Here is a 57,671-nt window from a genome sequence, read left to right as displayed (position 1 = left end):
ACAATGATCACATAAGTCACATTCTGTTCGCTTTATCTCGTGATTTACCTGATGGCGAGACACAAAAATTAAAGAATAAACGCCTGTTTTTAAAACAGACAAATCATAATTTACTGCTCTCGCTGACTCCACCTGCCCATCGCCAGAGGGTACTCCCCTCTGAACATCACTATCGCAAGAAAATAATTACTTAAAGCAACTCTGTAAAAAGCTTAATCGTTAATCGTCGCCACTGGCGCATTGAATATTCGCCATTTCCTGATGCTCATTCACACAAATCAGAAGATGGCTGTGATCCATTTATCAAAATTGACTGGGTTTATCGCGAGGATAAATAAAAATGTTATTTAGTATACAGCTTCTCATAATATTAATATGTCTGTTTTATGGTGCCCGAAAGGGCGGGATCGCGCTCGGGTTGTTGGGCGGTATCGGTCTGGTCATTCTGGTGTTTGTTTTCCATCTCCAGCCAGGTAAACCGCCCGTTGACGTAATGCTGGTCATTATCGCGGTAGTCGCCGCGTCGGCGACGTTGCAGGCATCAGGCGGGCTGGATGTGATGCTGCAGATTGCCGAAAAGCTGCTGCGTCGCAACCCCAAATACGTCTCTATTGTGGCGCCGTTCGTCACCTGTACCCTGACGATTCTGTGTGGGACAGGCCACGTGGTCTACACCATTTTGCCGATTATCTATGACGTGGCGATCAAGAATAATATCCGTCCGGAACGTCCAATGGCGGCCAGTTCTATCGGCGCGCAAATGGGCATCATCGCCAGTCCGGTTTCCGTCGCCGTGGTTTCTCTGGTAGCGATGCTGGGCAACGTGACATTTGACGGAAAACATCTGGAGTTCCTCGATCTGCTGTCGATCACCATCCCGTCTACCCTGCTCGGTATCCTGGCAATCGGTATTTTTAGTTGGTTCCGCGGTAAAGATCTGGATAAAGACGAAGCGTTTCAGAAATTTATCTCCGTACCGGAAAACCGTCAGTACGTGTACGGCGATACCGCGACGCTGCTGGATAAAAAACTGCCGAAAAGCAACTGGCTGGCGATGTGGATCTTCCTGGCGGCGATTGCCGTGGTCGCTCTCCTGGGCGCGGACTCCGACTTACGTCCAACCTTCGGCGGCAAACCGTTGTCGATGGTGCTGGTCATTCAGATGTTTATGCTGCTGACCGGGGCACTCATTATCATTCTGACCAAAACCAATCCTGCGTCTATCTCAAAAAACGAAGTTTTTCGTTCCGGTATGATTGCGATTGTCGCGGTATACGGGATCGCCTGGATGGCGGAAACCATGTTCGGCGCGCATATGTCGGAAATTCAGGGCGTGCTGGGCGAAATGGTCAAAGAGTATCCGTGGGCCTATGCCATCGTTCTGCTGCTGGTCTCCAAGTTTGTTAACTCCCAGGCAGCGGCGCTGGCGGCGATTGTTCCCGTCGCGCTGGCTATCGGTGTCGATCCGGCGTATATCGTGGCCTCTGCGCCGGCATGTTATGGCTACTATATTCTGCCGACCTACCCAAGCGATCTGGCGGCGATTCAGTTTGACCGTTCCGGCACAACCCGTATTGGCCGCTTCGTCATTAACCACAGCTTCATTCTGCCGGGTTTGATTGGCGTGAGCGTCTCCTGCGTCTTTGGCTGGATCTTTGCCGCAATGTACGGATTCCTGTAATGGCCGCGCGCGCCGCCAAGTTATGCGCGGCGCGCGACTTAGAGCCTGGCCCATGAGGCTCTTAATACATTTTCTTACTATTAGGCTGGAAGCACATGTCGAAAAAAGAGTTTATCTATCAGGCGCCTTTCCCGATGGGAGAGGACAAAACAGAGTATTATCTGCTCACCTCCGATTATGTCAGCGTCAGTGAATTCAACGGAGAATCTATCCTCAACGTTGAGCCGCAGGCGTTAACGTTGCTGGCTCAGCAAGCCTTCCATGATGCGTCTTTTATGCTCCGTCCTGAACACCAGCAGCAAGTCGCCGCCATTCTCCATGACCCCGAAGCCAGCGAAAACGACAAATATGTGGCGTTGCAATTCCTGAGAAACTCCGAAATCGCCGCCAAAGGCGTTCTGCCGACCTGCCAGGATACCGGCACGGCGATTATCATGGGTAAAAAAGGCCAACGCGTATGGACGGGCGGCGGCGATGAAGCCGCGCTCTCCAAAGGCGTGTTTAATACCTATATCGAAGATAACCTGCGCTACTCGCAGAACGCGCCGCTGGATATGTACAAAGAGGTCAATACTGGCAGCAACCTGCCAGCGCAAATCGATCTCTATGCCGTCGATGGCGACGAGTACAAGTTCCTTTGCGTGGCGAAAGGCGGCGGTTCAGCAAACAAAACGTATCTCTATCAGGAGACCAAAGCGCTGCTCACCCCAGGCAAGCTGAAAAACTTCCTCGTTGAGAAAATGCGCACGCTGGGCACCGCAGCCTGTCCGCCATACCATATCGCCTTTGTCATTGGCGGCACCTCGGCGGAAAGCACGCTGAAAACCGTTAAGCTCGCCAGCACCCACTATTACGACGCGCTGCCGACGGAAGGTAACGAGCACGGCCAGGCATTCCGCGATCTCCACCTGGAACAGGAACTGCTGGAAGAAGCGCAAAAACTTGGCCTCGGCGCCCAGTTCGGCGGGAAATATTTCGCCCACGATATTCGCGTAATTCGCCTGCCGCGTCACGGCGCTTCCTGTCCGGTGGGGATGGGCGTCTCCTGCTCGGCAGACCGTAACATCAAAGCGAAAATCAACCGCGAAGGCATCTGGATCGAAAAACTGGAACACAATCCGGGCCAGTATATTCCGCCAGCGCTGCGTCAGGCGGGCGAAGGCGACGCGGTGAAAGTCGATCTCAACCGTCCGATGAAAGAGATCCTCGCCCAGCTATCGCAGTACCCGGTCTCGACTCGCCTGTCGCTGACGGGCACCATTATCGTAGGTCGCGATATCGCCCACGCGAAGCTAAAAGAGCGTATTGAATCCGGCGAAGACCTGCCGCAGTATATTAAAGACCACCCCATCTATTACGCAGGTCCGGCCAAAACCCCGGCAGGTTATCCATCTGGCTCATTAGGCCCCACCACCGCAGGCCGAATGGACTCTTATGTCGATCTACTGCAATCCCACGGCGGCAGTATGATCATGCTGGCGAAAGGCAACCGTAGTCAGCAGGTCACGGATGCCTGTAAAAAACACGGCGGCTTTTATTTGGGCAGTATCGGCGGCCCGGCGGCGGTACTGGCACAGCAGAGCATTAAGCATCTGGAGTGCGTCGAGTATCCGGAACTCGGCATGGAAGCTATCTGGAAAATTGAAGTAGAAGATTTCCCGGCCTTTATCCTGGTGGATGACAAAGGCAACGATTTCTTCCAGCAGATTGTCAGCAAACAGTGCGCTAACTGCGCGAAATAACCTGGCAGGCCCGGCGTTCTCCCGGGCCGCGTTATCGGTTAATTGCCGGATGGCGCTACGCTTATCCGGCCTGCACGAGAGACCATGCTCACGCTTTTACATCGCTGGTCGCTACCACAGAAATCGCCGGGCTATCCGGCTGTTCGACGAATGGCGGCGTTTTCCGGTATTTATCCAGCAGGTGGATCTGAATTTTGCGCAGCATATCGCCGTTCAAACGGTAGTAGCGGAAGTAGAGAACCAACGTCATCATGAAAAACAGTACCGGCAGGACAATCATAATAAACTGCATCCCCTGCAGGGTTTGCGCAGACTGCGCCACGTTCGGCGTGTAGCCAATCAGCCCCAGCACCAAAGCGATAAAGAACGCCGCAAACGCCGAGCCGCCCTTCACGACCATCGTCTGTACGGAATAAGCGATACTCTCGCAGCGAATATTGAGCTTAAATTCCCCATAATCGACCGTATCCGCCACCATGATTACCTGAAGCACCCAAAAGAGCGCGGTCCCGATATTCAGGAAAATACCCGCCGCCACGATTAAAGCGGCATTATGGACATCCGCCAACGCCATCGCGAAGAGCCCTGCGCAACTCAGAACGGGCATCACGGAGGCGCCCGCCCACAATATCCGCCGCGATAACATTTTCACCAGCCGGGGGAAGACAATCAGCGTCAGCAGATTCGCCGCGCCGGCGTAAGAAAGGTAATAGGGAAAAAGATCGGCATCGCCAATCACATAGGTGAAGTAGTAGATCGCAAAGCCATTGATAATATTGGAGGCAATGTTATACGCCAGCGCCATTCCCAACAGGCAAGAGAGCTGATCGTTTTTGTATATCAATCCAACGATCGTTTTTAACGTCAGATGTGGGCGGCCTGCCGTTACACCGTTGTCGGAGGAGTACACCTCATGTACGTTGCGTAATGTCACGATAGTCGAGGCGATAAAGAACGCAATCAGTACCAGCGTAAACATCTGAAAGCCGAACCCACGATCCGCCCCGCCAACATAGCTCACAAACGGCAGCGTTATACCGGCAGTGACGAAGCCAGCCAGACTGGCGAAGAAACGCGGGAACGGCACCAGTTGTTCGCGTTCTCGCTTATCAAGCGTAATGGTCGGCACCAGCGACCAAAATGGGATATCCATAATGGTATACGTCATGCCCCACAGGATGTAGGTTACGCAGACAAATACAACCTGCGCGGTTCCCTCAAAAAGATGGGCGCTGAACAGCAGGAAAAGCACCAGCGAATTGGTTAAGGTGCCGATCAATATCCACGGCTTAAATTTCCCCCACCGCGAACGCGTGGCGTTGACAATCCAGCCCATGATGGGATCGTTTATCGCATCCCAGATTCGCGCGACCAGAAAGAGAGTGCCGACGAGGCCGACCGAAAGTCCCACCACATCGGTGTAGTAATACATCAGGTACATATACACAATGCCGATGGCGAAATCCTTACCAAACGCACCGAACCCGTAACTCAGCTTTGTTGTCAGAGAGATGCTCATAGGGTACCGGGTCGCTGTTACCAGCGCCCGCCTTCTGTTAGTAGAGGTTAAACGCCGGATTTGCCGTCCAGCGCGGCTGGAGATTAACGGCGTAACCAGGCCGGAAGCCAGTCGCCATGCGCGGCGATCAGATCGTCAACCAACGCATAGATTTCTTCGATACCCAGCACCGCTGCGGTATGAGGGTCCATCATCGCCGCGTGATACACGCGATCGCGGTTTTCCGTGAGGATGGCTTCGGTCAACAGCGTTTGCACGTTGATGTTGGTCTGCATCATCGCCGCCAGATGAGAAGGGATCGTCCCCACCTTCGTCGGTTGAATGCCGTTGGCATCCACCAGACAAGCCACTTCCACGCAGCTTCCCTGCGGCAGGTTATCAATCAGCCCCTCATTACGCACATTGCCGTAAATCACGCTCGGCTCGCCGGTCCACAGAGCGTTCATAATGGTGCTGGCGTACTCGCGGGACGGTTTGATGTCGATACGCTCGGCGGTTTTATACTCTTCCAGCTCTTTATGCCAGTTCGCCAGTTGTTCTACGCAGCGTTTCGGATATTCATCCAGCGGCACCTTGTAGCGCGCAATCAGATCCTCGCGTCCCGGTTTAATAAACCACGGCGTGTACTCGGCAAAATGCTCTGATGACTCAGTGACGAAGTAGCCCAACTTTTTGAACATCTCATAGCGCACAATGTTCTGGCAGCGTTCATTGCCGTGAATATTGGGCTTCGGCGCCTGTCCGGCGTCATAGGCCGCCAGCAATTCAGGATAGAGATCGACATAAGTCCCGTCAGCCGTTTTGCGCTCCAGTTCCAGGTAAAACGCCATGTGGTTAATGCCGGCGCAGCGGTAGCGCAGCGAGGCGGGATCGATATTCAGGTCGCGCGCCAGTTCTTCCGCCGTTCCCTGTACCGAATGGCACAGGCCGACCTGTTTGATATGCGGATAACGGGCATACATCGCCCAGGTATTCATCGCCATCGGGTTGACGTAATTGAGCATGGTGGCCTTCGGACAGACTTCCGTCATGTCTTCGCAAATCCGCCACAGATGCGGGATGGTCCGCAGCGCGCGCATGATGCCGCCCGGCCCCAGCGTATCGGCGATCGTCTGTTCCAGGCCATGACGCTTACAAACCTCAAAATCGGTCACGGTGCAGGGTTCATAGCCGCCAATCTGAAAGGCGACCACCACGAAATCCGCATCCTGTAGCGCCGCTTTCTGGTTGGTATGGCAGGTAATCCGGCCAGAAGCGCCCGCTGAGTCCATCAGTTTCCGTACCACAATGTGCGACTCTTCCAGCCGGGTTTCGTCAATATCCATCAGGGCGACATGCGCTGACTTTAGCGCCTCGCGGTGAAACACATCGCCGAGGATATTTTTGACGAAAATCGTAGAACCTGCGCCGATAAAGGTAATTTTGGGTGCCGTCATCATGACTCTCCAGAACAGTAGTGAACACCTTCATGGTGGCACGCGTTCCCGGTGAAAACCTCCGTCTTCCCCGATGAGCATTCCCGAAAACTCAGATCGTATGCTGGCGCGCGGGAGATCTGAGTTTTTGGGACAAAATGGCGTAAAAAGCAGAGTATTCGGCCTGATAGTCAGGCTACGCTCTACAATATCGACGGATTCTGTGTCCGGATTCCCGGTTTCCTCCCAGCTAAAGGGGCATAATTCTGATAATTCAGGAAATGGAGTGACGATGAGTACGCAAGCAATATCCCTCCTCCCGCCCGACCCGCACATGTGCAACGGCGATGAAAAGCAAACCCGTAGCCCGCTGTCGCTCTATTCCGAATATCAACGACTGGACGTTGAACTGAGGCCGCCGCACAGAATGGCCAGCAGTCACTGGCATGGGCAAGTAGAAGTGAATGTTCCGTTTGACGGCGATGTGGAGTATTTAATCAACAATGAAGTCGTGCAGATAAAGCAGGGGCATATCACCCTGTTTTGGGCCTGTACGCCACACCAGCTTACCCGCCCCGGCAACTGCCGCCAGATGGCGATTTTCAGTTTGCCGATGCACCTGTTTCTCTCCTGGCCGCTGGATCGCGATCTTATCAACCATGTCACGCACGGGATGGTGGTTAAATCACTGGCGACCCAGCAGCTTAGCACCTTTGAAGTGTTGCGCTGGCAGCAGGAAACAAGCAGCCCGAATGAGCAAATTCGCCAGTTGGCGATCGATGAAATCGGCCTGATGCTTAAACGCTTTAGCCTTTCCGGCTGGCAGCCCATTTTGCTCAATAAAACATCACGCACCCACAAGAATAGCGTCTCACGCCATGCGCAGTTTTACGTAAGCCAGATGCTGGGATTTATTGCCGATAACTACGATCAGGCGCTCACCATTAACGACGTCGCGGAGCATGTCAAACTCAATGCTAATTACGCGATGGGAATATTCCAGCGGGTTATGCAATTGACGATGAAGCAGTACATCACGGCGATGCGCATCAATCACGTACGTGCCTTATTGAGCGATACTGACAAAACGATCCTCGATGTCGCTCTGACTGCCGGGTTCCGATCCAGCAGCCGTTTTTACAGTACTTTTAGCAAATTTGTCGGTATGTCGCCGCAACAATACCGCAAGCTAAGTCAGCAACGACGCCAGACGATGCCCGGCTAAAGCCGGATACCACTATCAGCCAAAAAAATAATTCACCTGTCGATAAACGGCAGGTGAAATCGCTCGATATCAATAATTAACCCATTGTTTATTAAACAATAATATCAATAACCGACCATTATTCCATCACTTTACACCCCCTATTTGACGGGGTAATACTTGCCCACGTCACATTCATACGGCGGGTCGGCAAGGCGTAAATTGCACGGCCTCCACAACCGGGTAAAAGATGATGAAAGTATTAATTGTTGAAAGTGAGTTTCTGCATCAGGACACCTGGGTTGGCAACGCGGTTGAGCGTCTGGCAGATGCCTTGAGCCAACAAAATGTTACCGTCATTAAATCGACATCCTTCGATGACGGCTATGCCATCTTGTCCGCGAACGAAGCCATTGACTGTCTGATGTTTAGCTACCAAATGGAACAACCGGATGAGCACCTGAGCGTCAGGCAATTGATCGGTAAGCTTCACGAGCGTCAGCAAAACGTGCCCGTTTTCCTGTTAGGCGACAGGGAAAAAGCGACGGCATCGCTGGACCGCGACCTGCTGGAGCTTGTCGATGAATTCGCCTGGATTCTGGAAGACACCGCTGACTTTATCGCCGGACGCGCCGTTGCCGCCATGACCCGGTATCGTCAGCAACTGTTACCGCCGCTGTTTAACGCGTTGATGAAATACAGCGACATTCATGAATATTCATGGGCGGCGCCGGGACACCAGGGCGGCGTCGGTTTCACTAAAACGCCTGCCGGTCGCTTTTATCACGATTATTATGGCGAAAACCTGTTCCGCAGCGATATGGGGATTGAGCGTACCACGCTCGGTTCACTCCTCGACCATACCGGCGCGTTTGGCGAAAGCGAGAAAAACGCCGCCCGCGTATTCGGTGCTGACCGCTCCTGGTCCGTGGTTGTCGGGACCTCCGGTTCTAACCGTACTATTATGCAGGCCTGTATGACGGATAATGATGTCGTTGTACTGGATCGTAACTGCCATAAATCCATCGAGCAGGGGCTGATCCTCACCGGGGCCAAACCGGTATATATGGTGCCAAGCCGTAACCGTTACGGCATTATCGGGCCAATCTACCCGCAGGAAATGCAGCCTGAAACCTTGCAGAAAAAAATCAGCGCCAGCCCGCTGACCAAAACCAAAGTCGGACAGAAACCGTCTTACAGCGTGGTGACCAACTGTACCTATGACGGCGTATGCTATAACGCCAAAGAGGCGCAGGATCTGCTGGCAAAAACCAGCGATCGCATTCACTTCGACGAAGCATGGTACGGCTATGCGCGCTTCAACCCGATTTATTGCGATCACTACGCGATGCGCGGCGAGCCAGGCGACCATAACGGTCCGACCGTGTTTGCCACCCACTCCACGCACAAACTACTGAATGCGCTTTCACAAGCTTCCTACATTCACGTCCGTGAAGGCCGTGGCGCGGTGAATTTCTCCCGCTTCAACCAGGCATATATGATGCATGCCACCACCTCTCCGTTATATGCCATCTGCGCATCCAACGATGTGGCGGTATCGATGATGGACGGTAACAGCGGTCTGTCCCTGACTCAAGAGGTGATTGACGAAGCGGTTGATTTCCGTCAGGCGATGGCGCGTCTTTATAAAGAGTTTACCGATGAAGGCGACTGGTTCTTTAAACCGTGGAATAAAGACGTCGTCACCGATCCACAAACCGGTAAAACGTATGACTTCGCCGACGCGCCGGCAAAACTGCTGACCACTGACCAGAACTGCTGGGTCATGCGCCCCGGAGAAACCTGGCACGGCTTTAAAGACCTGCCGGATAACTGGAGTATGCTGGACCCGATTAAAGTCAGTATCCTGGCGCCGGGTATGGGCGACGATGGCGAACTGGAAGCATCCGGCGTACCTGCTGCGCTGGTCACAGCATGGCTTGGCCGCCACGGTATCGTGCCGACCCGCACCACCGACTTTCAGATTATGTTCCTGTTCTCTATGGGGGTAACTCGCGGGAAATGGGGAACGCTGATCAACACGCTGTGCTCCTTCAAACATCATTACGACGCGAATACGCCGCTGGCGCAGGTGATGCCGGAACTGGTGCAGGATTATCCTGACACTTACGCGAACATGGGTATTCATGACCTGGGCGATAAAATGTTTGCCTGGCTACGTGAAAATAACCCGGGCGCCCGTCTCAACGCCGCCTATTCCACCCTGCCGGTTGCGGAGATTACCCCGCGCGACGCCTACAACGCGATTGTGAACAACAATATTGAAATGGTGGCGATTGAAAATCTACCGGGTCGCATTGCGGCGAACTCCGTTATTCCTTACCCGCCAGGCATCCCGATGCTGCTCTCCGGCGAAAACTTTGGCGATGAAAACAGTCCGCAGGTGGGTTACTTACGCTCACTGCAATCCTGGGATCATCACTTCCCTGGCTTTGAGCATGAAACCGAAGGCACGGAAATTATTGATGGCGTATATCACGTTATGTGCGTGAAAGCCTAATCACAAAGAGTCTTTTTTTGAGGATGGCATGTATTCCCTGAGTATTGCTGCAAAACAATAATACTGTCATACCTTTTTGCGCGGGCCCCATCCCGCGCTTTTTTTATACAAAAATGACAAGTTTCCACTCGCGTACAACTTTTTGTACACCCTAATTCATCGTACAAATATTGTAATATTATTCAGGAAAGTTATTTTAGTGCAGTTTCAATTCATCACACAATTGACTCAGTCCCCGTTATCTCTCCCGTTTGGCGAGATCCGGTATTTTATGTTCATATTCCAGGAGTTCGGGTATGAGGATTTGCAGCAACGAACCTTGCATAGTGTTATTAACCGAAAAAGATACATGGTTACGAGTAAATGGTAAGGAGCCAATCAACTTAAAAGCGAATCATATGGCCATTCTGGCTTGTGAAAATAACGTTATTGACATTTCATCATTAAATAGCGTGCTAGTAATACAAGTGAGTCGCAATAATATTAAAGACTATTTACAATTCCTGAATAAAGATCTCTCACACCTTCCCGTCTGGCAACGCAACGCCGATCCCTTATTGACCGCCAACTGTCTGACGCCGGATATCTTCAGGGTCGCCGCCCGCTACAGCGCGATGGAAGCACCGGATGAAATTGTTAGTGAACGTACCCGTGCGCTCCTTTTCACCGTTTTATCCCGCTTTCTTGACCACAAAAAATTTATTTCTTTGTTAATGCACATGCTGCGCAGCCGCATCAGTGACAGCGTTTACCACATCATTCAGAGCGATATTCATAAAGACTGGAATCTGAGCGCCGTTGCCAGTTGCCTGTGCCTGAGTCCAAGCTTGTTAAAGAAAAAGCTCAAAAACGAGAATACCAGTTATAGCCAAATAATCACGACCTGCCGAATGCGTTATGCCGTAAACCAATTATTAATGGACGGAAAGAATATCTCTCAAGTCTCACAGCTGTGTGGGTATAACAGCACATCGTACTTTATTTCCGTGTTTAAAGAGTTTTATGGTATGACCCCCCTGCATTATGTTAGCCAACATCGGGAACGATCGGCTGCCTAATTTTTCTACACTCAACGATAAGACACGATAATAGCAGCATTGGCGATAACCCGTCTCCGACATAATTCAGCGGCATTCTGAGGGGGTATGATACGACGTAATTTATCGTAACGAAGTCACCTTTTCAGGAGTCCAAATTATGTCTTCGGATGCTGATGCTCACAAAGTGGGCCTAATCCCCGTCACCTTAATGGTATCGGGGAATATTATGGGTTCAGGGGTATTCTTACTCCCTGCCAACCTAGCGGCCACTGGCGGGATTGCAATCTACGGATGGCTGGTCACTATCATCGGCGCCCTGGCGCTGTCGATGGTTTATGCCAAAATGTCGTCCTTAGATCCCAGTCCCGGCGGTTCCTATGCCTACGCACGCCGCTGCTTCGGGCCGTTTTTGGGCTATCAAACGAACGTGCTGTACTGGCTGGCATGCTGGATCGGTAATATCGCGATGGTCGTTATCGGCGTCGGCTATCTGAGCTATTTCTTCCCAATTCTGAAAGATCCGCTGGTATTAACGCTTACCTGCGTCGCGGTGCTGTGGATTTTTGTGCTGCTGAACATCGTCGGGCCGAAAATGATTACCCGCGTACAGGCCGTCGCCACCGTACTGGCGCTGGTGCCTATCGTAGGGATTGCGGTCTTCGGCTGGTTCTGGTTTAAAGGCGAAACCTATATGGCGGCCTGGAACGTGAGCGGCATGAATACCTTCGGCGCGATTCAAAGCACGTTGAACGTCACGCTATGGTCATTCATCGGGGTAGAAAGCGCCTCCGTTGCGGCCGGTGTGGTCAAAAACCCGAAACGCAACGTGCCTATCGCCACCATCGGCGGGGTACTGATCGCCGCCGTCTGCTATGTGCTCTCCACAACGGCGATTATGGGGATGATCCCCAACGCGGCGCTGCGTGTATCGGCATCGCCTTTCGGTGACGCGGCGCGTATGGCGCTGGGCGATACCGCAGGGGCTATTGTTTCCTTCTGTGCGGCAGCAGGTTGCCTGGGCTCTCTCGGCGGCTGGACGCTGCTTGCCGGTCAAACCGCAAAAGCGGCGGCGGACGATGGTCTCTTCCCGCCGATCTTCGCGCGGGTTAATAAAGCCGGTACGCCAGTGGCTGGGTTGCTTATCGTCGGCGTGCTGATGACTATCTTCCAGTTCAGCAGTATGTCGCCGAACGCCGCGAAAGAGTTTGGTCTGGTCTCCTCCGTGTCGGTTATCTTCACCCTGGTGCCTTATCTTTACACCTGTGCCGCGCTGTTGCTATTGGGCCACGGTCACTTTGGTAAAGCGCGCCCGCTGTATCTGCTGATTACCTTCGTCGCGTTTGTGTATTGCATCTGGGCGGTCATCGGTTCCGGCGCCAAAGAAGTGATGTGGTCGTTCGTCACGTTGATGGTGATCACCGCGCTGTATGCGTTGAACTACAACCGCATTCACAAAAACCCGTATCCGCTGGATGCGCCGGTTAAACAGGATTGACCACGTGTAGTTAATGTTATCGCAACAGGCCGGATAGCGCAGGTTATCCGGCCACCACCAACATTAAGTTCTTAAGGTTCACTTAATTTTACTTTGTCACGATTAGCGTCACCGAATCGATGGACGCATCAACATGTTAAAGCGCTTTCTTAAAAGACCTGTTCTTGGGCAAATCGCCTGGCTTCTGCTTTTTTCCTTTTATATTGCCGTCTGCCTGAACATTGCGTTCTACAAGCAGGTACTACAAGACCTACCGTTAAACTCGCCGCGCAATGTACTGGTGTTTATTTCCATGCCGGTCGTCGCGTTTAGCGTGGTCAATAGTGTGCTGACGCTGGCCTCATTTATTTGGCTAAACCGACTGCTGGCCTGCGTTTTTATTCTGGTCGGCGCTGCCGCGCAGTATTTTATTTTGACTTACGGCATCATCATCGATCGTTCCATGATCGCCAATATGATGGATACCACGCCCGCGGAAACCTTTGCGCTGATGACGCCGCAAATGGTGCTGACTCTGGGATTAAGCGGCGTTCTGGCAGCCGTGATTGCCTTCTGGGTCAAAATCCATCCGGCGACGCCGCGCTTACGTAGCGGGCTTTACCGCCTGGTCAGCGTCCTGATCTCTATTTTATTAGTTATTCTGGTCGCCGCCTTTTTCTATAAAGATTACGCCTCGCTATTTCGAAATAATAAACAGTTGATCAAAGCGTTAAGCCCATCGAACAGTATTGTCGCCAGTTGGTCATGGTATTCGCATCAACGGCTGGCGAATTTGCCGCTGGTACGCATTGGCGAGGATGCCCATCGCAATCCATTAATGCTGAAAGGCGATCGCAAAAACCTGACGATTCTCATCGTTGGCGAAACCTCGCGCGGCGATGATTTCTCTCTTGGCGGCTATCCGCGCGACACCAATCCGCGGCTGGCGAAAGACGATGTGATCTACTTCCCGCATACCACCTCTTGCGGTACGGCGACCGCGATCTCCGTTCCCTGCATGTTTTCTGATATGCCGCGCAAACATTATGACGAAGAGCTGGCGCATCACCAGGAAGGGCTACTGGATATTATCCAGCGCGCGGGGATTAACGTACTGTGGAATGATAATGACGGCGGCTGTAAAGGCGCATGCGATCGCGTTCCGCATCAAAATGTCACCGAGCTAAACCTGCCCGGACAATGTATCGACGGCGAGTGCTACGATGAAGTGTTATTTCACGGTCTGGAAGACTATATCGACCATTTGAAAGGCGATGGCGTTATTGTATTACATACCATCGGCAGCCACGGCCCAACCTATTACAACCGTTATCCACCGCAGTTTAAAAAATTTACCCCAACCTGTGACACTAACGAAATTCAGAACTGTTCCCAACAGCAGTTGATCAACACCTATGATAATACCGTGCTGTACGTGGACTATATTGTAGATAAAGCTATTAACCTGCTGAAATCTCATCAGGATAAATTCACCACCAGCCTGGTCTATCTTTCCGATCACGGCGAATCATTGGGTGAAAATGGCGTTTATTTACACGGTCTGCCGTATTCCATTGCGCCGGATACGCAAAAACATGTCCCGATGCTCATTTGGCTTTCTAAAGATTATCAACAGCGTTATCAGGTGGATCAGGCCTGCCTGCAAAAACGGGCGAGCACGCTGGATTATTCACAGGACAATCTTTTCTCAACCATGCTGGGATTAACCGGCGTACAAACGACGTATTACCAGGCCGCAGATGATATTCTGCAACCGTGCAGGAGACTAAGCGAATGAAGATACTGATTGTTGAAGACGACACGCTATTATTACAGGGGTTAATACTCGCCGCGCAAACCGAAGGCTATGCGTGTGATGGCGTTTCGACAGCGCGTGCCGCCGAGCATAGTCTGGAGTCTGGTCATTACAGTCTGATGGTGCTGGATTTAGGGCTGCCCGATGAGGATGGCCTGCATTTCCTGACGCGAATCCGACAGAAAAAATATACCCTGCCGGTACTCATTCTGACCGCCCGCGATACGCTCAATGACCGCATTACCGGGCTGGATGTCGGCGCAGATGATTATCTGGTTAAACCCTTCGCCCTGGAGGAGTTGCACGCCCGCATCCGCGCGCTGCTGCGCCGCCATAATAACCAGGGTGAAAGTGAACTGACGGTTGGCAATCTGACGCTCAATATAGGCCGCCATCAGGCATGGAGGGATGGACAGGAACTGACCCTGACGCCTAAGGAGTACGCGCTGCTCTCACGGTTGATGCTCAAGGCAGGCAGTCCGGTGCACCGGGAAATTCTTTATAACGATATCTACAACTGGGATAACGAACCCTCGACCAACACTCTGGAAGTGCATATACATAATTTGCGCGACAAAGTCGGCAAGTCGCGCATTCGCACGGTTCGCGGGTTTGGCTACATGCTGGTTGCCACTGAGGAAAGCTAAGTGAGCCTGATGCGTTTTCAGCGAAGAGCGATGACCCTTCGCCAGCGTTTAATGCTGACAATTGGTCTTATTCTGCTGGTGTTCCAGTTAATCAGTACCTTCTGGTTATGGCATGAAAGCACTGAGCAAATCCAATTGTTCGAGCAGGCGCTACGGGATAATCGCAATAACGATCGCCATATCATGCACGAAATTCGCGAGGCGGTCGCCAGCCTGATCGTCCCCGGCGTATTTATGGTTAGCCTGACGCTGCTAATTTGTTACCAGGCAGTACGGCGTATTACCCGTCCGCTCGCCGAACTGCAAAAAGAGCTGGAAGCACGGACGGCGGATAATCTGGCGCCGATCGCCATTCACAGCTCCACGCTTGAGATTGAGTCCGTCGTCTCGGCGATCAATCAACTGGTTACGCGTTTGACCACCACGCTCGACAATGAACGCCTTTTTACCGCCGATGTGGCCCATGAGCTACGCACGCCGCTGTCGGGGGTGCGTTTGCACCTGGAATTATTGTCAAAAACCCACAATGTTGATGTCGCGCCGCTTATCGCCCGTCTTGACCAGATGATGGATAGCGTCTCCCAGCTTCTGCAACTGGCGCGCGTGGGCCAGTCATTCTCTTCCGGGAATTATCAGGAAGTAAAACTGCTGGAAGATGTGATCCTCCCCTCCTACGATGAGCTGAACACCATGCTGGAAACGCGCCAGCAAACTCTGTTGCTGCCGGAAAGCGCGGCGGACGTGGTGGTGCGCGGTGATGCGACGTTACTGCGTATGCTGTTGCGAAATCTGGTGGAAAACGCGCATCGCTATAGCCCTGAAGGAACCCATATCACTATCCACATTAGCGCCGACCCCGACGCTATTATGGCGGTCGAAGACGAGGGGCCGGGTATTGATGAAAGCAAATGCGGGAAGCTAAGCGAAGCGTTCGTGCGGATGGACAGCCGTTATGGCGGAATTGGCCTGGGGCTGAGTATCGTCAGCCGCATCACCCAGCTACATCAGGGACAGTTTTTCCTGCAAAACCGTACGGAAAGAACAGGCACCCGTGCCTGGGTGCTGTTGAAAAAGGCATAACAGGCGTTTAATACGTCGTGACCCACACATAGATAAAACTGCTGACAATCAGCACACTACACAGGGTCGTCAAACTTTTATAAATATAGCTTTTCATGACGCTCTCCTCCAAAGGTATGGAGGAGAGTATGCCCGCGAGAGATTAAGCGAACCTTAAGCGCGAAATTTATTCATCGATACGCGGATGTTGCTGTACCAGACGCGAACGTTTGACCTGCAGCTCCGCAATTTCCTGATCGATGTCGTCGATTTTCTGCTCAATATTATCGTAATGCTCGCCCAGAATTTCCTTCGCTTCCTGAATGTCCGACGCCGCTGGCGTTGCGCCTTTTAGCGGACGATTGGCCGTCTCTTTCATGGAAATACCGGTAATCAAGCCTATCACCGCGATGACCATCAAATAATACGCCGGCATCATCAGATCCTGCGAGCTTTCCACCAGCCAGGCCGCCAGCGTTGGCGTCAGACCGGCAATCAATACAGAGATATTAAAAGCCGCCGCCAGCGCGCTGTAACGAATATGCGTCGGAAACATCGCCGGCAATGTCGAGGCCATCACCCCGGTAAAGCAGTTCAGAATCACCGCCAGCATCAACAAACCGGCAAAAATCAGGCCAATAACGTTACTGTTAATCAGGATGAAGGCCGGGATCGCCAGCGCGAACAGCGCAATGCTGCCCATAATCACAAACGGACGACGACCGAAACGGTCGCTCAGCAGCCCCATCACCGGCTGCACAAACAGCATCCCGATCATAATGGCGATGATAATCAACACGCCGTGATCTTCAGAATAGTGCAGGTTATGCGACAGGTAGCTCGGCATGTAGGTGAGCAGCATGTAGTAGGTCACGTTGGTGGCAATCACCAGACCGATACATGACAACAGGCTACGCCAGTGTTTGGTGGCAATCTCTTTAAAGGAGACTTTCGGCCCATCCTGCAACCCTTCGCGGTCGCCTTGCTCCAGTTTATCCACGTGCTGCTGAAACGCTGGCGTCTCCTCCAGCGCATGGCGTAAGTAGAGACCAATAATCCCCAATGGCAGGGCGATAAAGAACGGAATACGCCAGCCCCACTCCAGGAAATTCTCCTCGCCGACAATCGTCGAGATCAAGACCACCACGCCCGCGCCCAGCACGAATCCGGCGATAGAACCAAAATCCAGCCAGCTTCCCATAAATCCGCGTTTACGATCCGGCGAATATTCCGCGACAAAGATCGACGCGCCGGTATATTCCCCGCCAACCGAGAAGCCCTGCGCCATTTTACACAGCAACAACAGTATTGGCGCCCAGATACCGATCGTCGCGTAAGAGGGGATTAACCCGATACAGAAGGTACTGATCGACATAATCACAATCGTGATCGCCAGGATCTTCTGGCGCCCGTATTCATCGCCGAGCATACCAAAGAATAACCCGCCGAGCGGACGAATCAGGAAGGGAACGGAAAACGTGGCCAGCGCGGCAATCATCTGGACGCTGGGATCGGCGCCGGGGAAAAAGACTTTACCCAACGCGTAGGCAACAAATCCATAAACACCAAAATCAAACCACTCCATCGCGTTGCCCAGCGAGGCGGCGGTAATTGCTTTGCGAAGTTTACCATCATCAATGATGGTCACATCGCCCAGTGTAATCGGTTTTATTTTTTTCCTTTTCAGCATAGCTGTCCTCATAGGCTAAGCCCTGTAGCGCTATATACGGCGGGCACTGGCATACCGCGCCAGCGTCGCCGTCGAGCGGAGGGAGGGGCGCGAACGCTATCCCTCATACAAGCGTAGCAGGTTTACTTACACTGTCCGGTTACGGACTGTACAACCGAACCTGTTGACGCCTGAATGGGCAGTTAATGACCTTTTTACCCTAACAGGGTTTAAATATGTGATCAACTTCACACATATATGTCAATTCGGTCAAAAGGTGTAAACAAGGACGCCCTAATGCGCTGTGGTGACAGTAAAAAAGCGGTTATTCGAGTGTAAACCATTGCTGACTGGCGTGGCGCAGCCCCTTTTATAAAAGCGGCAATAGTCCCGACAACGCTAAGGATTTTGTGTATAATTGCGGCCTTTTTCGGCGATCTGCCATTTTTGGGCGCGTTTGCCCCCGCTGACTTTTTGAGGATACCAACATGTCATTACCCCACTGCCCGCAATGTAACTCCGAATATACCTACGAAGATAACGGCATGTTCATCTGCCCGGAATGCGCTCACGAATGGAACGATGCGGAACCCGCTCAGGAGAGCGATGAGCTGATTGTCAAAGACGCCAACGGCAACCTGCTGGCGGACGGCGATAGCGTCACCATCGTGAAAGATCTGAAAGTAAAAGGTAGCTCTTCCATGCTGAAAATCGGCACCAAAGTGAAGAACATTCGTCTGGTTGAAGGCGACCATAACATCGACTGCAAAATCGATGGTTTTGGCCCGATGAAACTGAAATCCGAGTTCGTGAAAAAGAACTGATTTACCGTGTCATTGCCCGGTAGCGCCTTGCTTACCGGGCCTGAGCGGCCCTGCCACCGACAATATTGTGCCAATTTCGAACTACACTTAACGAGCATCTCTTACCTGAGGTAACCATCATGCCGTTAAGTCCCTATCTCTCTTTTGCCGGCAACTGTGCCGACGCCATCGCGTATTATCAACAAACGTTAGGCGCAGAACTGCTTTATAAACTCAGCTTCGGTGAAATGCCCCCCTCGGCGGCGGATAACGAAGAGGGTTGCCCGTCAGGAATGCGTTTTCCCGATACAGCTATCGCCCACGCCAACATGCGCATTGCCGGCAGCGATATCATGATGAGTGATGCCAGCGCGTCGGGAAGGGCGCATTATTCCGGCTTTACGCTGGTGCTTGATACCCAGGATGTAGCAGAAGGGAAGCGCTGGTTTGATAACCTTGCCGCACAAGGGCAAATCGAAATGGACTGGCAGGAGACCTTCTGGGCGCAGGGTTTCGGCAAGGTCAGCGATCGTTTCGGTGTGCCGTGGATGATTAACGTGGTTAAACATCAGCCTGCCACCTAACTCCCCGGGAGGCTCGCCCTCCCCCTTGCCATCAGAGTGATCTTTGGCTGCACGTTATCCGCCGTTTAACTGTCATAGAATAAATAATGACGGTAGTTTGCTACAGTCTGGCGAAAGATGGTTGATCCTGATGAGGCGTCGGGAGGACGTTATGCCAGTCTGTGAATTACGCCACGCGACAACAGAGGATACCGATTCTGTTTACGCGCTTATCTGTGAGTTACTTAAAAATGAGCTTGATTATCAGGCTTTCAGGGATGGATTCGCCGCTAATTTACTGGACCCCAACGTTCATTATCGTTTAGCGCTGCGCAACGGAGAGGTGGTCGGCATGATCAGCCTGCATATGCAGTTTCATCTCCATCATGCCAACTGGATTGGCGAAATTCAGGAGCTGGTGGTATTACCGCCGATGCGGGGACAAAAAATTGGCAGTCAGCTTCTGGCCTGGGCAGAAGAAGAAGCACGTCAGGCGGGCGCCGAGCTAACGGAGCTTTCCACAAATATTAAACGCCGCGATGCACACCGTTTTTATCTTCGCGAAGGTTACAAGCAAAGTCATTTTCGGTTTACGAAAGCATTGTGATCTGGCAGCCGTCATCGGGAGATAAGGCATAACGTAATCAGCCATCACCGGGTGAAGTAGCGGAGTCATCTCAATTCTACTGTCGACAAGCCTGGATAAAGGTTAAACGGGCTGACTCGCTTCTTTAGCAAAAATGGCCCTTTTAAGTTGTAGAAATGTAAATTTATTGTCAACGAACTACACTTTTCTCTTTGGCATCACCGGGAGGGTTGCCTGAAAATCCCGGGATGAGGTTTTCTTAGAAGGACAGTGACGTTATGTTCGCAGCAATCATTATCGGTATTTTTATTATCAGCGTCATTTATGCGCATTCACGCGGGGTGGAAAAACAAAAACTTTCCCGTCAGCTCTTTGACCACTCGACGTTTATGGCGCCGATCAATATGTTCATGACTCGCTTCTCAACGTTACCGGCAAAGCAGCCGTACTTTGATACCACAGCATTTCCAGAGCTGCAGAAGCTGACGGAAAACTGGCAGGTGATTCGTGAAGAGGCACTACAGCTTCAGCATCACATAAAAGCCGCGCAGGCCAATAACGACGCCGGATTCAATACCTTTTTCAAGCGCGGCTGGAAACGGTTTTACCTTAAATGGTATTCCGATGCCCACCCGTCGGCGGAAACGTTATGCCCGATAACGACAAAGCTGGTCAACAGCATCCCCTCTATCAAAGCGGCGATGTTCGCCGAGTTGCCTCCCGGAGCCTATCTGGGAAAACATCGCGACCCCTATGCCGGTTCAGTACGTTACCATCTTGGATTAAGCACACCGAATGACGACCGCTGTTTTATTGAAGTTGATCGACAGCGCCATAGCTGGCGCGACGGCGAAGCCGTCATCTTCGACGAAACCTACGTTCATTGGGCGGAAAATAAAACTGAGCAGACGCGTATTATCCTCTTTTGCGATATTGAGCGTCCAATGAAATGGCGCTGGGCGCAGAGCGTAAACCACTGGGTCGGCGCATCGTTGATGTCCGCCGCCAGTTCGCCAAACGACGAGAACGATCGCACCGGTGCGATTAATCGCATCTTTAAATACGTTCACGCAGCACGCGATGCCGGGCAACGGCTGAAAAAGAAAAACCGCACTCTCTATTACACGCTGAAATATCTCGTTATTGCCGCTATTTTTGCCGCGATAATCCTTTTCAGCCTCCTCTGAAGCCGGGCCGCGGTATGGAACTGCCTGCCGCGGCCTGTTCTATCCTGTCGTTAGTCTCAAAGCGTTCCCTGGCCTTGAGTCTATCCATCCGGATAATTTCCACTTCAGGCAGAGCAGATTGCCGGATGGCGGCTCCGCCTTATCTGGCCTGCGCTCCGCGTTTCTCCCCATAATAAATGTCATGCGGCATTTTCTTTCGACACGTCAAAACTGACGATAGCCTGTTTTTCGTCAGGGTTTTGAGCAAAATTCGCCCGTAATATCAGGGAAAGCCCATACTAAAAAAGTGGCATAAAACATGCATACTGAGGGCGACAGCGCGTATGCGCGATTTGATTAACTGGAGCGAAACCGATGAAAAAAGTCGTCACGGTTTGCCCGTATTGCGCATCAGGTTGCAAAATCAATCTGGTGGTCGATAACGGCAAAATCGTCCGGGCTGAGGCGGCGCAGGGGAAAACCAACCAGGGTACCCTGTGTCTGAAGGGCTACTACGGCTGGGATTTTATTAATGATACCCAGATCCTGACCCCGCGCCTGAAAACCCCAATGATCCGTCGCCAGCGTGGCGGCAAACTGGAATCTGTTTCCTGGGATGAAGCGCTCAATTACGTCGCTGAACGTTTGAGCGCCATCAAAGCGAAGTACGGTCCGGATGCAATCCAGACAACCGGCTCCTCTCGCGGTACCGGAAATGAAACCAACTATGTAATGCAAAAATTCGCACGCGCCGTTATTGGTACCAATAACGTTGACTGCTGCGCTCGCGTCTGACACGGCCCATCGGTTGCAGGTCTGCACCAATCGGTCGGTAACGGCGCAATGAGTAATGCGATTAACGAAATTGATAACACTGATTTAGTGTTCGTCTTCGGGTATAACCCGGCGGATTCCCACCCTATCGTGGCGAATCATGTAATTAACGCTAAACGCAACGGGGCGAAAATTATCGTCTGCGATCCGCGCAAAATTGAAACCGCGCGCATCGCTGACATGCATATCGCGTTGAAAAACGGCTCGAATATCGCGCTGCTCAACGCCATGGGGCATGTCATTATTGAAGAAAACCTGTACGACAAAGCGTTTGTCGCCAGCCGTACCGAAGGTTTTGAAGAGTACAGTAAGATTGTCGAAGGCTATACGCCGGAGTCCGTCGAAGAGATCACTGGCGTGAGCGCACAGGAAATTCGTCAGGCGGCGCGGATGTATGCCAGCGCGAAAAGCGCAGCGATCTTGTGGGGTATGGGCGTCACCCAGTTCTATCAGGGTGTGGAAACCGTGCGTTCACTGACCAGCCTCGCGATGCTGACCGGCAACCTCGGCAAGCCAAGCGCGGGCGTTAACCCGGTTCGCGGCCAGAACAACGTTCAGGGCGCGTGCGATATGGGCGCGCTCCCGGATACTTATCCGGGCTACCAGTACGTTAAGTTCCCGGAAAACCGCGAGAAGTTCGCTAAAGCCTGGGGCGTAGAAAGTCTGCCTGCGCATACCGGCTATCGCATCAGCGAGCTGCCGCACCGTGCGGCGCATGGCGAAGTGCGCGCGGCGTACATTATGGGTGAAGATCCGCTGCAAACCGATGCGGAACTCTCTGCAGTACGTAAAGCGTTTGAGGATCTGGAACTGGTCATCGTGCAGGATATCTTCATGACCAAAACCGCGTCGGCGGCGGATGTGATTTTACCCTCTACCTCCTGGGGCGAGCATGAAGGCGTCTTCTCTGCGGCTGACCGTGGCTTCCAGCGCTTCTTTAAAGCCGTTGAGCCGAAGTGGGACCTGAAAACCGACTGGCAGATTATCAGTGAAATCGCCACCCGGATGGGCTATCCGATGCACTACAACAACACCCAGGAGATCTGGGATGAGTTGCGTCATCTGTGCCCGGATTTCTACGGCGCCACTTACGAGAAAATGGGCGAGCTGGGCTATATCCAGTGGCCATGCCGCGACACGTCGGATGCCGATCAGGGAACCTCGTACCTCTTTAAAGAGAAGTTCGATACCCCCAACGGTCTGGCGCAGTTCTTCACCTGCGACTGGGTAGCGCCTATCGATAAACTCACCGAAGAGTACCCGATGGTACTGTCGACGGTGCGCGAAGTCGGCCACTACTCCTGCCGCTCAATGACCGGTAACTGTGCGGCGCTGGCCGCGCTGGCCGATGAACCGGGCTATGCGCAAATCAATACCGCCGACGCCGCGCGTCTGGGCATTGAAGATGAAGCGCTGGTGTGGGTTCATTCGCGCAAAGGTAAAATCATCACCCGCGCGCAGGTCAGCGATCGCCCGAACAAAGGGGCGATTTACATGACCTACCAGTGGTGGATTGGCGCCTGTAACGAGCTGGTGACTGAAAACCTCAGCCCGATTACCAAAACGCCGGAGTACAAATACTGCGCCGTACGCGTTGAGCCGATCGCCGATCAGCGAGCCGCCGAGCAGTATGTGATTGATGAGTACAACAAGCTGAAAACCCGCCTGCGCGAAAGCGCAATGGGTTGATCTGCCGGATGGCGGCATCAGAATGCTTTATTCGGCCTGCGTCTACAGTAGGCCTGATAAGATGCATTAGCATCGCCATCAGGCATTTTCCCTATAACAGCCTCCGCCCGGAGGCTGTTTTTTTATCCATACGATCTCTTTATACTGTCTTTTCCGTACCCTAAATAAAATTCAAAATGAAACTACTTCTTGCATTGATGTTGTTTATGACATTCTTTGCCCATGCCGCAGATCCTGAGCCGGGTAGCCAGTATTTGCAGGCAGCAGAGGCAGGTGACAAACGCGCACAATATTTTCTGGCCGACAGTTGGTTGAGCTATGGCGATTTGAACAAAGCTGAATACTGGGCGCAAAAAGCCGCCGACAGTGGCGACGCCGACGCCTGCGCGCTACTGGCGCAAATCAAAATCACTAATCCGGTAAGCCTGGATTATCCCGACGCGAAAAAGCTGGCTGAAAAGGCGGCTAACGCGGGCAGTAAAGCGGGAGAAATTACGCTGGCGCGGATCCTGGTCAACACCCAGGCCGGGCGCCCGGACTACCCAAAAGCCATCTCGCTGCTGCAAAAGGCCTCTGAAGATCTGGATAACGACTCCGCGGTGGATGCGCAAATGTTGCTTGGCCTGATTTACGCCAACGGCGTGGGCATTGCCGCCGATGATGAAAAAGCCGCCTGGTATTTCAAACACAGTTCCGCCATTTCCCGTACCGGCTATTCAGAATACTGGGCGGGAATGATGTTTTTAAACGGAGAACCGGGCTTTATTGAAAAGAACAAGCAGAAGGCGTTGCACTGGTTGAATCTAAGCTGTCTGGAAGGGTTTGATACCGGTTGCGAAGAGTTCGAAACGCTAACAAATGGCTGATGTTTATTGCCGGATGAACGTAGTCGTTGTAGGCCTGATAAGCGTAGCGCCATCAGGCAACCCGGAGCAGGTTGTCGGATGGCAGCGTGAACGCCTTATCCGGCCTACATTCTCTTTCGCTGTAGGCCGGATAAGCAAAGCGCCATCCGGCAATCCGTTATTGGGCGGTTTTATCAAATTTGCCCAGCACATCGCGCTCATAGGCCAGCGCTTTTTTGCGGTCAAACTTGTGTTCCCACTTGGCGATCACCAGCACCGCCAGCGCATTCCCCACCACATTTAGCGCAGTACGCGCCATGTCGAGGATACGGTCGACACCGGCGATAAACGCCAGCCCTTCCAGCGGAATGCCCACGCTGCCCAGCGTCGCCAGTAACACCACGAAGGAAACGCCAGGCACGCCGGCAATCCCTTTCGACGTCACCATCAGCGTCAGCACCAGTACAATTTCCTGCCACAGCGACAGGTCGATACCGTATAGCTGCGCGATAAAAATGGCGGCGATGCTCTGGTATAACGTGGAGCCGTCGAGGTTAAATGAGTAACCGGTCGGTACCACGAAACTGGTGATAGAGGCTGGCGCGCCGTAAGCTTCCATCTTCTCGATAATGCGCGGCAGTACGCTCTCGGAGCTGGCGGTCGAGTACGCCAGAATCAATTCATCTTTCAGAATGCGAATCAGAATCCAGATACTTAACCCGCACAGGCGCGCCACGATGCCCAGCACTACAAGCGCAAAGAAGATAATGGCAAAGTGTACCAGCAGCACCAGTTTCGCCAGCGGCCACAGCGACGCGAAACCAAAATTCGCCACCGTGACGGCGATCAGCGCAAAAACGCCCACTGGCGCATAGCGCATCACCATATGGGTGACTTTAAACATGGTTTCAGAGATGGAACGAAATACCGTCACCAGCGGTTCGCGGTGCGTTGCCGGCAGGGATGACAACCCCAGCCCAAACAGGACCGAGAAAAAGATAATTGGCAGCATATCCCCTTTGGCCATCGATGCGATGATATTGGTCGGCACCAGCGACAGTATCGTCCCCATCAGCCCATGCGCATGACTTTGTACTTCCGCCGTGGTGTTCTGGTATTTCGAAATATCGACGGTCGCCAGTTGCGACATATCAATGCCTGAGCCTGGCTGAAAGACATTCGCCAGCGTAATGCCGAGGATAATCGCCACCGTGGTGATCAGTTCAAAATAGAGAATGGTTTTGGCGCCGATACGGCCTAGCTGTTTCGCATCGCCAACGCCGGCGATGCCGACAATCAGAGTCGAGATCACGATCGGCACGACGATCATTTTAATCAGGTGGATAAAGATATCGCCAGCAGGCGACAGCAGGTTGGCAATCAGCCATTCACGACTGTCACTGTGATAATGCAGATAGCTGCCCAACAGAATGCCCAGCACCATAGCCAGCAAAATTTGCCAGGCCAGGCTGACTTTCAAATTTTTCATAACAACAGACTTCCTCGATGAAGCGTTGCTCTCCGCCGAAAGCATGAGAGCAATACATACTGAAAGGGTATGATTTGTGTTGCGTTGGTTTGTAGAGTTTTTTAACGCGCATAATCAGTATCATTTGCATAGCGTCTTGCGCAACCCTTTCATAACAGGGCTTTTGGCTGTTTTTATGCATAATAACGCGAGTTTATGGCGTTAATGATGAATAACTATTTGTTATGGAAAGTTTTTTACTTCGTCAAAAACGAATAATACACTGAGGTAATTAATTTTTACTTGTGTCTCATTCGCCGTTTTTTTAAACAGCACACATGACAAAAGTCACAAAAAAGAAAAAATTATTTCTGCCGATTTTGTAACAATTTAGCCAAATTAATGGCCTCTACCAGCTGCGCGCGGTTCACTCGCGGCGAGTTGGCATCCAGTAAGGTTTGCCACAGCGACACGGCTTGCGCATAATCCGCCTGCATAAACGCATCCGCCGCCAGCAGCATCTGCGCGGTCACTTCTGTCGCATCCAGCGCTAACGCTTTATTAATCATTTCACGCGTCGCAGGCGTCATATGTTGCCCGGCCTGGTAATACAGCACCGTTGCCAGCGCGGCGAAAAGCTGCGCGTTATCGCCTCGCAGACGCAACGCCTGACGATATGCCAGCAGCGCATTGTCATACGCATTGCGATAGAGATAATACTCGCCCAGCCGTGCCCATTGCTCGCTATCCTGCGGATTGGCGCGGATTTTTTCTTGCAGCCTGGGAAGCTGCGCCTCTGGCGTTTGCGGGTTCGTAAAGTCACGTAGCGGATCGGCCAGACGCTGTTGCTCGCTACGCACAGCCTGCCATTTCGGCGTCAACAGATAGCCGCCGACACAGGCAGCCACCATCAACACCGCCGCAGCCGCCAGACGCTTTACGGGCATGGGACGTAACGGCACAGTGGAGTGTTCAGACTGGCTCATTGTTCCCCCTCTCCTGCGTGCTGACGCTTTCTCACCCGCCAGGCCACCACGCCCACCAGCAATAACAGCAGGTACGGCAGCGCCCACAACAGCAGCGTTTGCTCATTCAACGGCGGGTTGTAGCGTACGAAATCACCATAACGGTCGGTCATCCAGGCGGTGATTTCCGCTTCGCTTTTACCTTCGGCCACCATGCTGTAAACCTGATGGCGCATACTGACCGCCACGGGCGCATTGGATTCCAGCAAATTCTGGTTCTGACACTGCGGACAGCGCAGTTGACTGGCAATAGATAGCGCTTTTTCCTGCTGTTGTGGATTGTCAAAGCGCCAGGTATCCACCACTTGGGCGTGGGTGGCGAAGGTGATTAAAAACAGGACGATCGTTAAGAGTAAAAACTTTCTGCCGGATGGCGCTACGCTTATCCGGCCTACGGTTTGCGCATCCTGTAGGCCGGATAAGGCGTTTACGCCGCCATCCGGCAACGCTGTGAGTAATTTACGCGTCACGCTTCCTCCCCCGCCATCCGCTCAGCAGCGCTCCACACACCATCAACAATCCCCCACCCCAGATCCAGCGCACGCCGGTCTGCACGTATAAGCGCATGGCGTAACGATCCGGTCCGTTTTTTTCGCCCATCACCGCGTACCAGTCATGTAGCAGGTTCCAGTGAATCCCCGGCTCCATCATCTGTTGACGACGCGCGGCATAGAAGCGCCTTTCAGGCTGCAGGCTACCGATACGCTGCTCATTTTGCCACAACGTGATCAGCGCTTTTTCACTGGTGTAGTTACCTTTGGCTTCCAGGTCGAGACGCTCAAAACGGAAAATGTAGCCCGCCAGATCCACCTGCTGCCCGGGGCTCAGATTCAGGCTTATCTCCTGACGACTACCGCTGGAAAAGACGATCCCTGCCGCAAACACCAGTACCCCGGCATGCGCCAGCAGTGCGGGAAGCTGACAACGCAAAGAGACTTTGCGGCTTCTGATTGTCGCCAGTACGATAACCAACAGCATCAGCAGGCCAAAGGGCAGCGTGGCGCGGTTAAAGTACGGTGCGCCCACGGAGAGCCGCCCCCAGCCAAACAACCCGTAAATCACCGGATAGAGCGTGCCAATCAGCACGATGAGTAGCACCGCGCAAAAAAGTAATAGCGCGACCAGAATCAGCATCTCGCGCGACCAGCCGCCAAAACGTGCACTCAGGCGAACTTGCTGGCCTCGCCAGGCGTACAACCCCAGCGACGCCAGGCTCAATACGCTAAACAGCGCAAACAGCGGCGCGGCACGCACGTTATCCAGCGCAAAGGCATGTACCGAAACAAGAATGCCGGAACGCACAATCAGCGTCCCCAGCAGCGATAAGATCAGCGTGACAATCGCCAGCAGCAACGACCAGTGGCGGAAGATCCCACGCTGACGCGTGACAAACAGGCTATGCAGCAGCGCGCTGGCGGAGAGCCAGGGTAATAAGGAGGCATTTTCGACCGGGTCCCAGAACCACCAGCCGCCCCAGCCCAGCTCGCAGTAGGCCCACCAGGAACCGAGGATTATCCCCAGCGTCAGCGCACACCAGCCGGGCAGCGCCCAGCGCCAGCACACCCAGGCGCTCTGCGCGTTAAAGTCACCGCGCAGCAGTGAGGCCAGCGCCACGCCCGCGGCTACCATCAAACTACCGTAACCCAGGTACAGCAGCGGCGGGTGGAGGATTAACCCAAGATGTTGCAGCATCGGGTTAAGGTCTCGTCCTTCTATAGCAGGCGGAAAAATACGTGCGAATGGATCGGACCAGACCACCACAAACAGCAGCAACAGCGCCGTCACCATTGACAGGACGCTGAGCGTCAGCGGAAACAGTGGGTCAGAATCACGCCGATAGCAAAGAGCGAACAGCGCGCTCCAGCCGGAAAGAAACAGCACCCACAACAGCAGCGACCCTTCATGGCCGCCCCACACCGCCGCCAGTTTTAATCCCCACGGCAGCAGGCTGTAGCTGTGCTGAGCAACATAGACCACCGAAAAGTCGCTGGTCAGAAAGCAGAATACCAGAATAGCAAAAGCCAGCAGCAGCAGCGCAAACTGCGTCCATATGCCCACGCTTGCCAGGCGCATCACGCCCTGCCAGCGCTGACGGACACCCATCAACACGGCAAGCGGGGTCAACACGTTGACCCCGAGGCTTAATAACAGTGCCAGAAAACCGGCTTCAGGAAGGAGAACGTCCAGATATCACCTTACGCAACGGTTAGCTGACCCGCATAGAGAATGAAAAAGCGCAGCAGCAGTACGCCAGTCAGGCTGGCGCCGCATACTGCCAGCACGCCATGAAACGTCGAACTGCGGTTGGCCCAGGGTTTTAGCAACATCGGCAGTATCAGCCCAAGCCCAGCCACGCCAAGCCAGAACCACCAGCTCCAGAATCCGCCGCCCAGTGCCGCCACCAGCGCGCGCATTTTGCCGTCATCGCCCAACGCCAGACCGACGAAGAACGCCGCCAGCAGGAAAATTTCCAGCCATACCACCGGAACCTCCATGCGATGCACAAAGCGCGCTTCAGTGCTGTGCGGGTTGCTACGATGGCGTAACGCCATGGCGATCAGCGCCACCGCCGCGCCGGAGGAAATCCCGGAGAACAGAAACAGCGCCGGCAGGATCGGGTTATTCAGGAACGGATAGGATTTCAGCGCCGACAGCAGAAACCCGGTGTACGCCCCGAGCAGAACCGCCAGTACCAGCATTAACGTCTCCAGCGCGCGATGAAACGGCGTTATTAGCGCCAACACTTTCTGCACGATCTCTAACCGCGGCAGCCAACGCTGTTGCAGGGCAATCACCTCTTTTTCAAAGATTTTCGCCAGCCACAGCACTAACACCACCATGTACAACTGGAACAGCATCACCCCCATCGACATCACCGAGGTAAAGCTGTAGTGGAACATCAGCTTCCAGAAGGTCCACGGGCGCGTCAGGTGAAAGACCAGAATCAGCAGACCAAGAATAATCGCCCCCGGCCCTAACACCAGCGTGGTGCGCAGCAGCGTGCTGTCCGAACCGCCCGCCTCCGGATGGAAGCGGCGCAGCAGAATCGCCAACGTAACCAGTCCGGCGGAGATGCCAATCAGAAACAGATAGATGGCGATGGGCCAGTCCCACACCAGTGATGCAAAATGAAATGCAGAAGCGGATGTCATTGGCTCACCTCCCCATAGTTAAAGGGAACGCGGTAGACCTTCGGTTTTGTGCCCAGCGCCAGCTTGTAACGATAGGTGGTTTTCTGCCGCAACAAACGGGAAATATCGCTGTTGGGATCGTCCAGATTACCAAACGTCAGCGCCTTCGTCGGGCATGACTCAACGCAGGCGGGCTGTTTGCCCGCTTTCAGGTTGGTTTTCCGGCAGAAATCGCATTTATCCGCCGTCTTACTGACCGGATGGATAAAGCGCACGCGGTAGGGACACGCGGCAATGCAGTACTGACAGCCGACGCAAAGGTCCGGGTTCACGTCGACAATACCACTGGCGGCATCGCGGAATGATGCCCCCGTCGGGCAGACGTCAACGCAGGGGGCATGGTCGCAATGCTGGCACGAGTGGCGGAAGAAGCGATATTTCACATCAGGAAACGTCCCCTGCGGCTCGCTGCGAATAATCGTCAGGCGCGATACGCCTTCCGGCACGTTGTTGACTTCCCGACAGGCATCCATGCAGGCCGTGCAGCCGATGCATAATGACTCATCGTGTACCATGCCATAACGCACGCCATTAATATTCAACGTGTTCGCTACAACGCGTCCTGCCATCCCACTGACCGCCGCCAGCGCGCCGACGCGGGTAATAAATTGACGTCGGGTGCAACTCATGGCTGCTCCTTAAGCAACGGAACGGACGCCGGATTAAAGTGCGGGTTAGTACGCTGATCGCTGTGGCAATCCACGCATATTTTGATCCGCCCTTTCTCGCTTAGCGTCTGCATCGTGTCTTGCTGCGGATGCAGGGAATGGCAACTGGCGCAGGTCACTTTAGTAACATGAACATCGTGCGGCCAGAACGCTTTTTGCAGTTGTTCAGGCAAGTGGCAGGACATACAGACGCTGTTCTGCTGCTCTACCGTATACATCGGGTCGTTAAAACGCATCACATCTTTCACCCCTTCACGGTGGTGAAGCGACGGTTGACCGTGGCAGTTGGTACAGGTTATCGGCAATTTATTGTTCGGGTTGATAGCGCCCGTATGTTTACCGTGCATACCTTCGGTGTCCGGCTTGTGACAGTCCAGACAGGCAGCATCCGGATTACGCTGCTGGGTGACCGTCCAGCGTTGATCCGACTCCTGCGGCGTTGGCGTGGCAGTAATTCCACTCAGGCTCCAGAACAGGCCTGACGCCAGCACCCCAGCAGTTAATAACGAACGTAATACGCTCATATTCACTCCATTACATAATGCCTGATAGCGCGCAGCTTTAAGGCCTACAAGACTTCTGTAGGCCGGATAAAGCGCTTGCGCTGTCATCCGGCAAATTTGTCACATGTGAGGTTATTGGCTTAACAGACCGTTTTTACGCGCCTGATCTTCCCACTGCGGTACGACCGTTTTCAGGAAGTCCTGCTTCTCCGCGTTGATTTGTTGCATATTCAAACCAATCGCTTTCTGCGCCTTCTCTTTCGTCGAAATATCCGGCAGCGGAATTTCATGGGTAATGCCTTTGGTCGCCAGCAGTCGCGCCAGTTTAGTACGGGCATCCGCGGCTTTATCCATCGCACTGCCTAACATCCGTAGACCTTCTTCCGGGGCATGCATATGAATACCGTGTGACGCAATCGCCAGATCCCAACGCCACTGCGCGTGGCGAATATCGTTCAGAATCGGTTTCATTTCCGCGTCTGTCGCCCCCGCATCCCATGCGGCTTTCGCTTCGAAGTGCGCATGTACCAGCTGATCTTCAACCTTGATTTTCAGGTCATGAATCGCCTGTTTACGCTCGGCGACCACTTTTTGCAGGGACGCTTTGTCCTGGGTGTGGCAGTTGGCGCAGGTTTGCGCGAAATTGTCGAACGGGTTGCCGATTTTATGGTCGGTGTAGAGCTTGCCTTCGGCGTTCTGTACTTTCGGCATGTGACAGTCGATACAGGTCACGTTGTTCTTACCGTGAATGCCCGCGCTCCAGGTTTCATATTCCGGGTGCTGCGCTTTGAGCATTGGGGTTTTCGACAGCGAGTTAGTCCAGTCGGAGAAGGCGATGGCGTCGTAGTATTGCTCCATATTTTCGACCTTCATGCCCTCATCCCACGGGAACTTAACGGCTTTGTTTTTACCGTCAAAGTAGTACTCCACGTGGCACTGACCGCAGACCATCGATTGCTGATCAAAGCGACCGGCTTTCTCAAACGGTTTGCCGATAGCCTCCATCGCCCGTTCAGCATAGGGGCGCGACAACGTTAACGCTGGCTTCCCCTGGGCGAAATCGTCCGACGCGGTGTTATGACAGTCGGCACAGCCTAAATCGTTGACAATTTCCGGGCCGCCTCGCGCCCATTTGCCATGGAAGTAGCCGTCTTCGCCTTCTTGTTGGATAAGGCGCGCGACATCGGGGCTTTTACAGCTCCAGCAGGCCATCGGCAGCGGGCCGTCTTCCGCCGTTTTTGGCGCGCCGGTACGCAGTGTTTCGCGCACGTCAGTTACCGCATACGCGTGGCCGCGTGGTTTGTTGTAGTCACGGGAGAAGGGATAGCCCGCCCACAGGATCACCAGACGAGGGTCTTCCGCCAGCGCATCTTCACGGGCAGACTGTTCTGACGTCGCTTTCCATGACTGATATTGGTCGGGGTGTTGAGGCGCGAACATTTCATTTTTCGCTTCAACAGTAACGGTTTTTGCGGATTCAGGCGTTTGCTCAGCGTAAACAGAGGTAATGAAGAAAAAAGGAAATATAAGGCTGAAGAAACGGCGTGCGCGTAGTGTTTTCCTTGCCATAGAGGTCTCATCCAGATTGCGCCATTATCTTTAATGGCGATTTTTTATCGTTTTCCATAACAGCAACCGCACAAATACTGTTATTACATTGATCTCCTCTATGTGTAACAAATAACCACACTTAAAATGTTGTCTTTAATCAATTGTAAGTGTATGTAAAATACCACTTTAGAGTTAGTAACCTGGACAAAACTCCCTCTCTTTTCTGATTTCCGGACACGGATCACTTTTTTAAAAAATTTCATATAACGTCATGTTATCCCGAAAATTTATCTAATTTTGCGGGACACAATCAAAAAATAGATTGCTGCTTATTTGCACAGTTCCCTTTTTGCGTGATCTGTCGCCCAAATACTAAACAAAACTTATTAAGACCCTACATTTAACGTTTATGCGACATATTATTAACATCCTACAAGGAGAACAACAGCATGAGCCAAACACATAAACACGCCATTCCCGCCAACATTGCGGATCGTTGCCTGATAAATCCAGAGCAGTATGAGACTAAATATAAACAGTCTATTAACGACCCCGATACGTTTTGGGGCGAACAGGGAAAAATTCTCGATTGGATCACGCCGTACCAAAAAGTGAAAAACACCTCCTTTGCGCCAGGCAATGTATCGATTAAATGGTACGAGGACGGCACGCTGAATCTGGCGGCGAACTGTCTTGACCGCCATTTGCAGGAAAATGGCGATCGCACCGCCATTATCTGGGAAGGCGATGACGCGTCGCAGAGTAAACATATCTCTTATCGCGAACTGCATCGCGATGTCTGCCGTTTCGCGAATACGCTGCTGGATCTGGGCATTAAAAAAGGCGATGTGGTAGCGATTTATATGCCGATGGTGCCGGAAGCGGCGGTGGCAATGTTGGCCTGCGCCCGCATCGGCGCGGTGCATTCGGTGATCTTCGGGGGATTCTCGCCGGAAGCCGTCGCCGGACGCATTATCGACTCCAGCTCGCGGCTGGTGATCACCGCTGACGAAGGTGTACGCGCCGGACGCAGTATCCCGCTGAAAAAGAATGTCGATGACGCGCTGAAAAACCCGAATGTCACTAGCGTTGAGCATGTGATCGTCCTGAAGCGCACCGGCAGCGACATTGACTGGCAAGAAGACCGCGACCTGTGGTGGCGCGATTTGATTGAAAAAGCCAGCCCTGAGCACCAGCCTGAAGCGATGAATGCCGAAGATCCGCTGTTTATCCTTTATACCTCCGGCTCCACCGGCAAGCCGAAAGGCGTGCTGCACACCACCGGCGGCTATCTGGTCTACGCCGCGACCACCTTTAAGTATGTCTTTGATTATCACCCTGGCGATATTTACTGGTGTACCGCCGATGTGGGTTGGGTGACGGGGCACAGCTATCTGTTGTATGGCCCGCTGGCCTGCGGCGCGACCACCTTAATGTTTGAAGGCGTGCCGAATTGGCCAACGCCCGCTCGCATGTGCCAGGTGGTCGACAAACACCAGGTCAACATTCTTTATACCGCCCCGACGGCTATCCGCGCGCTGATGGCGGAAGGCGATAAAGCCATTGAAGGCACCGACCGTTCTTCACTGCGCATTCTGGGTTCCGTCGGCGAGCCGATCAATCCCGAAGCGTGGGAATGGTACTGGAAGAAGATCGGCAAGGAAAAATGTCCGGTCGTCGACACCTGGTGGCAGACTGAAACAGGCGGTTTTATGATCACGCCGCTACCAGGCGCTATCGAACTGAAAGCCGGTTCCGCCACCCGTCCTTTCTTTGGCGTACAGCCTGCGCTGGTGGATAACGAAGGCCATCCGCAAGAAGGCGCGACGGAAGGCAATCTGGTCATCACCGATTCCTGGCCGGGCCAGGCGCGCACTCTGTTCGGCGATCATGAACGTTTTGAGCAGACCTATTTCTCTACCTTTAAGAATATGTATTTCAGCGGCGACGGCGCTCGTCGCGATGAAGACGGCTATTACTGGATCACCGGTCGCGTGGATGACGTGTTAAACGTCTCCGGCCACCGTCTGGGTACGGCGGAAATCGAATCGGCGCTGGTGGCGCATCCGAAGATCGCCGAAGCGGCGGTGGTGGGTATTCCACACGCTATCAAAGGCCAGGCGATTTACGCTTATGTGACGCTCAACCACGGCGAGGAGCCGTCGCCAGAACTGTACGCGGAGGTGCGCAACTGGGTACGTAAAGAGATTGGCCCACTGGCGACGCCGGACGTGCTGCACTGGACCGACTCACTGCCAAAAACCCGTTCCGGCAAAATTATGCGCCGCATTTTGCGCAAAATCGCGGCGGGCGATACCAGCAATCTGGGCGATACCTCGACTCTCGCCGATCCTGGCGTGGTGGAGAAACTGCTCGAAGAGAAGCAGGCCATCGCGATGCCGTCATAACCATAAATGCCGGATGGCAACGCGAAAGCGTTTTATCCGGCCTACGACCCTACCCCTGCCCTCTCTCAAACCGGGAGAGGGAAATATAAAAAACCCTCCCCCAAAGGATTTCGTGTTACAGGAAGGCGGCAAGCGAGCACACCCTCAGCAGCATAGTTCAAGTTCACTATGTGGCTGGGGCGCGCGAGTGCGGCCAACGCGCCTGTAGCGCGAAAGACGCAGGGGGACCTCTGGAGAGCTCTGTGATGAATGACCAAATTTATCAGCGGATAGAAGACAGTGCGCGTTTCAGGGAATTAGTTGAAAAACGGCAACGGTTTGCCACGATTCTGTCGGTTATCATGCTGGCGGTTTATATCAGCTTTATTTTACTGATCGCCTTCGCGCCTGGCTGGCTGGGCACGCCTCTACATGCGGGAACCAGCGTCACCCGAGGAATTCCCATTGGCGTCGGGGTGATTGTGATTTCTTTTGTGTTGACCGGAATTTATATCTGGCGGGCGAACGGCGAATTCGATCGTCTTAATAACGCCGTACTGCATGAGGTGAAAGCATTATGAAGAGAGTTCTGACGGCGCTCGCCGCCGCACTCCCCTTCGCCGCTCATGCGGCGGATGCCATTAGCGGCGCGGTTGAACGCCAGCCCACCAACTGGCAGGCGATTATCATGTTTTTGATTTTCGTCGTGTTTACGCTCGGTATTACCTACTGGGCCTCTAAACGCGTACGTTCCCGTAGCGACTACTACACCGCTGGCGGCAATATCACCGGGTTCCAGAACGGCCTGGCGATTGCCGGCGACTATATGTCTGCCGCGTCATTTCTCGGCATTTCCGCGCTGGTGTTTACCTCCGGTTATGACGGGCTGATCTATTCGCTGGGCTTCCTTGTCGGCTGGCCAATCATCCTGTTTTTGATTGCCGAGCGCCTGCGTAATCTGGGACGTTATACTTTTGCTGACGTTGCCTCTTATCGCCTGAAACAGGGGCCAATCCGTATTCTTTCGGCCTGTGGCTCCCTGGTAGTGGTGGCGCTTTATCTCATCGCCCAAATGGTCGGCGCCGGTAAACTGATTGAACTGCTGTTCGGCCTCAACTATCACATCGCTGTGGTGCTGGTCGGCGTGCTGATGATGATGTACGTGCTGTTCGGCGGGATGCTGGCGACAACGTGGGTGCAAATTATCAAAGCCGTCCTGTTGCTGTTTGGCGCCAGTTTTATGGCCTTTATGGTGATGAAACACGTCGGCTTTAGCTTCAATAATCTGTTTACCGAAGCCATGGCGGTACACCCGAAAGGCACAGCGATTATGAGCCCAGGAGGGTTGGTACAAGATCCGATTTCGGCGTTGTCGTTGGGTCTGGGACTGATGTTCGGCACCGCCGGCTTGCCGCATATTCTGATGCGTTTCTTTACGGTCAGCGATGCTCGCGAAGCGCGCAAGAGCGTGTTCTATGCCACCGGTTTTATGGGCTATTTCTACATTCTGACCTTTATTATCGGTTTCGGCGCTATCATGCTGGTGGGGGCGAATCCCGCCTATAAAGATGCGGCGGGCGCGCTGATTGGCGGCAATAACATGGCGGCGGTGCATCTAGCCAACGCGGTAGGCGGCAACCTGTTCCTCGGCTTTATTTCGGCAGTGGCGTTTGCCACCATTCTGGCAGTGGTCGCCGGTCTGACGCTGGCGGGCGCATCGGCGGTGTCGCATGACTTGTACGCCAACGTGTTCCGCAAAGGCGCAACCGAACGTGAAGAGCTGAAGGTGTCGAAAATCACCGTCCTGGTGCTGGGCGTGATCGCCATTATCCTCGGCGTCCTGTTTGAAAATCAGAACATCGCCTTTATGGTGGGCCTGGCGTTTGCTATCGCCGCGAGCTGCAACTTCCCCATCATTCTGCTTTCCATGTACTGGTCAAAACTGACCACGCGCGGCGCTATGCTGGGCGGCTGGTTAGGTTTACTGACAGCGGTGGTGCTGATGATTCTTGGCCCTACCATTTGGGTGCAGATCCTCGGCCATGAAAAAGCGATCTTCCCGTATGAGTATCCGGCGCTGTTCTCTATCAGCGTGGCGTTCCTGGGGATCTGGTTTTTCTCGGCCACCGATAACTCGGCAGAAGGCAACCGTGAACGTGAGCAGTTCCGCGCTCAGTTTATCCGCTCCCAAACGGGATTCGGCGTACAACAAGGGCGTGCGCATTAATCTTACCGTTTCCTCCGGCCCCGTGGGTCGGAGGAAAATCAGAACATCACCCTCGCCACCAGCGGGGCTGCCAGCACCATCACCACGCCGGACAGCATCATGACCAGACTGGCGACGACGCCCTCCTGCTGACCAAGTTCATAGGAACGCGCCGTGCCCGCCCCATGTGACGCCGCGCCGAATCCTGCCCCTTTTGCCATGCCTTCCCGGATAGAGAGACGCAAAAATAGCGCGTCGCCGACCGCCATGCCAAACACGCCAGTGACGACCACGAACAGCGCCACCAGATCCGGCTGCCCGCCCAGGGGTTCTGCCGCCGCCAGCGCAAACGGCGTGGTCACGGAACGTACCGCCAGACTACGCTGAATCTCATCCGATAACGTGAACAGACGCGCCAACCAAACGGAACTGGTGACCGCCACCACCGTCGCCGTCACTACGCCCGCGGTGAGCGACATCCAGTGACGTTTGATAATCGCGAGGTTATCGTACACCGGCACCGCAAAGGCAATGGTCGCCGGGCCGAGCAGCCACAATAGCCAGTGCGATTCACCAATGTAGTTTTGCCAGGAGATATGACCGAACACCAGCATTAACACCAGCAGTGCCGGCGTCAACACTAATGGCATCAACGGCAATTTGCGAAAACGGCGATACAGGCGCTTATTGGCGAAGTAAATTCCCAGCGTAATCACCAGGCACAGTACGCTTAACTGAACGTTATTCACGGTTTAGCCTACTCATCTCATAGCGATACACTTTATCCACTACCCACGCCGTCGCGCCGAGTACCATTAAGGTACTGATCGCTATCACCGAGAAAATGCGCCAGCCGTCCACCAGTAACAGATGGGCATAGTTCACTACCGCCACGACGGCGGGAACAAAGAATAACAGCATCTCCGCCAGCAGCCAGCGTGCGCCTGCGCGTACCCAGCTAAGCGGAATAATCCGGCAAACGATCAGCGCCAACATAAGCACCATGCCGACCAGATTCGCGGGCAACGGCAGGTGCAGCCAGGAGACAAGATATTGGGAAAAAATGAATAAACCTGCATAGAGCAGTACCTGAACCGGTACCTGGAGTCGTTGCACAACGGCAGGCGTAACGCGGCTTATCGCCACAGCCATGAGGGAATGTCCTGAAAAATAATACGGAGCGCCAGTATAGAGAACCTCCGTCACGGGCAGAAATGAATTAAAATCATTGCAGGCATAGTCGGAAGGAATAATCATGGATATCAGAACGCTGCGTTATTTTGTCGAGGTGGTGCGCCAGCAAAGTTTCACCCGCGCAGCGGAGAAGTTATTTGTCACCCAGCCCACCATTAGCAAGATGCTGAAAAATCTTGAAGATGAGCTTAACTGTACGCTACTGATCCGCGACGGACGTAAGTTATTGCTGACCGATACCGGACGCGTGGTGTTTGAACGCGGTCTGGCGATCCTCGCTGAGTTTCGCCAGTTAGAGGCTGAGTTGAGCGATATTAACCATCTCAATAAGGGCGTGCTGCGGCTGGGTATTCCCCCGATGGTCGGCATGTTGATGGCCGGGCCAATCAGTTTGTTTCGACAACGCTACCCTGGCGTTGAACTCAAAATTTCGGAGTTTGGCGGCCTGACGGTACAGCAGGCGGTAATGAATGGCGAGCTGGATGTTGCGATGACCGCGCTCCCGGTGGAAGAAGCGAGCGGGCTGACGACGTTATCGCTGTTCAGTCATCCGCTGTGCGTGCTGGTTCCCCGTTCCGGTCAGTGGACAACCTGCGACTCCATCGCGCCTGAAGCTCTGGCGGAGCATCCTCTTCTTATCTATAACGAAGACTTTGCCCTGAGCCGCCAGTTGATGACCTTATTTAGCCAGCATGACGTAAAACCACGGATTGCCGTGCGCAGCGGGCAATGGGATTTTCTCGCCGCCATGGTGCAAGCGGGCGTCGGCATCGCCATTTTGCCGGAGCCGATTTGTCAGCGTCTGGATAAGGCCACGCTGCGCTGGCTACCGCTGGAAAGCGATCTCCGCTGGCAGTTGGGCATGATTTGGCGAGAGGGCGTGTATCTGTCGCACAGCGCCCGGGCATGGTTAACCTGTTGCGAAGGGTTTTGGCTGAAACAACCGTAAGCCATGGGTTAAGACCCTTGCCGGATGGCGGCGCAAGCACCTTATCCGGCCTACTTGTAGGCCCGGTAAGCATGGCGCCACCGGGCCACAAGGACTACTGATTTTCTATCAGTAGCGCTTCCATCAAATCCAGGTCGTGCAGCAGCTTTTGCAATGTTTCATTGCTGATTTCTCGCGTGGCGCGCAGATGATACAACTCGGCGCGTTCGGAACGCAGCGCCGCCAGACGGAAACGTCGCTCCAGGTTTTCTTCCTGTATGGAGCTTTCGACATCGTTTCGCCCATCGGCACGGCGACGCAAGTTACCAATGACACGCGAGCTTACTTCAGTAAGCAACTGATTATCGATGTTTTCTTCGGTATCCGCCGCCAGACGCTCTTCCATTTTCTGAATGGCAACAATCGCCACTTCCGCCGTCGCCGCGCGGGCGATACGCTCCTCTTTCAACTGTTGCGCATGATCGGCGACTTCCAGATGTTGCAACAGCAGCGGCAGCATGATCACGCCGACAAATAACGAGAACAGAATGACGCCAGCCGCCAGGAATACCAGTTCATAACGCGCCGGAAATCCGCTGCCATCCGGCAAAAGTAACGGTATAGAGAGCACACCAGCCAGGGTGATCGCCCCACGAACGCCAGCGAAGGAAGCAATCAGAATTTCACGCGACGTCCAGCTGGCAAACTCCATCGGTTTCTTCTTCAAAAAGCGCAGGCTGAACTTTTTCATGGTCCACAGCCAGCCGAAGCGAACCAGCATCAATGCCGCATAAATCAGCACGATATCGGTAAAGAGCATCCAGGTTTCGACATTCGGGTCAGCTTCCGCCGCCGCCAGCGAAGATTCCAGAATACCCGGCAATTGCAGTCCCAACAGCAGAAAGACCATACCGTTAAAGACAAATTCCAGCATCGCCCAGGTACTGTTCGCACGCAAACGCATTGCCAGCGGCGCGCGGCGCATTACGCCAGAACGGGTGATGGTCATCCCGGCGGCAACCGCGGCCAGGATGCCTGAGACGCCAATATGTTCGGCAATCAGGTAAGACGCGAAGGGCAGCAGAAACAGCAGGACGATTTGCGTCGCGGGTTCATCGCCGCCCCAGCGGCTCAAAAAACGCAGCGAGCGGCCATACAGCCAACTGACCACAAAACCCGCCAGAATACCGCCGATAGCGACCTTAAAAAACTCCAGCGTCGCGCCGCCGACGGTAAAGACCATCGTCCCCATCGCCACCGCGACGGCGAATTTCAGCGATACCAGACCGGAGGCGTCGTTCATTAACGCCTCTCCCTGCAGAATGCCCATGATTTTTTTCGGGATACGCCCCTCGCCCACAATTCCGGAGAGCGCTACCGCATCGGTCGGCGACAGCACGGCGGCCAGCGCAAAGGCGGGGATCAGCGGAATGCCGGGCACCAGCCAATAAATCAGGAAGCCGATTCCCACGACCGTTACCAGGACCAGCGCCAGCGCCAGCCCGAAAATCTCTCGTCCATGCTCAAGAAATTCACGGGTCGGCGTCTTCCAGCCATCCGCAAACAGCAGCGGCGGAATAAACAGCACCAGGAAGAGTTCCGGGTCGAATTCCACATGCAAACCAAACGTCGGCCACGCCAACAGCGCGCCAACGGCGATCTGCATAAGGGGTAAAGGAAGCTGGAAGGGTAATACACGCGTAAATACCCCCGACAGCGAGACCACAAGGGTCATGATGAGTATTGTGAAGAAAATTTCCATGCGTTCCCTGTTTGCGATGTTTTTTATGATGGAGAGAGGCATCATGCCTCGGTTTCACCTTCTTCAGATTAACGCAAAAGGTAACGTGATGTGTCCTGAAAATGAAAACGGGCGACCAACGCCGCCCGTTTTTCAGAATGAAGGCAGAGCTAGATAGCCCAGCCGCCGGCATAAAAAGCGACCAGCGCGACCGCAATGACGACAGTTCCGATATTCAGCTTACGCCATTCACCGGAAACCAGACGCCCGACGACCAGCGTGGCAAAGCCAATCATAATCCCGGTGACAATGTTACAGGTCAGTACAATAAATACAGCCGTTACCAGCCCCGCCATCGCATCGACGAAATCAGCAAAATCGATTTTCGCCACGTTACTCAGCATCAGCAGACCGACATACATGAGCGCCGGGGCGGTTGCGTAGACGGGAACGAGATAAGAGAGCGGCGAAAGAAACAGGATCAGCAAAAACAGCACGCCCACGGTAATCGCCGTCAGGCCCGTTTTACCGCCCGCCGCCGTACCGGCCGCAGACTCGATATACACCGCGGCGGGCGCTGCCCCGACCAGGCCGGAGAAAACGCTACTCAGGGAGTCGGTGGTTAGCGCTTTGCCGCCATCGATAATTTGTCCGTCTTTGTCCAGCAGATTAGCCTGCCCTGCGACCGCACGGATCGTGCCGGTCGCATCAAACACCGCCGTCATCACCAGCGCCAGTACGCTTGGCAGAACGACAGGGTTTAACGCGCCCATAATATCCAGGCTGCCGATCAGCGAGTTGCCGTTTTCATCGCTCAACGAAGGCATGGCGAAAATGCCGGAAAAATGGACGTTAGGATCGAAGAGCAAACCCACAATAGAAATGCCAATAATGGTCAACAGAATGCCGCCGGGGACTTTCAGCTTTTCCAGGCCGAGAATAACAGCCAGACCCACAAGCGACATAATAACCGGGAAGGTGTCGAAATCGCCCAGCGCGACCGGCAGGCCATCCAGCGGATTTTTAATGACCAGGCCGACGCCGTTGGCGGCAATCAGCAACAAAAACAGGCCAATACCGATACCGGTTCCGTGGGCCACGCCCTGTGGCAAGTTACGCAAAATCCAGCTACGAATGCCGGTGGCGGAGATAACGGTAAACAGTACGCCCATCAGGAATACGGCGCCAAGCGCGACCGGGACGCTAATATGCTGCCCCAGGACCAGGCTAAACGCGGTAAACGCCGTCAACGAGATAGCGCAACCGATAGCCAGCGGCAGATTCGCCCAAAGCCCCATAACGATAGAGCCGACGCCTGCGACCAGGCAGGTCGCTACAAAGACGGCAGCAGGCGGGAACCCGGCTTTACCCAGCATCCCTGGCACCACGATGACGGAGTAAACCATCGCAAGAAACGTGGTTAAGCCAGCAACGACTTCCTGGCGAACGGTGCTCCCGCGTTGTGAAATTTTAAACCAGGCGTCGAGTGAACCGCCGGTACGCGCTGAAGGCGTAGACATAGAAAACATCCCCTGAGAATTTATTATTCGTCGGTATACGTGGGAGGTAATCCACTAACAGCGCAACGTTATCTCCTTGTGCTACATTTACGACAACCGGGGCGCCGCAAAAAAGCAAACGTTTAGCTCCACGTATACAAAACGGGTGGCAAAAAAAAGCAAACGATTATCCAGCGATCATCAACGCTTTTTCAACTGAACTTTGCCGCTTTTTATGCTTTTCTGCTTAGTATGCTCAATAAATAGCCAGACGATGCGCAAACGTTATCGTCCCTGCGCAATCCAGCAACAATTTTTCGCATCGCTGTTAGCAAATACGTTGCGCAATCTGCTCACAAAAACGCCATTATCCGCCGGGAATGGTAAACGGACCGCCCTGCTGAATCGCTCGCTGCCAGGCTGGACGCATTTCTACCCGCGCTTTCCATGCGTTGATATGGTCGAGATGAGCGATTCCGCCTCGGGCAAGCAGCGCAAATAGCGGGAAGCTCATCTGGATATCCGCCATACTTAACTGCTCTCCGGCAAACCAGGGGTGATTTGCCAGATGCCCGTCAATAAAGCGCGCATGGGTTTCCAGTTGCGGATTGAGGTACGCTTTTTGCGCGCCCTTACCGATAACGCCGCCCAACGTTCGCAGGCCCAATGGTACCGGCGGTTTACCCAGAGAGGTAAAGAGCAGTCTCATCAATAGCAAGGGCATGAGCGAACCTTCAGCGTAATGTAGCCAGAATCGATAGTGTTGTTTTCCCTGCGCATCCGCAGGCTTAAAGCGTCCGATACTGTCGTAAGTGTCCTGCAAATATTCCAGGATGGCGCCCGATTCCGCAATAACCATACCGTAATCTTCGATAACCGGAGACTTGCCCAGCGGATGCACTTTTTTCAATGCCGGCGGCGCCAGCATGGTCTTTTCACGCTGGTAACGCACAATCTGGTAAGGCAACGCCAGCTCTTCCAGCGCCCAGAGGATGCGCTGCGAACGAGACTGATTTAAATGGTGCACCGTCAGCATGGCTGTCTCCTGTAAGGTATGCCAACTAACTATAGAAAATTATGGCAGTTGCCGTAAAAATTTCGGCTAAAAAATCAGCATTTCGCTGGCGAACAGGGCGTCGTCGCTTACACTTACAGTATCAACACAAACCGGAACCTCCACCACGTGCTCGATATGAGGGGTGTTGACGTCGGGGGAAACCCTCCTGTAATCAGCGGGATAGAGCGAAAGACAAAGACCGGAAACAAACTAAAGCGCCCTTAGCGGCGCTTTAGTTTTAGGTGAACTCAGCCCGATGGCCGAGTGCATGTTAATCATCTTCAAGCAGCCGGGCACCCGTCCCGTGTTCGCCAAGCCTGTCGCCTGGATTTCGCAGCGGACAGTCGCTACGCGATAAACAGCCGCAGCCGATACAACCGTCCAGCTCATCGCGCAACGCCACCAGCGTATGAATACGTCGGTCTAACTCTTCGCGCCACTGCGAAGAGAGCTGCTTCCACTCTTTCGCGCTTAACGTATGCCCCTCCGGCAAGATACCAAACGCGTCGCCGATAGTTGCCAGCGGGATGCCGATACGCTGGGCGATCTTGATAATCGCGACATAACGCAACACGTCACGCTTGTATCGCCGTTGATTACCGCTATTACGGATACTGGTAATTAGCCCTTTGCTTTCATAGAAGTGCAGGGCGGACACAGCAACACCGCTACGTTTCGCAACTTCCCCCGGCGTCAGTAAGGCTTTTAAACGGGGAGATTTTTTTTCCATAAATCGCTTTACCTCAAGTTAACTTGAGGAATTATACTCGCCCGCAGACAAAACGACGAATCGAATACTGTTTAAGAGGCAACAATATGTCGCATCAGCAGATAATTCAGACCCTTATCGAATGGATTGATGAACATATCGACCAACCGCTAAACATTGATGTGGTGGCAAAAAAATCGGGCTACTCCAAGTGGTATTTGCAGCGGATGTTTCGTACGGTAACGCATCAAACATTAGGCGAGTATATTCGCCAGCGCCGTCTCCTGTTGGCGGCCGTTGAGCTACGAACGACCGAGCGCCCGATTTTTGATATCGCGATGGACCTGGGCTATGTATCGCAGCAAACCTTCTCGCGTGTATTCCGCCGCGAGTTCGATCGCACTCCCAGCGATTACCGTCACCGCCTGTAGGGCCTCTGCCCGCGTATCGTCAGAGGCGCGGGCGTTTGTTGTAACCAGGCGATGAATTCCTGCGGTGGCAACGCCTTCGCAAAGTGCCATCCCTGACAATACTGAACGCCGCGTTTTAGCAACCAGCTAACCTGTTCAGCCGTTTCAACCCCCTCAGCAATGATTTTTAGCCGCAAACTTTGCGCCATTTCAATAATATGTTCCACAATCAAATGGCTGGCGCTATTAGTGGTTAGCGTGTCGACAAAAGATTTATCAATTTTTAAAAGGTCGACATTTAATGAGTACAGGTTATGCAAGTTCGAATAGCCGGTACCAAAGTCATCAATTGCCACCTCGTATCCCGCCTGGCGAAACGCCTGAATAATCGGCGTCATTTTAGGCACATCAATAAATCCGCGCTCAGTCACTTCAACCTTTATCTGTTGCGCAAGCACTGAATGCTGACGCGTTTTTTCATGAATCATCACAATTAGTCGGGAAGAGAGAAAATCGGCGGCAGAGAGATTGATAGAGACATAAAGATGCGGGTGCGCGGCCAGAAAACCACCTAAATCATTAAATACCTCTTCGACGACATAATCGGTGATCTGCTCAATCATCCCCTCTTTTTCCGCCAGCGGAATAAATTCGCACGGGCTCATCACCGGACCGTGATAGCCCGGCCAACGCAATAGCGCTTCGGCACCTACACATGTCCCGTTTCGGATATCAATGATCGGCTGATAATGAAGGCAAAGCTGGTGCCTGGTAATGGCCCGTTGCAGCAATCGACGCGGTGAGTAATATGCCTGCCGGGATCGTGACCACATAAATAAGACGATAATGCTACAGATGATCCCTAACGGTAGCGTTAACGTAAGCTGATGAAAGAGGTTCTGGTAAAAGCGTTGCTTTGAGGTTGACACAATCGCGGCAACCGGTCGTTTTGCTGATTTAACCAGAGTATAAAAACGCTCACCCTGTTGGAACACAGGTTCACTCCGTCGTACCAAAGGTAATAGCTGATCAGCCTGCGCCTGTTCACTCAGGGAGAAAAAGGTGTTGGTCACCGTATCATACATTCCCCAGGCCAACGCCGGATCGTCTGACATCACCTCGCTATAAGATAAGGGATTGATAACCGCGACATAGTTTCCCCGCTGCATATATGTCATTTTATAACCGTTGAAAAAAGGCGTATCACGATAGTAATAAATAGCGATGTCAGGCTTTCGTTTATAGTCAGCGCGGGGAATAAAATAAGGACTTGTTGGCGTCATAACCGTAGAGCATAGAAAACGCTGGCCCTTAGCATAAATCAACTCATTAATGTACAAACGACCGCGGATAATATTCAGCATTCGCTGTTGATGGGCTGGCGTACAGGCTTGCCCCTGATATTGTTCAGCGGCATCGCGGGCTAAATCTGCTTGCAGGATAACCCGCTCCGTTTTATCTAATACCAACTGCGCAAATGAATGTAACTGATTTCTGGTTTCAGAGACTGCCCGGATATGAGCAAACCAGATCGCCAGCAATACAGGAAGTAATACCACAATGATCGTTCCGAGAAATCTCAACACCTTGCGTCGTGTGCTTTGACTCATTTTCAGCCTATTTCCCTGCATTATTTGTGACTATTGTTGGCAAAATAAGACGTGAACCAAACGGAGGTTTACGGTGCATGAATTTATCAATATTAGCAACAGACTTTTACCGATCAACATTTACCATTAATAACTACGCGCAATCTCTTTCGCATACCAGGCAGGACGCTAAATATTTTTGATAATATCAGATTTATACTCAAGTAAACGATGGGGTATACATCTTTACTCCTTTCTTTTGATAAATAACTTGATATTTTTATCAGGTCTGAATTTCACGAAAAAAAATAAAAGAGTAGTAATAATACATCTTTGCTTTCCGGCAGTTTCTCTACGGACGCACAGAGGTCACACAAAAAATAAGGTTATAAAACGCACAAAAAATACATTGCCGATCTGGCGAACAAGCCTGTTTTTGTGATATAGTTCACAAAAACAATGAAACAGAAACAATGTTTCATTCGATGTTGATGTGACGTCCGTCGATAGCCAGAATATCCCATGCTTCCCGGGAGCAACGCCGCGCTGTCCTGGACAAAGGTCTATTCAGAGGAAATGTTTCATGGCTGCCATAACCACTGGTGTCGTTCTTCTCCGCTGGCAACTGCTGAGCGCCGTGCTCATGTTTTTAGCCAGCACGCTCAATATCCGTTTCCGTAAATCAGATTATATTGGTCTGGCGGTGATCAGTAGCGGTCTGGGCGTGGTATCCGCCTGCTGGTTTGCCACCGGTTTACTCGGTATTACCATGATGGATCTCGCTGCGATCTGGCATAACATTGAAGCCGTAATGGTCGAAACGATGAGCCAGACCCCGCCAGAATGGCCGATGGTGCTGACCTGATAGGCTATCGCTGCCGCTGAAGCCGCCCACCGGTTATCTCAACGCGGAATCGCGCGCCAGGGGTAGCCTTGCGAACCATCACGTCCCTCGCATTGCCGTTGATGAGGGCCGCCAGGTGTGGTTATCCAAAAATGGCAAGTGGAATAGCCCTAACAGAATCGAGCTAAACTTATTGAAGACATTGCCGACTCGTTAAATGACAAAAAAGACCCGTTTGTGCAACGGGTCTTTTTTATTAAGCAGTACCACCTGATAACAGCGACAAGCGCTGCTTATTTTACATTAATAATTTATCCGGAGAACAATCACGGATTATTTTTCCACCTTTCATTACCAGAACCCGGTCAAAATACTTTATCAGATATCGACGATGCGTCACCATGATCAACGTTTTCCCATGAATAAACTCATCTAAGTTATCAAAAATTTGCTTCTCGGTATTCTCATCCAGATTTGATGTTGGTTCATCCCATAAAAAGACGCTGGCGTTACTGCTCAGACTACGTGCTAATAATAACTGCTGCTGCTGTCCGGATGACAGGTTTTTAGCCATAAAATTCACCGGAAACTTCAGCCCCATAGGATGTTGCAAGATAAAACCACAGTTCGCCAGATGAAGCGCCTTGAGTACCCGGCCCCTGTCGTTTTGCGGTTTTAACGCGAAATTACTTTCAATGGTTCCGGTGAATAAAACATCATGTGTCGTCACCACGCTTAAATGCTGAGAAAAAAAGTTCTGCGATAAATGTCCTAAGTTATATCCATCATATAAAATGGCACCGTCTGTTGGCGAAAGGTAGCCAGATAGCATTCCCAGTAATGAGCTTTTTCCTGCTCCGCATTCGCCTACCACCGCGACACGTTGCCCCGCAGGTATGTCTATAGACAGTCGGTTAATAATCATCGGAGATTGAGCATCATACTGATAACTCACACCCCGAATAGAAATATCGCCATTGCACTTTGATATTGACTGTAATGCCGGTGTTTTTTCTGCCTGATCTTCATCAAAAAAAGAAAGCAGATCCTTACCGGTTTTTTCTGCTGATAAAATAGAGATTAATGTAGAAGAAAAATTCGAAATGATCCCGGAAATACGGCCAGAGACAATGACAGATGAAACAATTGCGCCAGTAGTAACATCACCCTTGATTACCATAAAAAAGGCTATTACCATAATAGTTATTTGGGTAATAGATGACATACTCCCCAATATAGATTGATAGATAAGATTTAATTTCCTTATCTTCAGGTTAAGATACGACTGTTCATTTGATGTATTAACCCAATCAAAAAGTAAACCTTGATTATTTAAGGTATGGATCATTTTAATAGATAAGAAAACTTCTGAGATAAAAATATTCCTGTTCTTCTGTCCTTCTTTTTGTTTGTTCATTAACTCATTAGTATAATGGTGGTTAACGAGGGAAATAATAATAGAGACGATAAACATGGTAACAGGGACAATAACGACCAGACCTAAATTTACATATATAACAATGAGAAATATAATAAATATTGGAATATCGGCTATACGTTGAAAGATCGAGTTTAATAAAACGGGTTTAATTTTCTGAAACTCATTCCATAGCACAAATGCTGATGACATGGATCTGCCATTTTTCTTTTTACTATAAAGTACCGCTTCAAGAAATGCGATATCAATATCGACATCATCCTGCCTTGCTGTGATAGACTGATAAATATCTTTCGAAGTACGAAGGATAAACTCAAAAACAATAAATACAGCAACAATTATAGCCACGCCAAATAAAGATGAAACCGAAGCACTTGGAACAAGCTTATCATAGAACAGATTACTAAATACTGGGATAGTTAACGCAAAAATTGCCATAAAAAGAGATGAAAAGAAATATTTAGTATAAAAAATCTTGTTCATCGATAAAGAGTTTTTTATGATATTTTTTACTCTTATACTATCAACAACTTTATTTAAAGGTAGTATGCTAAATGCAGATAACTCTTTTAAGTATTCATCTTCAATTTCAACATAACAGAGTTCACCGCGCGCGTTTACCAACTTTATTTTTTGCCCGCCGCTCACACACACCATCCACTTCATTTCTGGTGTTAATAGTAAAATCGGCATAGGCTCATTTAGTAAATCCTCGCCATTATTAAATAATATATCCTGTAGAGAAAGCCCTAACGACAAAAAGAAATTCTTCATTTGTATAGAGTCGTCAGTGTTATTTCTGTCGTACTTTTTAAATCTTAAATTTATATCATCCTCTTTGATGTCAATTTTTATGTTGAATTTTTTAGACACTATAGATAATGCCGTTTCCGCACTTAAATAATAAGGTTCTAGTTTTTTATCCATAAGTAAACCCCCTCACCCAAAGGTGAGGGGCCTCCGTTATTATGCGTGTTCTTCTTGATTATCTACAGGTAGCGTAACTTCATTAACGGCGAAAACATCAATAGCGCCGTTATTGTTGTGCCCTACAGAACTCGTGGAAGGGGAATCATTAATATCATCCTCGGCCTTTCCTCTTGCATTCATTGCGTTCACAATATCCGCCGAGGAGTGATCGACTGAGAATGTTTTCTCCTTAATCAGGAAATCATTGTCTTTATCAATGAATTTCACGTCCATAGTATATTCACCATCTTCCAAAGATAGCGGAACTTCGAATATTGCTTTCTGGTTAGTTATCGGCAGAGTAAACTCTTCTCCTTCAAACATAACACTGACATTAACAATATTCTCAGGTACTGATATTTCAAAAGAAGGTGTCTGACTAATTGAACGATCTATTTCATCCCCAGAGTCAGCGTTTAACAATGTAATACTATAGGCCGTCTCCTTCACCACGCTTTCTTCCGCCGCAGACGGCACTGTACGAAGATGCGTATCGCTTTCGGCATTCACTGTTTCAGACTCCAGTGGAGTAACCGCTGTTGGCGTGGCGTCATCGCTCGCATCGTCATGCTGGCTATCCGCTGTTACCGTCACCGTTGAGTCAACCGTCACCGCTAGCGAAGCAGATTGCTGTGAATTCCCCGCGCGATCCACCACCGTCACGCTCAGCGTGTAGGTACCATCATTCCAGGCGGCTGGCGGCGTGAAGGTCCAGCCATCCGCGCCTTGCGTCGCCTGATAGGTGTCTGTCACGCCGTTATGCGTCACGTTTACGGTCACCCCGGTCACATCAGCATCAATATGCTGCAGCGTGAACTTAGGCTGGGTGTGATTCGTCACGTTATCGCTGTCTGAAACGCCATTGTCTTCACCTGCTGCCAACGCAATCTCCGGCACCGTCAGCGTACTGTCGATCGTAACGGTAATGGGTAACGAGTTTTTCTGATTACCCGCGGCATCGCTTGCGATTACCGATATCGTATAGGAACCATCAGCTAACGGTGTACCTGGCGTAAAGAACCAAACGCCATCGGCATTTTTTTCAGCATTATATACGGTCCCATTGATATCGACCTGAACGACCACAACATCGCTTTCCAGATTCCCGATAATAAAGGTAGGTTGCTTATCTCGCGTAATATTATCGCCCACCGTACCACTGTCTGAGTCTGGAGATAATGAAATAACGGGAACCTCTTTCATGATATCGAGAGAGACATCATCACTCCGGTTACCAATCGCATCCACACTCGTAATGGTAAACTTCCCTTCCGATGGATACGGGATCGCCATACTCCATTTACCATTATCAGGAACGGTTAACGTATAAGTATTCCCATTACTATCGGTTATTATTAGCTGAGATTTGGCTTCCGCCGTTCCCTGCATAATAATTAGATCGTTGACAATATCTGAATACGTTACGACCGGAGCGTTTGGCGGCGTTCGATCAATAAATATTTCATGTACCTCTTCCTTACGGTTGCCTGCGTTATCCTCAATACTCAACGTGATATCGTATTTACCTTCCGGAAGCTGATCGGTCGATAATTCCCACTGCCCATTAGCCGCAACGACAGCGGTTGCCAACGTGACCCCTGCCACGATTAATGATACCGTAGCGCCAATTTCCCCCATACCTCTCATGGTAATAGTGGAGCTATTACTCCACCAGTCCGTTTTCGATGATGATTTATTGTCATCAAGCTCGCTGGTAAATACCTGGATATGCGTATCGACCCAAATGGAATACTTTTCCTGATTTACGTTACCAGCACGGTCCGTAGATTTAACAGTGATATCCAGTTGGCCTTCTGTGAAATAAAGCGGGTTCACCGGCATCTGCCAGTGGCCTTTTTCATTAACCCAAACTTCCCCCACATTTAAGCCATTAATGATGATTTCTATTTTGCTATTGGGCTCGGCACTGCCACTAAACAATAAGTTACGTGTCGTGTCCGTTATATATATTTTGCCATCACTACCGGTCATCTCTGCTAACGTTTGTCCGCCGATAGAATCAATAGCGACAGGCGTCGTATTTAAGGTATCGATAGTAAAGTTTAGCGTTTTCGAGGTAGCCGTGTTGCCTGCTTTATCGGTGATAACATAATAAATGCTATGGGAACCATCGCCCAACGGTGACTCAGGTCGATAAACTTGATTTCTGTCGGTCACCGTGATCGTATCGACTAACACCCCATCAATGAAAATCTGAACACTCTGGTTCATTTCTCCATAAATACTAAACGCAGGCCGGGTTTGACTCGTTATACTATCATTACTGAAAATACCGTTATCAGAACCTGCCATCATAACAGGATTATCGATAAACGTACTGGTATCTATCGTGACGAGTAAGCGAGGCGATTCTGCTGTATTACCTGCCGGGTCTTCGGCAACCACTCGGATAGAATATTCACCATCTTTTAACGCATTATCAAACTGATAGGACCAGGTTCCATCTTCAAGCACAAGAACATTTGCCACGATCTTTTCATCCACATAAATATGGATTGTGGCTCCCGCTTCTGCGGTGCCAACTAACACAGGCTTGTTGTGACTAGTAATCAGATCGTCAAGTGAACCAGAGTTGCTCGCATCTTCAAGGTTGAGCGTTGGGAAGTCGGTTGATGAATCGACATCCACGCTATAATCCTTGCTCACTTCAGTGTTGCCAGCAACGTCAGTAATGCTGAAATGAATATTAAACGTACCATCATCTTGCAGCAGTATCGGCGCGCGCCATGTGCCATCAGCCTCAACCATAACAACGTTGACTAATTTACCATCGACAAAGATGCTGACCTGAGAACCAGCCTCCCCGACACCTGAGACTGACAACGCCCGGTTATTAGAGAGGGCCGGTAATGAATCTTCATCAATGTCAAAGACAGCAATTTGAGAATCGATTGTCACGGTTGTAATCGCAGACTCAACCCGGTTACCAGCAGTATCCGTAGCAACAAATTGCACCTGATACTCGCCGTCGGCGCTATTTGCCGGCATGGTATAGCTAATATTACCTGACGAACTCGCCTCTACTGTGCCTTGTAACACACCATTAATATAAACCTGTACCGTCGCGCCGGGATCGGTCATGGCAACCAGTACCGGAGACTTATTATTGGTAATCAGATCATATTTATCACCGCTATTAGTATCCCGACTTAATGAAATATCGCTGATTTCAATCTGCGTATCATGTTCTATCAGAATCTCTTTTTGTTGGCTGTTGCCCGCTTTATCTTCCGATACCACGACAAAGGCATTACTACCTTCACGCAGATCTAATTCTGCGCTCCATCGACCATCATTGCCTACCACCAGGGTAGCAATAACCACTCCCTGCGGATTCCTGATGGTTAAAGTACTTCCGGCTTCGGCAGTACCATCGATGGTGACATGAGATTTATTGGTGATCCAGTCGCCAACTTTGCCACTGTCATCAGCTTCGCGTAATACCACGGTTAACGGCGAAATTACCGTATCCAGTATCACATTCTGCGGACCAAACTCTCTGATATTGCCGGCAACGTCTTCAACTTTAAACGTTAATTCATAATTACCGTCATTACCCAAAGCGGGTAATACTACGCCCCAGTGTCCTGCGCCTGTCGTATAAGCAATCGCTTTTTCAACGCCATTCACAAAGATAGTGATTTTGCTGTTTGGCTCACTGGTGCCGCCAATCTCCGGCGTCACCGTGTTGATATATCCGCCCTCATGCATTCCAGATATATTCCATACCAGTTCAGCAACCTCGGTATCGATAGTGAGATCAACGGCGGTAGAACGCAGTTCGCTATTATCGCGAGGGTTGACGATACCCACCTGGACGACATAATGGCCATCTTTCATTTCCGATAACTGGAAAGTATATCGACCCGCTGTATCCGCTGTCGCCTCGCCGACCTTCACGCCATCCACATAAATACTCACAATCGTATTAGGTAACGTGCTCCCAATCAGGGTCGGCGTTTTATTATTCGTCGTAAAGTCTCCTAAGGCACCACTATCGCTCTCCTCGCTGAGCTTTATGGTTGGAGGCGTGACATCAATAACAGGTATTACTACAGGAAAGTCGACCTGCGACGATTCATTACCCGCTTTATCTTTGGCAACAATGCTCACAACATAGGAGCCTGGCGCTAATACTGATGGCGGCGTCCAACTCCATTCGCCATTCGCATTGGCGTTTGCGGAGCCGACCACTTTCCCATCCCACTGAATCATAATCGTCGAGAACGCTTCGGCAAACCCTTTGAACTCAGGACGCAGGCTGGTTGCTTCATGCTGATCATCAATAGATGGATCCGAAAGGCGAATGGTGGGATCGATCGTAACCGTATCGATAGTGAATCTTTCCTGCGTTTGCGCAGTATTTCCCGCGACATCTGTTGCGACGACGTTGATGGTATACATGCCATCCGGCAGTATATTCGGCGTCACACTCCAGTTGCCATCAGCGCCAACCGTAATCGTTTGTTTTAAAACCTCCCGACCTGACTTATCGTCAACAATGGTAATCACCAGTTTCGCATTGGGCTCTGCAGTACCTTCGAATTTGGGATTTTGCTTATTCGTAAGGTTATCGCTATTGGAATTTCCGGTATCAGACGCTGGCTCCATTCTGACACTGACGCTTGTCGTGGTATCAATGGTAAAGGGCAGCTTAGTTTCAGAAGTATTTCCGGCAATATCTCTGAAGACAACAACGGCTTCATATACGCCATCGTTTAACGCAACGGGAACCTGGAATTCCCAGAGGTTATTGCCATTTGCCGTAACCGGATAAGAAACGCCGTTAATTCTGATTACAACAGTATCAATATCGGCGGGTACATTGCCAATAACGAAACGTGGTTTAGTGACACTCGTAATATTATCAACAGCGCTTTCGCCAGTATCATCCGCATCCAGCAAATCAATACTGGGATCAGAAACAATAGTGTCTATTGTGAATGATACCTCTTTGCTAATTTTATTACCTGCGATATCTTCAGCCACTATTTCTATTTTGTAAGTTCCATCCACTAACGGTGTATCAGGGGTAAACAGCCATTTATTATCTGCCCCCTGAGTCAGTGTGCTGGATTTCCCGTTTAAAATTACCGTCACGCTCTGCAGCGGTTCTCTGGCTGAAATTTCAAAACGTGGAGAGGTAATATTCGTAATACCATCCGTAGAATCCTTTCCGGCGTCGTCCAGCATCACGACGCTCAGGCCGTCAATCTGCGTATCCACGGTGAAGCCCAGTGTGGAATTTGCCGTATTCCCTGCCCGATCCGTCGCCTGGACATGGAGAGTATAATGACCATCAGGCAATGCGCTACCTGCAGTAAATTCCCACTGCCCGGCCGCATTTTTACTGATGGGCGTCCAGTTTACGCCATCGAAAGAAACCAGCACCGATGTCACATCATCAGGCGTTGCAATTTCAAAAGAGGGACGGGTAGCATTGGTGACATTATCGTGATCGTTGACGCCGCTATCTGTTGTTAACGTAACACTGTCAATCTGAACCTGCGTGTCGATTTCAATCTTCAGTTCGGCCGATGTTTTGGTATTACCAGCAATATCCGTTACGGTAACAGAGATCGTATGCTGACCGTCAGACAGCGGTTGATCCGGCGTAAAGGTTAAATTCCCCCCTGTGTTTTCAATGGTGTAATCCCGACCATCAATATGAACCACAATGTGTGATACATCATTATCGACATTACCGATAATAAACACCGGTTTGTTAATCCTGGTAAGATTATCATTAGTATCATCACCAGTATCATGGGTGGGATCGAGTACAATTGTCGGCTCTCGCAGAGTCGTATCAATCGTAAACTGCAGCGTTTCTTGCGCAACGTTGCCGGCGATATCAGTCACATCAACCAAGAGAGTGTGTTGCCCATCAGGTAATGCCGAACCGACATTAAATATCCAGCGGCCATCCCCTCCTTTTGTGAGTTCAATCCAATTAGCGGCGTTATCGATTTTAACGCGCACATGGGTAATATCATCAGCGGTAACAATACTAAACTGCGGCTTGTCGACTTTGGTAATGTTATCTACATCGCTATCACCGCTATCTGTAACCAACGTGACGCTTTCAATTTCAGCCGTCGTATCTATCACAACAGGTAATGGTTTCGATGTCGCGGTATTTCCGGCCTTATCTTCAACCGTAACGGTAATATTATAAGAACCATCCGGAATGGCATTGCCTGGTGTAAATTGCCAACCAGCCCCAACCTTAGTCGCGTTATAGTCATGACCATCAATCGTCACCACGACTTTGATAACATCGGGGTCAACATTACCAATCGTAAAGGTGGGTCGTGAAATATTAGTAATATTATCGGCGGTATTCGCTCCGGTATCTTGTCCTGCGTCTAAAGCAATAGTAGGAACCTGTATATTAGTATCGATATTAAATACTAAATCTTTATTCGCAATATTACCTGCCTCATCCGTGGCCTCTACGCGAAGGGTATATGTGCCGTCAACCAGAGTATTCGGGCTGTCAAAAATCCACTGTCCGTCGGCATTTTTGCGTATCACATTCCAGTTAGCGCCACCATCCAGGGTTACGCGTACCTGGACGACATCACCGGGAACGTCAATTCTGAATGACGGTTTGGCAACATTCGTTAATTGATCATTCTGCACGCCGGTATCATTAAGCAATACGATATTGTTAATGGTTGTCGTGGTATCAATACGCACCTCAAACGGCGCAGACTCTTTTACATTCCCCGCCAGATCTTCCACCACAACGGCTAACTGATATGAGCCATCAGCCCAGCTCGCAGAAGGCGTAAAGCGCCATTGACCATTGGTGAATACCGCCGCTTCCTCGTGCGTTTTACCGTTGTAAGTTACTTTGACCATCACGCGCGTAACGTCAGAATCAACCTGATGTATGTCGAACACAGGCCGATCGTGATTGGTGAGGCGATCGCCAACAGTACCGCTATCTTCGCCAGCTGCCAGTTCAATCACCGGCGTAGTCAACGTACCGTCTATCGTCACCTTTAAAGGCGCGGATGTTTGCTGGTTGCCTGCCACATCTGTTACCGTCACGGTGAATGTGTAGCTACCGTCCGCCAAAGCAGAATCCGGTCGATAGCGCCAGCCGTCGGCTGATTCGGTGAGTACCACCGTTTTAAACGTGCCGTTATGCTCAATACTCAATTCCACGTGTCGAACATCTTTATCGATACTCCCCAACACAAATACTGGCTGAGTGACGCTGGTCAGATTATCGTTCTTATTCTGTCCGGTATCCTGATCGGGCGCCAGCTCAATGGTTGGCGTCATCAACGTGATGTCGATAGTGAAATTGAGCGTCTCCGTCATCTTATTACCCGCACCGTCAGTCACTTCCACGGTCAGGGTATGCTGTCCCTCTGGCATATCCGTCGGCCAGGTGTAATCCCAAATGCCAGCCGTCGAACTCTTGATTGCGGTAACCCAGGTCGTGCCGCCGTCAATACTCAGAAGAACCTTTTCCACATCATCCGGTACCGAGATCTGGAACTGCGGACGCACATGTTTTGTCACATTATCGCCAGGGACGCCGCTATCGTTGACTAATTCAATATGATCAATGGCTATTTGCGTATCCACTGTCACCGTCAGCGGCGTAGACGGACGCGTATTTCCCGCCCGATCCTCCACTGTCACCGTCAGCGTATAATCACCGTCGCCCCACGGCGCTGGCGGTGTAAAGCTCCAGCCTCCAGCCCCCTGTGTCGCGGTAAACGAGGTTGTCGTTCCATTATGCGTGACGCTGACTGTAACGTTGATAACATCCGAATCGATATTCTGCAGAATAAAGGTCGGTCGGGTGCGATTGGTCATATCATCGCCAGGCGTACCGGTATCATCCGTGCTATCCAGCGCAATGGTCGGCGTCGACAACCGGGTGTCGATGAAAAATTCAAGCGTTTGCGTCGCCGTATTGCCCGCTCTGTCGGTGACCATGACGGTTAGGGTGTGTTTTCCATCGCCCATATCCGTTG

Annotated in this window: 41 protein-coding genes and 1 pseudogene (2 of these 42 running past the window's edge); 22 read left to right on the top strand and 20 right to left on the bottom strand. The window is 51.7% G+C overall.

Translation table 11 applies throughout. The annotated features are described in order from the left end of the window. The 3 genes from ACLJNW_RS14520 to fumA form a co-directional block, all read left to right on the top strand. Positions 1-194 carry the 3' portion of a hypothetical protein gene (locus ACLJNW_RS14520; RefSeq protein WP_012512896.1) on the top strand. It extends 73 nt beyond the left edge of the window, so 194 of the gene's 267 nt are visible here — the last part of the coding sequence; its start codon lies off the left edge, out of view; the stop codon is at positions 192-194. 146 nt (positions 195-340) lie between these two features. After that, the gene (gene dcuB, locus ACLJNW_RS14515) at positions 341-1,681 is read left to right on the top strand and encodes an anaerobic C4-dicarboxylate transporter DcuB (protein ID WP_000899149.1); all 1,341 of its coding nucleotides are present in this window, start codon (positions 341-343) and stop codon (positions 1,679-1,681) included. A 95-nt stretch (positions 1,682-1,776) separates the two neighbouring features. Beyond that, entirely contained in the window at positions 1,777-3,423 is a 1,647-nt protein-coding gene (fumA, locus tag ACLJNW_RS14510) for a class I fumarate hydratase FumA (protein ID WP_000037202.1), read from the top strand. An 88-nt stretch (positions 3,424-3,511) separates the two neighbouring features. Here fumA and melB read toward each other — a convergent pair whose 3' ends face one another. Beyond that, a complete protein-coding gene (gene melB, locus ACLJNW_RS14505; protein WP_000028077.1) occupies positions 3,512-4,942 on the bottom strand; it encodes a melibiose:sodium transporter MelB in 1,431 nt (476 codons plus the stop codon). Between the two features lie 83 nt (positions 4,943-5,025). Continuing rightward, positions 5,026-6,381, bottom strand: a complete 1,356-nt coding sequence (gene melA, locus ACLJNW_RS14500) for an alpha-galactosidase (RefSeq protein ID WP_001527488.1) — start codon at positions 6,379-6,381, stop codon at positions 5,026-5,028. 268 nt (positions 6,382-6,649) lie between these two features. On the opposite strand from melA, the gene melR reads away from it, so the two are divergent. The 7 genes from melR to pmrB all read left to right on the top strand — a co-directional run bounded on the left by melR (position 6,650) and on the right by pmrB (position 16,139). Continuing rightward, positions 6,650-7,582, top strand: a complete 933-nt coding sequence (gene melR / locus ACLJNW_RS14495; RefSeq protein ID WP_000106992.1) for a transcriptional regulator MelR — start codon at positions 6,650-6,652, stop codon at positions 7,580-7,582. 232 nt (positions 7,583-7,814) lie between these two features. Next, positions 7,815-10,082 (top strand): arginine decarboxylase, encoded by a 2,268-nt coding sequence (adiA, locus tag ACLJNW_RS14490; protein ID WP_089082062.1) that lies wholly within the window; start codon positions 7,815-7,817, stop codon positions 10,080-10,082. A 296-nt stretch (positions 10,083-10,378) separates the two neighbouring features. Further along, positions 10,379-11,140 (top strand): AraC family transcriptional regulator, encoded by a 762-nt coding sequence (locus ACLJNW_RS14485; RefSeq protein ID WP_023194356.1) that lies wholly within the window; start codon positions 10,379-10,381, stop codon positions 11,138-11,140. A 139-nt stretch (positions 11,141-11,279) separates the two neighbouring features. Then, a complete protein-coding gene (gene adiC / locus ACLJNW_RS14480; protein ID WP_000093130.1) occupies positions 11,280-12,617 on the top strand; it encodes an arginine/agmatine antiporter in 1,338 nt (445 codons plus the stop codon). A gap of 133 nt (positions 12,618-12,750) precedes the next feature. After that, positions 12,751-14,394, top strand: a complete 1,644-nt coding sequence (gene eptA, locus ACLJNW_RS14475; protein ID WP_023204810.1) for a phosphoethanolamine transferase EptA — start codon at positions 12,751-12,753, stop codon at positions 14,392-14,394. Then, positions 14,391-15,059 carry a two-component system response regulator PmrA gene (gene pmrA, locus ACLJNW_RS14470; RefSeq protein WP_000697899.1) on the top strand — a complete coding sequence of 223 codons (669 nt, stop codon included), beginning with the start codon at positions 14,391-14,393 and terminating at the stop codon, positions 15,057-15,059. The genes eptA and pmrA overlap by 4 nt, the downstream gene beginning before the upstream one ends. A gap of 9 nt (positions 15,060-15,068) precedes the next feature. Then, positions 15,069-16,139 carry a two-component system sensor histidine kinase PmrB gene (gene pmrB, locus ACLJNW_RS14465; protein WP_001212189.1) on the top strand — a complete coding sequence of 357 codons (1,071 nt, stop codon included), beginning with the start codon at positions 15,069-15,071 and terminating at the stop codon, positions 16,137-16,139. A 7-nt stretch (positions 16,140-16,146) separates the two neighbouring features. Here pmrB and pmrR read toward each other — a convergent pair whose 3' ends face one another. Both pmrR and proP read right to left on the bottom strand, forming a co-directional pair. Further along, positions 16,147-16,236 (bottom strand): LpxT activity modulator PmrR, encoded by a 90-nt coding sequence (pmrR, locus tag ACLJNW_RS14460; RefSeq protein ID WP_000844399.1) that lies wholly within the window; start codon positions 16,234-16,236, stop codon positions 16,147-16,149. A 69-nt stretch (positions 16,237-16,305) separates the two neighbouring features. Continuing rightward, on the bottom strand, positions 16,306-17,808 hold the full coding sequence (gene proP, locus ACLJNW_RS14455; protein WP_024154458.1) for a glycine betaine/L-proline transporter ProP: 1,503 nt from the start codon (positions 17,806-17,808) through the stop codon (positions 16,306-16,308). A gap of 467 nt (positions 17,809-18,275) precedes the next feature. Here proP and ACLJNW_RS14450 point away from each other — a divergent pair, with 467 nt between their 5' ends. From ACLJNW_RS14450 to yjcO, 6 genes are all read left to right on the top strand, one after another. Further along, positions 18,276-18,611, top strand: coding sequence for a zinc ribbon domain-containing protein YjdM (locus ACLJNW_RS14450; protein WP_000056482.1), 336 nt, complete (start codon positions 18,276-18,278; stop codon positions 18,609-18,611). Between the two features lie 119 nt (positions 18,612-18,730). Further along, entirely contained in the window at positions 18,731-19,174 is a 444-nt protein-coding gene (gene yjdN, locus ACLJNW_RS14445; protein WP_001131299.1) for a VOC family metalloprotein YjdN, read from the top strand. A gap of 151 nt (positions 19,175-19,325) precedes the next feature. Continuing rightward, positions 19,326-19,760, top strand: a complete 435-nt coding sequence (gene phnO / locus ACLJNW_RS14440; RefSeq protein ID WP_001526214.1) for an aminoalkylphosphonate N-acetyltransferase — start codon at positions 19,326-19,328, stop codon at positions 19,758-19,760. 257 nt (positions 19,761-20,017) lie between these two features. After that, positions 20,018-20,926 (top strand): lipid A hydroxylase LpxO, encoded by a 909-nt coding sequence (lpxO, locus tag ACLJNW_RS14435; protein ID WP_023204809.1) that lies wholly within the window; start codon positions 20,018-20,020, stop codon positions 20,924-20,926. A gap of 354 nt (positions 20,927-21,280) precedes the next feature. Further along, positions 21,281-23,428 carry a formate dehydrogenase H subunit alpha, selenocysteine-containing gene (locus ACLJNW_RS14430; protein WP_011233236.1) on the top strand — a complete coding sequence of 716 codons (2,148 nt, stop codon included), beginning with the start codon at positions 21,281-21,283 and terminating at the stop codon, positions 23,426-23,428. A 176-nt stretch (positions 23,429-23,604) separates the two neighbouring features. Then, the gene (gene yjcO / locus ACLJNW_RS14425; protein ID WP_024154459.1) at positions 23,605-24,294 is read left to right on the top strand and encodes a Sel1 family TPR-like repeat protein YjcO; all 690 of its coding nucleotides are present in this window, start codon (positions 23,605-23,607) and stop codon (positions 24,292-24,294) included. A gap of 157 nt (positions 24,295-24,451) precedes the next feature. Here yjcO and gltP read toward each other — a convergent pair whose 3' ends face one another. From gltP to nrfA, 7 genes and pseudogenes are all read right to left on the bottom strand, one after another. Next, entirely contained in the window at positions 24,452-25,762 is a 1,311-nt protein-coding gene (gene gltP / locus ACLJNW_RS14420) for a glutamate/aspartate:proton symporter GltP (protein ID WP_000793278.1), read from the bottom strand. 344 nt (positions 25,763-26,106) lie between these two features. Then, positions 26,107-26,727 (bottom strand): heme lyase NrfEFG subunit NrfG, encoded by a 621-nt coding sequence (gene nrfG / locus ACLJNW_RS14415; protein WP_001621630.1) that lies wholly within the window; start codon positions 26,725-26,727, stop codon positions 26,107-26,109. Continuing rightward, positions 26,724-28,953 (bottom strand): annotated as a pseudogene (nrfF, locus tag ACLJNW_RS14410) (heme lyase NrfEFG subunit NrfF). The gene nrfG and the pseudogene nrfF overlap by 4 nt, the downstream one beginning before the upstream one ends. Before the next feature lie 8 nt (positions 28,954-28,961). Next, complete coding sequence (gene nrfD, locus ACLJNW_RS14405; RefSeq protein WP_023204807.1) at positions 28,962-29,918, bottom strand: cytochrome c nitrite reductase subunit NrfD; 957 nt, start codon at positions 29,916-29,918, stop codon at positions 28,962-28,964. Beyond that, on the bottom strand, positions 29,915-30,586 hold the full coding sequence (gene nrfC / locus ACLJNW_RS14400; RefSeq protein ID WP_001278025.1) for a cytochrome c nitrite reductase Fe-S protein: 672 nt from the start codon (positions 30,584-30,586) through the stop codon (positions 29,915-29,917). The genes nrfD and nrfC overlap by 4 nt, the downstream gene beginning before the upstream one ends. Continuing rightward, complete coding sequence (gene nrfB, locus ACLJNW_RS14395; protein ID WP_000115065.1) at positions 30,583-31,149, bottom strand: cytochrome c nitrite reductase pentaheme subunit; 567 nt, start codon at positions 31,147-31,149, stop codon at positions 30,583-30,585. Before nrfB ends, nrfC begins: the two co-directional genes overlap by 4 nt. Before the next feature lie 111 nt (positions 31,150-31,260). Continuing rightward, a complete protein-coding gene (nrfA, locus tag ACLJNW_RS14390) occupies positions 31,261-32,697 on the bottom strand; it encodes an ammonia-forming nitrite reductase cytochrome c552 subunit (protein WP_023193496.1) in 1,437 nt (478 codons plus the stop codon). Positions 32,698-33,128: 431 nt separating this feature from the next. Here nrfA and acs point away from each other — a divergent pair, with 431 nt between their 5' ends. The 3 genes from acs to actP all read left to right on the top strand — a co-directional run bounded on the left by acs (position 33,129) and on the right by actP (position 37,293). Beyond that, positions 33,129-35,087, top strand: coding sequence for an acetate--CoA ligase (gene acs / locus ACLJNW_RS14385; protein WP_000083874.1), 1,959 nt, complete (start codon positions 33,129-33,131; stop codon positions 35,085-35,087). Between the two features lie 245 nt (positions 35,088-35,332). Further along, positions 35,333-35,647: a DUF485 domain-containing protein gene (locus ACLJNW_RS14380; protein WP_000999620.1), complete on the top strand. Its 315-nt coding sequence runs from the start codon at positions 35,333-35,335 to the stop codon at positions 35,645-35,647. Then, the gene (actP, locus tag ACLJNW_RS14375; RefSeq protein WP_000832536.1) at positions 35,644-37,293 is read left to right on the top strand and encodes a cation/acetate symporter ActP; all 1,650 of its coding nucleotides are present in this window, start codon (positions 35,644-35,646) and stop codon (positions 37,291-37,293) included. Before ACLJNW_RS14380 ends, actP begins: the two co-directional genes overlap by 4 nt. A 38-nt stretch (positions 37,294-37,331) precedes the next feature. Here actP and ACLJNW_RS14370 read toward each other — a convergent pair whose 3' ends face one another. Both ACLJNW_RS14370 and ACLJNW_RS14365 read right to left on the bottom strand, forming a co-directional pair. After that, positions 37,332-38,021, bottom strand: a complete 690-nt coding sequence (locus ACLJNW_RS14370) for an LrgB family protein (protein ID WP_001067096.1) — start codon at positions 38,019-38,021, stop codon at positions 37,332-37,334. Beyond that, positions 38,014-38,424, bottom strand: coding sequence for a CidA/LrgA family protein (locus tag ACLJNW_RS14365; RefSeq protein ID WP_000257347.1), 411 nt, complete (start codon positions 38,422-38,424; stop codon positions 38,014-38,016). Before ACLJNW_RS14365 ends, ACLJNW_RS14370 begins: the two co-directional genes overlap by 8 nt. Before the next feature lie 103 nt (positions 38,425-38,527). Here ACLJNW_RS14365 and ACLJNW_RS14360 point away from each other — a divergent pair, with 103 nt between their 5' ends. Then, positions 38,528-39,415 carry a LysR family transcriptional regulator gene (locus tag ACLJNW_RS14360; protein WP_000354962.1) on the top strand — a complete coding sequence of 296 codons (888 nt, stop codon included), beginning with the start codon at positions 38,528-38,530 and terminating at the stop codon, positions 39,413-39,415. 94 nt (positions 39,416-39,509) lie between these two features. On the opposite strand, the gene ACLJNW_RS14355 is transcribed toward ACLJNW_RS14360, so the two are convergent. The 4 genes from ACLJNW_RS14355 to soxR all read right to left on the bottom strand — a co-directional run bounded on the left by ACLJNW_RS14355 (position 39,510) and on the right by soxR (position 44,421). Next, the gene (locus ACLJNW_RS14355) at positions 39,510-41,156 is read right to left on the bottom strand and encodes a Na+/H+ antiporter (RefSeq protein ID WP_001536604.1); all 1,647 of its coding nucleotides are present in this window, start codon (positions 41,154-41,156) and stop codon (positions 39,510-39,512) included. 149 nt (positions 41,157-41,305) lie between these two features. Next, positions 41,306-42,655, bottom strand: a complete 1,350-nt coding sequence (gene ghxP / locus ACLJNW_RS14350) for a guanine/hypoxanthine transporter GhxP (RefSeq protein ID WP_000106907.1) — start codon at positions 42,653-42,655, stop codon at positions 41,306-41,308. A gap of 346 nt (positions 42,656-43,001) precedes the next feature. Beyond that, positions 43,002-43,670: a glutathione S-transferase family protein gene (locus tag ACLJNW_RS14345; RefSeq protein ID WP_000958581.1), complete on the bottom strand. Its 669-nt coding sequence runs from the start codon at positions 43,668-43,670 to the stop codon at positions 43,002-43,004. A 292-nt stretch (positions 43,671-43,962) separates the two neighbouring features. Beyond that, the gene (gene soxR / locus ACLJNW_RS14340) at positions 43,963-44,421 is read right to left on the bottom strand and encodes a redox-sensitive transcriptional activator SoxR (protein ID WP_000412686.1); all 459 of its coding nucleotides are present in this window, start codon (positions 44,419-44,421) and stop codon (positions 43,963-43,965) included. Positions 44,422-44,507: 86 nt separating this feature from the next. Between soxR and soxS the strand changes: the two genes are divergently transcribed. Continuing rightward, the gene (gene soxS / locus ACLJNW_RS14335; protein WP_000019483.1) at positions 44,508-44,831 is read left to right on the top strand and encodes a superoxide response transcriptional regulator SoxS; all 324 of its coding nucleotides are present in this window, start codon (positions 44,508-44,510) and stop codon (positions 44,829-44,831) included. On the opposite strand, the gene ACLJNW_RS14330 is transcribed toward soxS, so the two are convergent. Continuing rightward, the gene (locus ACLJNW_RS14330; protein ID WP_023207270.1) at positions 44,819-46,420 is read right to left on the bottom strand and encodes an EAL domain-containing protein; all 1,602 of its coding nucleotides are present in this window, start codon (positions 46,418-46,420) and stop codon (positions 44,819-44,821) included. The two genes, soxS and ACLJNW_RS14330, sit on opposite strands and share 13 nt — an antisense overlap. Before the next feature lie 562 nt (positions 46,421-46,982). Here ACLJNW_RS14330 and ACLJNW_RS14325 point away from each other — a divergent pair. Then, positions 46,983-47,264, top strand: coding sequence for a YjcB family protein (locus ACLJNW_RS14325; protein ID WP_000719058.1), 282 nt, complete (start codon positions 46,983-46,985; stop codon positions 47,262-47,264). 277 nt (positions 47,265-47,541) lie between these two features. Here ACLJNW_RS14325 and siiF read toward each other — a convergent pair whose 3' ends face one another. Further along, positions 47,542-49,608, bottom strand: coding sequence for an SPI-4 type I secretion system protein SiiF (gene siiF, locus ACLJNW_RS14320; protein WP_000358577.1), 2,067 nt, complete (start codon positions 49,606-49,608; stop codon positions 47,542-47,544). Between the two features lie 39 nt (positions 49,609-49,647). Continuing rightward, positions 49,648-57,671, bottom strand: partial view of a non-fimbrial adhesin SiiE gene (gene siiE / locus ACLJNW_RS14315; protein ID WP_058663571.1) — the 3' end only. It continues 8,656 nt past the right edge of the window; 8,024 of the gene's 16,680 nt are visible here — the last part of the coding sequence; the start codon falls outside the window, past its right edge — the gene reads right to left on this strand; the stop codon is at positions 49,648-49,650.

Origin of the sequence: Salmonella sp. SAL4457 (assembly GCF_046548235.1) — a bacterium.
GTDB classification, from domain to species: Bacteria; Pseudomonadota; Gammaproteobacteria; order Enterobacterales; family Enterobacteriaceae; genus Salmonella; species Salmonella enterica.
The sequence above is the reverse complement of the archived record's forward strand: the minus strand, read 5'-3'. Positions and strand labels throughout refer to the sequence as shown.

Coding starts and splice junctions, on each gene's coding strand:
- dcuB (WP_000899149.1), top strand. CDS start 341: ATGTTATTTAGTATACAGCTTCTCATAATATTAATATGTCTGTTTTAT.
- fumA (WP_000037202.1), top strand. CDS start 1,777: ATGTCGAAAAAAGAGTTTATCTATCAGGCGCCTTTCCCGATGGGAGAG.
- melB (WP_000028077.1), bottom strand. CDS start 4,942: ATGAGCATCTCTCTGACAACAAAGCTGAGTTACGGGTTCGGTGCGTTT.
- melA (WP_001527488.1), bottom strand. CDS start 6,381: ATGATGACGGCACCCAAAATTACCTTTATCGGCGCAGGTTCTACGATT.
- melR (WP_000106992.1), top strand. CDS start 6,650: ATGAGTACGCAAGCAATATCCCTCCTCCCGCCCGACCCGCACATGTGC.
- adiA (WP_089082062.1), top strand. CDS start 7,815: ATGAAAGTATTAATTGTTGAAAGTGAGTTTCTGCATCAGGACACCTGG.
- ACLJNW_RS14485 (WP_023194356.1), top strand. CDS start 10,379: ATGAGGATTTGCAGCAACGAACCTTGCATAGTGTTATTAACCGAAAAA.
- adiC (WP_000093130.1), top strand. CDS start 11,280: ATGTCTTCGGATGCTGATGCTCACAAAGTGGGCCTAATCCCCGTCACC.
- eptA (WP_023204810.1), top strand. CDS start 12,751: ATGTTAAAGCGCTTTCTTAAAAGACCTGTTCTTGGGCAAATCGCCTGG.
- pmrA (WP_000697899.1), top strand. CDS start 14,391: ATGAAGATACTGATTGTTGAAGACGACACGCTATTATTACAGGGGTTA.
- pmrB (WP_001212189.1), top strand. CDS start 15,069: ATGCGTTTTCAGCGAAGAGCGATGACCCTTCGCCAGCGTTTAATGCTG.
- pmrR (WP_000844399.1), bottom strand. CDS start 16,236: ATGAAAAGCTATATTTATAAAAGTTTGACGACCCTGTGTAGTGTGCTG.
- proP (WP_024154458.1), bottom strand. CDS start 17,808: ATGCTGAAAAGGAAAAAAATAAAACCGATTACACTGGGCGATGTGACC.
- ACLJNW_RS14450 (WP_000056482.1), top strand. CDS start 18,276: ATGTCATTACCCCACTGCCCGCAATGTAACTCCGAATATACCTACGAA.
- yjdN (WP_001131299.1), top strand. CDS start 18,731: ATGCCGTTAAGTCCCTATCTCTCTTTTGCCGGCAACTGTGCCGACGCC.
- phnO (WP_001526214.1), top strand. CDS start 19,326: ATGCCAGTCTGTGAATTACGCCACGCGACAACAGAGGATACCGATTCT.
- lpxO (WP_023204809.1), top strand. CDS start 20,018: ATGTTCGCAGCAATCATTATCGGTATTTTTATTATCAGCGTCATTTAT.
- yjcO (WP_024154459.1), top strand. CDS start 23,605: ATGAAACTACTTCTTGCATTGATGTTGTTTATGACATTCTTTGCCCAT.
- gltP (WP_000793278.1), bottom strand. CDS start 25,762: ATGAAAAATTTGAAAGTCAGCCTGGCCTGGCAAATTTTGCTGGCTATG.
- nrfG (WP_001621630.1), bottom strand. CDS start 26,727: ATGAGCCAGTCTGAACACTCCACTGTGCCGTTACGTCCCATGCCCGTA.
- nrfD (WP_023204807.1), bottom strand. CDS start 29,918: ATGACATCCGCTTCTGCATTTCATTTTGCATCACTGGTGTGGGACTGG.
- nrfC (WP_001278025.1), bottom strand. CDS start 30,586: ATGAGTTGCACCCGACGTCAATTTATTACCCGCGTCGGCGCGCTGGCG.
- nrfB (WP_000115065.1), bottom strand. CDS start 31,149: ATGAGCGTATTACGTTCGTTATTAACTGCTGGGGTGCTGGCGTCAGGC.
- nrfA (WP_023193496.1), bottom strand. CDS start 32,697: ATGGCAAGGAAAACACTACGCGCACGCCGTTTCTTCAGCCTTATATTT.
- acs (WP_000083874.1), top strand. CDS start 33,129: ATGAGCCAAACACATAAACACGCCATTCCCGCCAACATTGCGGATCGT.
- ACLJNW_RS14380 (WP_000999620.1), top strand. CDS start 35,333: ATGAATGACCAAATTTATCAGCGGATAGAAGACAGTGCGCGTTTCAGG.
- actP (WP_000832536.1), top strand. CDS start 35,644: ATGAAGAGAGTTCTGACGGCGCTCGCCGCCGCACTCCCCTTCGCCGCT.
- ACLJNW_RS14365 (WP_000257347.1), bottom strand. CDS start 38,424: ATGGCTGTGGCGATAAGCCGCGTTACGCCTGCCGTTGTGCAACGACTC.
- ACLJNW_RS14360 (WP_000354962.1), top strand. CDS start 38,528: ATGGATATCAGAACGCTGCGTTATTTTGTCGAGGTGGTGCGCCAGCAA.
- ACLJNW_RS14355 (WP_001536604.1), bottom strand. CDS start 41,156: ATGGAAATTTTCTTCACAATACTCATCATGACCCTTGTGGTCTCGCTG.
- ghxP (WP_000106907.1), bottom strand. CDS start 42,655: ATGTCTACGCCTTCAGCGCGTACCGGCGGTTCACTCGACGCCTGGTTT.
- ACLJNW_RS14345 (WP_000958581.1), bottom strand. CDS start 43,670: ATGCTGACGGTGCACCATTTAAATCAGTCTCGTTCGCAGCGCATCCTC.
- soxR (WP_000412686.1), bottom strand. CDS start 44,421: ATGGAAAAAAAATCTCCCCGTTTAAAAGCCTTACTGACGCCGGGGGAA.
- soxS (WP_000019483.1), top strand. CDS start 44,508: ATGTCGCATCAGCAGATAATTCAGACCCTTATCGAATGGATTGATGAA.
- ACLJNW_RS14330 (WP_023207270.1), bottom strand. CDS start 46,420: ATGAGTCAAAGCACACGACGCAAGGTGTTGAGATTTCTCGGAACGATC.
- ACLJNW_RS14325 (WP_000719058.1), top strand. CDS start 46,983: ATGGCTGCCATAACCACTGGTGTCGTTCTTCTCCGCTGGCAACTGCTG.
- siiF (WP_000358577.1), bottom strand. CDS start 49,608: ATGGATAAAAAACTAGAACCTTATTATTTAAGTGCGGAAACGGCATTA.